53 protein-coding genes, 2 tRNA genes and 1 pseudogene (2 of these 56 running past the window's edge) are annotated in these 56,871 nt (G+C 53.2%); 30 read left to right on the top strand and 26 right to left on the bottom strand.

All coding sequences use genetic code 11. The features are described 5' to 3' along the window. Positions 1-132, bottom strand: the beginning of a protein-coding gene (gene lolB / locus ACQ3G7_RS11595) for a lipoprotein insertase outer membrane protein LolB (protein WP_430889910.1). Its footprint begins 492 nt before the window's first position; only the first 132 of its 624 coding nucleotides appear in the window; the start codon lies at positions 130-132; its stop codon lies beyond the left edge, outside the window. 201 nt (positions 133-333) lie between these two features. On the opposite strand from lolB, the gene hemA reads away from it, so the two are divergent. Genes hemA through kdsA form a run of 6 tightly spaced genes read left to right on the top strand, consistent with a single transcriptional unit; the run spans position 334 to position 5,649 of the window. Next, entirely contained in the window at positions 334-1,590 is a 1,257-nt protein-coding gene (gene hemA, locus ACQ3G7_RS11600; RefSeq protein WP_430889911.1) for a glutamyl-tRNA reductase, read from the top strand. Between the two features lie 36 nt (positions 1,591-1,626). After that, positions 1,627-2,709, top strand: coding sequence for a peptide chain release factor 1 (gene prfA / locus ACQ3G7_RS11605; RefSeq protein ID WP_430889912.1), 1,083 nt, complete (start codon positions 1,627-1,629; stop codon positions 2,707-2,709). Continuing rightward, complete coding sequence (gene prmC / locus ACQ3G7_RS11610) at positions 2,709-3,548, top strand: peptide chain release factor N(5)-glutamine methyltransferase (RefSeq protein WP_430889913.1); 840 nt, start codon at positions 2,709-2,711, stop codon at positions 3,546-3,548. The genes prfA and prmC overlap by 1 nt, the downstream gene beginning before the upstream one ends. A 7-nt stretch (positions 3,549-3,555) precedes the next feature. Next, positions 3,556-3,948, top strand: a complete 393-nt coding sequence (gene sirB2, locus ACQ3G7_RS11615) for an invasion regulator SirB2 (RefSeq protein WP_430889914.1) — start codon at positions 3,556-3,558, stop codon at positions 3,946-3,948. A 3-nt stretch (positions 3,949-3,951) separates the two neighbouring features. Then, positions 3,952-4,761 (top strand): invasion regulator SirB1, encoded by an 810-nt coding sequence (gene sirB1, locus ACQ3G7_RS11620; protein ID WP_263100634.1) that lies wholly within the window; start codon positions 3,952-3,954, stop codon positions 4,759-4,761. A gap of 36 nt (positions 4,762-4,797) precedes the next feature. Further along, on the top strand, positions 4,798-5,649 hold the full coding sequence (gene kdsA, locus ACQ3G7_RS11625; protein WP_430889915.1) for a 3-deoxy-8-phosphooctulonate synthase: 852 nt from the start codon (positions 4,798-4,800) through the stop codon (positions 5,647-5,649). A gap of 50 nt (positions 5,650-5,699) precedes the next feature. Here the strand turns inward: kdsA and chaA are convergent, their stop codons facing one another. Continuing rightward, positions 5,700-6,800, bottom strand: coding sequence for a sodium-potassium/proton antiporter ChaA (chaA, locus tag ACQ3G7_RS11630; RefSeq protein WP_430889916.1), 1,101 nt, complete (start codon positions 6,798-6,800; stop codon positions 5,700-5,702). 276 nt (positions 6,801-7,076) lie between these two features. Between chaA and chaB the strand changes: the two genes are divergently transcribed. Together chaB and ACQ3G7_RS11640 are read left to right on the top strand one after the other, a co-directional pair. Next, a complete protein-coding gene (gene chaB / locus ACQ3G7_RS11635; protein ID WP_263100637.1) occupies positions 7,077-7,307 on the top strand; it encodes a putative cation transport regulator ChaB in 231 nt (76 codons plus the stop codon). A 151-nt stretch (positions 7,308-7,458) separates the two neighbouring features. Beyond that, positions 7,459-8,157: a gamma-glutamylcyclotransferase gene (locus ACQ3G7_RS11640; RefSeq protein WP_430889917.1), complete on the top strand. Its 699-nt coding sequence runs from the start codon at positions 7,459-7,461 to the stop codon at positions 8,155-8,157. A 12-nt stretch (positions 8,158-8,169) separates the two neighbouring features. Here ACQ3G7_RS11640 and ACQ3G7_RS11645 read toward each other — a convergent pair whose 3' ends face one another. The 3 genes from ACQ3G7_RS11645 to ACQ3G7_RS11655 all read right to left on the bottom strand — a co-directional run bounded on the left by ACQ3G7_RS11645 (position 8,170) and on the right by ACQ3G7_RS11655 (position 10,875). Continuing rightward, positions 8,170-8,415 carry a DUF1883 domain-containing protein gene (locus ACQ3G7_RS11645; protein WP_263100639.1) on the bottom strand — a complete coding sequence of 82 codons (246 nt, stop codon included), beginning with the start codon at positions 8,413-8,415 and terminating at the stop codon, positions 8,170-8,172. Between the two features lie 214 nt (positions 8,416-8,629). Beyond that, positions 8,630-10,414, bottom strand: a complete 1,785-nt coding sequence (locus ACQ3G7_RS11650; RefSeq protein WP_430889918.1) for a methyl-accepting chemotaxis protein — start codon at positions 10,412-10,414, stop codon at positions 8,630-8,632. A 107-nt stretch (positions 10,415-10,521) separates the two neighbouring features. Then, positions 10,522-10,875, bottom strand: coding sequence for a DsrE/DsrF/TusD sulfur relay family protein (locus ACQ3G7_RS11655; protein WP_430889919.1), 354 nt, complete (start codon positions 10,873-10,875; stop codon positions 10,522-10,524). A 248-nt stretch (positions 10,876-11,123) separates the two neighbouring features. Here ACQ3G7_RS11655 and ACQ3G7_RS11660 point away from each other — a divergent pair, with 248 nt between their 5' ends. Then, positions 11,124-12,536: a YchO/YchP family invasin gene (locus ACQ3G7_RS11660; RefSeq protein WP_430889920.1), complete on the top strand. Its 1,413-nt coding sequence runs from the start codon at positions 11,124-11,126 to the stop codon at positions 12,534-12,536. Here the strand turns inward: ACQ3G7_RS11660 and narL are convergent, their stop codons facing one another. Together narL and narX are read right to left on the bottom strand one after the other, a co-directional pair. Further along, a complete protein-coding gene (gene narL, locus ACQ3G7_RS11665) occupies positions 12,537-13,187 on the bottom strand; it encodes a two-component system response regulator NarL (protein WP_061496301.1) in 651 nt (216 codons plus the stop codon). It abuts the gene before it with no gap. Next, on the bottom strand, positions 13,180-14,979 hold the full coding sequence (gene narX, locus ACQ3G7_RS11670) for a nitrate/nitrite two-component system sensor histidine kinase NarX (RefSeq protein WP_430889921.1): 1,800 nt from the start codon (positions 14,977-14,979) through the stop codon (positions 13,180-13,182). The genes narL and narX overlap by 8 nt, the downstream gene beginning before the upstream one ends. A 308-nt stretch (positions 14,980-15,287) precedes the next feature. Between narX and ACQ3G7_RS11675 the strand changes: the two genes are divergently transcribed. From ACQ3G7_RS11675 to narI, 5 genes are all read left to right on the top strand, one after another. Next, positions 15,288-16,679: a NarK family nitrate/nitrite MFS transporter gene (locus ACQ3G7_RS11675; protein ID WP_430889922.1), complete on the top strand. Its 1,392-nt coding sequence runs from the start codon at positions 15,288-15,290 to the stop codon at positions 16,677-16,679. A gap of 395 nt (positions 16,680-17,074) precedes the next feature. Next, positions 17,075-20,818 (top strand): nitrate reductase subunit alpha, encoded by a 3,744-nt coding sequence (locus ACQ3G7_RS11680; RefSeq protein WP_430889923.1) that lies wholly within the window; start codon positions 17,075-17,077, stop codon positions 20,816-20,818. Next, positions 20,815-22,350 carry a nitrate reductase subunit beta gene (gene narH / locus ACQ3G7_RS11685; protein ID WP_430889924.1) on the top strand — a complete coding sequence of 512 codons (1,536 nt, stop codon included), beginning with the start codon at positions 20,815-20,817 and terminating at the stop codon, positions 22,348-22,350. The genes ACQ3G7_RS11680 and narH overlap by 4 nt, the downstream gene beginning before the upstream one ends. Next, on the top strand, positions 22,347-23,057 hold the full coding sequence (gene narJ, locus ACQ3G7_RS11690; RefSeq protein ID WP_430889925.1) for a nitrate reductase molybdenum cofactor assembly chaperone: 711 nt from the start codon (positions 22,347-22,349) through the stop codon (positions 23,055-23,057). The genes narH and narJ overlap by 4 nt, the downstream gene beginning before the upstream one ends. Further along, complete coding sequence (gene narI, locus ACQ3G7_RS11695) at positions 23,057-23,734, top strand: respiratory nitrate reductase subunit gamma (RefSeq protein ID WP_088237649.1); 678 nt, start codon at positions 23,057-23,059, stop codon at positions 23,732-23,734. The genes narJ and narI overlap by 1 nt, the downstream gene beginning before the upstream one ends. Before the next feature lie 31 nt (positions 23,735-23,765). On the opposite strand, the pseudogene ACQ3G7_RS11700 reads toward narI, so the two are convergent. Further along, positions 23,766-24,656, bottom strand: a pseudogene (locus ACQ3G7_RS11700) (DMT family transporter). A gap of 109 nt (positions 24,657-24,765) precedes the next feature. Between ACQ3G7_RS11700 and ACQ3G7_RS11705 the strand changes: the two are divergent. Beyond that, complete coding sequence (locus ACQ3G7_RS11705) at positions 24,766-25,209, top strand: Lrp/AsnC family transcriptional regulator (protein ID WP_430889926.1); 444 nt, start codon at positions 24,766-24,768, stop codon at positions 25,207-25,209. Positions 25,210-25,301: 92 nt separating this feature from the next. Here ACQ3G7_RS11705 and ACQ3G7_RS11710 read toward each other — a convergent pair. The 4 genes from ACQ3G7_RS11710 to ACQ3G7_RS11725 all read right to left on the bottom strand — a co-directional run bounded on the left by ACQ3G7_RS11710 (position 25,302) and on the right by ACQ3G7_RS11725 (position 27,016). Continuing rightward, a tRNA-Tyr gene (locus tag ACQ3G7_RS11710) sits at positions 25,302-25,386 on the bottom strand. Positions 25,387-25,419: 33 nt separating this feature from the next. Continuing rightward, positions 25,420-25,504 (bottom strand) — tRNA-Tyr (locus ACQ3G7_RS11715). Positions 25,505-25,666: 162 nt separating this feature from the next. After that, positions 25,667-26,509, bottom strand: coding sequence for a formyltetrahydrofolate deformylase (purU, locus tag ACQ3G7_RS11720; protein WP_430889927.1), 843 nt, complete (start codon positions 26,507-26,509; stop codon positions 25,667-25,669). A gap of 48 nt (positions 26,510-26,557) precedes the next feature. Beyond that, positions 26,558-27,016, bottom strand: coding sequence for a YchJ family protein (locus ACQ3G7_RS11725; RefSeq protein WP_430889928.1), 459 nt, complete (start codon positions 27,014-27,016; stop codon positions 26,558-26,560). Between the two features lie 110 nt (positions 27,017-27,126). Between ACQ3G7_RS11725 and rssA the strand changes: the two genes are divergently transcribed. From rssA to galU, 3 genes are all read left to right on the top strand, one after another. Continuing rightward, complete coding sequence (rssA, locus tag ACQ3G7_RS11730; protein ID WP_263100651.1) at positions 27,127-28,035, top strand: patatin-like phospholipase RssA; 909 nt, start codon at positions 27,127-27,129, stop codon at positions 28,033-28,035. A gap of 89 nt (positions 28,036-28,124) precedes the next feature. After that, the gene (rssB, locus tag ACQ3G7_RS11735; protein ID WP_430889929.1) at positions 28,125-29,138 is read left to right on the top strand and encodes a two-component system response regulator RssB; all 1,014 of its coding nucleotides are present in this window, start codon (positions 28,125-28,127) and stop codon (positions 29,136-29,138) included. Between the two features lie 198 nt (positions 29,139-29,336). Further along, a complete protein-coding gene (gene galU / locus ACQ3G7_RS11740; RefSeq protein ID WP_430889930.1) occupies positions 29,337-30,248 on the top strand; it encodes a UTP--glucose-1-phosphate uridylyltransferase GalU in 912 nt (303 codons plus the stop codon). A gap of 277 nt (positions 30,249-30,525) precedes the next feature. On the opposite strand, the gene hns is transcribed toward galU, so the two are convergent. Then, positions 30,526-30,939 carry a histone-like nucleoid-structuring protein H-NS gene (hns, locus tag ACQ3G7_RS11745; RefSeq protein WP_061496261.1) on the bottom strand — a complete coding sequence of 138 codons (414 nt, stop codon included), beginning with the start codon at positions 30,937-30,939 and terminating at the stop codon, positions 30,526-30,528. A 547-nt stretch (positions 30,940-31,486) separates the two neighbouring features. Here hns and tdk point away from each other — a divergent pair. Further along, a complete protein-coding gene (gene tdk, locus ACQ3G7_RS11750; RefSeq protein WP_061496259.1) occupies positions 31,487-32,101 on the top strand; it encodes a thymidine kinase in 615 nt (204 codons plus the stop codon). Between the two features lie 289 nt (positions 32,102-32,390). Here the strand turns inward: tdk and adhE are convergent, their stop codons facing one another. Then, positions 32,391-35,066: a bifunctional acetaldehyde-CoA/alcohol dehydrogenase gene (gene adhE, locus ACQ3G7_RS11755; protein ID WP_430889931.1), complete on the bottom strand. Its 2,676-nt coding sequence runs from the start codon at positions 35,064-35,066 to the stop codon at positions 32,391-32,393. 468 nt (positions 35,067-35,534) lie between these two features. Between adhE and ACQ3G7_RS11760 the strand changes: the two genes are divergently transcribed. The 6 genes from ACQ3G7_RS11760 to oppF all read left to right on the top strand — a co-directional run bounded on the left by ACQ3G7_RS11760 (position 35,535) and on the right by oppF (position 42,656). Continuing rightward, positions 35,535-36,182, top strand: coding sequence for a YchE family NAAT transporter (locus ACQ3G7_RS11760; protein WP_263100655.1), 648 nt, complete (start codon positions 35,535-35,537; stop codon positions 36,180-36,182). Positions 36,183-37,019: 837 nt separating this feature from the next. Then, positions 37,020-38,651: an oligopeptide ABC transporter substrate-binding protein OppA gene (gene oppA / locus ACQ3G7_RS11765; protein ID WP_263100656.1), complete on the top strand. Its 1,632-nt coding sequence runs from the start codon at positions 37,020-37,022 to the stop codon at positions 38,649-38,651. 135 nt (positions 38,652-38,786) lie between these two features. Further along, positions 38,787-39,707 (top strand): oligopeptide ABC transporter permease OppB, encoded by a 921-nt coding sequence (gene oppB, locus ACQ3G7_RS11770; protein ID WP_263100657.1) that lies wholly within the window; start codon positions 38,787-38,789, stop codon positions 39,705-39,707. Positions 39,708-39,721: 14 nt separating this feature from the next. Beyond that, a complete protein-coding gene (oppC, locus tag ACQ3G7_RS11775; protein ID WP_263100658.1) occupies positions 39,722-40,630 on the top strand; it encodes an oligopeptide ABC transporter permease OppC in 909 nt (302 codons plus the stop codon). An 11-nt stretch (positions 40,631-40,641) separates the two neighbouring features. Next, positions 40,642-41,655, top strand: a complete 1,014-nt coding sequence (locus ACQ3G7_RS11780; RefSeq protein ID WP_263100659.1) for an ABC transporter ATP-binding protein — start codon at positions 40,642-40,644, stop codon at positions 41,653-41,655. Beyond that, positions 41,652-42,656, top strand: coding sequence for a murein tripeptide/oligopeptide ABC transporter ATP-binding protein OppF (gene oppF / locus ACQ3G7_RS11785; protein WP_061496246.1), 1,005 nt, complete (start codon positions 41,652-41,654; stop codon positions 42,654-42,656). Before ACQ3G7_RS11780 ends, oppF begins: the two co-directional genes overlap by 4 nt. Before the next feature lie 54 nt (positions 42,657-42,710). On the opposite strand, the gene ACQ3G7_RS11790 is transcribed toward oppF, so the two are convergent. Then, entirely contained in the window at positions 42,711-43,040 is a 330-nt protein-coding gene (locus ACQ3G7_RS11790) for an HI1450 family dsDNA-mimic protein (protein WP_263100661.1), read from the bottom strand. Positions 43,041-43,070: 30 nt separating this feature from the next. Then, positions 43,071-44,531, bottom strand: a complete 1,461-nt coding sequence (gene cls, locus ACQ3G7_RS11795; RefSeq protein WP_263100662.1) for a cardiolipin synthase — start codon at positions 44,529-44,531, stop codon at positions 43,071-43,073. A gap of 139 nt (positions 44,532-44,670) precedes the next feature. On the opposite strand from cls, the gene ACQ3G7_RS11800 reads away from it, so the two are divergent. The 3 genes from ACQ3G7_RS11800 (at position 44,671) to ACQ3G7_RS11810 (ending at position 46,213) form a co-directional block, all read left to right on the top strand. Beyond that, positions 44,671-44,844 (top strand): YciY family protein, encoded by a 174-nt coding sequence (locus tag ACQ3G7_RS11800; RefSeq protein ID WP_263100663.1) that lies wholly within the window; start codon positions 44,671-44,673, stop codon positions 44,842-44,844. A 180-nt stretch (positions 44,845-45,024) separates the two neighbouring features. Next, on the top strand, positions 45,025-45,363 hold the full coding sequence (locus ACQ3G7_RS11805; RefSeq protein ID WP_430889932.1) for an SMR family transporter: 339 nt from the start codon (positions 45,025-45,027) through the stop codon (positions 45,361-45,363). Between the two features lie 283 nt (positions 45,364-45,646). Then, complete coding sequence (locus ACQ3G7_RS11810; protein ID WP_263100665.1) at positions 45,647-46,213, top strand: YagU family protein; 567 nt, start codon at positions 45,647-45,649, stop codon at positions 46,211-46,213. An 80-nt stretch (positions 46,214-46,293) separates the two neighbouring features. On the opposite strand, the gene ACQ3G7_RS11815 is transcribed toward ACQ3G7_RS11810, so the two are convergent. After that, positions 46,294-46,590, bottom strand: coding sequence for a YciI family protein (locus ACQ3G7_RS11815; RefSeq protein WP_088237637.1), 297 nt, complete (start codon positions 46,588-46,590; stop codon positions 46,294-46,296). Positions 46,591-46,809: 219 nt separating this feature from the next. Here ACQ3G7_RS11815 and tonB point away from each other — a divergent pair, with 219 nt between their 5' ends. Then, positions 46,810-47,526: a TonB system transport protein TonB gene (gene tonB / locus ACQ3G7_RS11820; RefSeq protein ID WP_430890130.1), complete on the top strand. Its 717-nt coding sequence runs from the start codon at positions 46,810-46,812 to the stop codon at positions 47,524-47,526. A 64-nt stretch (positions 47,527-47,590) separates the two neighbouring features. Here tonB and yciA read toward each other — a convergent pair whose 3' ends face one another. From yciA to ACQ3G7_RS11840, 4 genes are all read right to left on the bottom strand, one after another. Continuing rightward, positions 47,591-47,992 (bottom strand): acyl-CoA thioester hydrolase YciA, encoded by a 402-nt coding sequence (gene yciA / locus ACQ3G7_RS11825; RefSeq protein WP_263100666.1) that lies wholly within the window; start codon positions 47,990-47,992, stop codon positions 47,591-47,593. Between the two features lie 100 nt (positions 47,993-48,092). After that, positions 48,093-48,635, bottom strand: coding sequence for a septation protein A (locus ACQ3G7_RS11830; protein ID WP_263100667.1), 543 nt, complete (start codon positions 48,633-48,635; stop codon positions 48,093-48,095). A gap of 45 nt (positions 48,636-48,680) precedes the next feature. Next, on the bottom strand, positions 48,681-49,424 hold the full coding sequence (locus ACQ3G7_RS11835) for a YciC family protein (RefSeq protein ID WP_430889933.1): 744 nt from the start codon (positions 49,422-49,424) through the stop codon (positions 48,681-48,683). A 24-nt stretch (positions 49,425-49,448) separates the two neighbouring features. Then, the gene (locus tag ACQ3G7_RS11840; protein WP_430889934.1) at positions 49,449-49,853 is read right to left on the bottom strand and encodes a YkgJ family cysteine cluster protein; all 405 of its coding nucleotides are present in this window, start codon (positions 49,851-49,853) and stop codon (positions 49,449-49,451) included. 280 nt (positions 49,854-50,133) lie between these two features. On the opposite strand from ACQ3G7_RS11840, the gene ompW reads away from it, so the two are divergent. Next, positions 50,134-50,769, top strand: coding sequence for an outer membrane protein OmpW (gene ompW, locus ACQ3G7_RS11845; RefSeq protein WP_430889935.1), 636 nt, complete (start codon positions 50,134-50,136; stop codon positions 50,767-50,769). Between the two features lie 39 nt (positions 50,770-50,808). On the opposite strand, the gene ACQ3G7_RS11850 is transcribed toward ompW, so the two are convergent. The 5 genes from ACQ3G7_RS11850 to trpD form a co-directional block, all read right to left on the bottom strand. After that, entirely contained in the window at positions 50,809-52,059 is a 1,251-nt protein-coding gene (locus tag ACQ3G7_RS11850; RefSeq protein WP_430889936.1) for a chloride channel protein, read from the bottom strand. Positions 52,060-52,193: 134 nt separating this feature from the next. Further along, positions 52,194-53,003: a tryptophan synthase subunit alpha gene (gene trpA, locus ACQ3G7_RS11855; protein WP_430889937.1), complete on the bottom strand. Its 810-nt coding sequence runs from the start codon at positions 53,001-53,003 to the stop codon at positions 52,194-52,196. Further along, positions 53,003-54,196, bottom strand: a complete 1,194-nt coding sequence (trpB, locus tag ACQ3G7_RS11860) for a tryptophan synthase subunit beta (RefSeq protein ID WP_263100673.1) — start codon at positions 54,194-54,196, stop codon at positions 53,003-53,005. Before trpB ends, trpA begins: the two co-directional genes overlap by 1 nt. Before the next feature lie 11 nt (positions 54,197-54,207). Further along, complete coding sequence (gene trpCF / locus ACQ3G7_RS11865; RefSeq protein ID WP_430889938.1) at positions 54,208-55,566, bottom strand: bifunctional indole-3-glycerol-phosphate synthase TrpC/phosphoribosylanthranilate isomerase TrpF; 1,359 nt, start codon at positions 55,564-55,566, stop codon at positions 54,208-54,210. A 3-nt stretch (positions 55,567-55,569) separates the two neighbouring features. After that, a protein-coding gene (trpD, locus tag ACQ3G7_RS11870) for a bifunctional anthranilate synthase glutamate amidotransferase component TrpG/anthranilate phosphoribosyltransferase TrpD (RefSeq protein ID WP_430889939.1) crosses the window boundary here: on the bottom strand, positions 55,570-56,871 show its 3' portion. Its footprint extends 294 nt past the window's final position; 1,302 of the gene's 1,596 nt are visible here — the last part of the coding sequence; its start codon lies beyond the right edge, outside the window — the gene reads right to left on this strand; the stop codon is at positions 55,570-55,572.

The raw sequence follows: 56,871 nt of genomic DNA on the forward strand, positions 1-56,871 counted from the left end.
CTGCTGGTGCTGACGCCATTGCGGCGCGTCAGGACTTTTGCCAGGGCCTTTTGGCGTTGTGATCGTACAGGCAGTGAGAACGAGGCTGGCCAGCGGCAGCAGTCGAATGAGGCGGGAAGCAGGCAAAGTCATAATGATGACAAATCCTTGAGATACGTTGCAGTTATTACCCCTAATGCTAGCGTCGCGATGAAACAGCGTCTACGTTCAAGTTGTCTTAAATCATTAAATTACCAATTACTCCGAAAGGGTAGTCTCTCTTTTATTGACCACGCGCATCCTGTATGATGCGCAGAGTCTAACCTTATCAACGTTGGTACTATTCCCGCGCCCATGACCCTTTTAGCACTAGGCATCAACCACAAAACGGCCCCCGTTTCGTTGCGAGAACGCATTGCATTTTCGCCGGAAACGCTTGACCAGGCTCTGGAAAGCCTGCTCTCGCAGCCGATGGTGCAGGGGGGGGTGGTGCTGTCGACCTGTAACCGCACTGAACTTTATTTGAGCGTTGAAGAGCGGGATAACCTGCACGAAGCGCTGGTGCGTTGGCTGTGCGATTATCACCATTTGCGGGAAGACGAAGTCCGCCAAAGCCTGTACTGGCACCAGGATAACGACGCGGTCAGCCATTTAATGCGCGTGGCCAGCGGCCTGGACTCGCTGGTGCTCGGCGAACCACAAATTCTCGGTCAGGTTAAAAAAGCCTTTGCCGATTCTCAGCGCGGGCATGATAACGCCAGCGATCTGGAGCGCATGTTCCAGAAATCCTTCTCTGTTGCGAAACGAGTGCGCACTGAAACTGATATCGGCGCCAGCGCTGTGTCCGTTGCGTTTGCCGCCTGTACGCTGGCGCGGCAAATTTTCGAATCACTGGCCTCGGTGACGGTGCTGCTGGTCGGCGCCGGGGAAACCATTGAGCTTGTGGCGCGGCATCTGCGTGAACATAAAGTGCAGAAAATGATCATTGCCAACCGTACCCGTGAACGCGCGCTGTCGCTGGCGGATGAAGTGGGCGCGGAAGTGATCTCGCTTAGTGATATCGATGAGCGCCTGAAAGACGCCGACATTGTGATCAGCTCTACCGCCAGCCCGTTGCCGATCATCGGCAAAGGGATGATGGAGCGCGCCATGAAGGCCCGGCGTAATCAACCTGTGCTGCTGGTGGATATCGCCGTTCCGCGCGATGTTGAACCGGAAGTCGGTAAAGTCGCTAACGCCTATCTCTACAGCGTGGACGACCTGCAAAGCATCATTCAGCACAATCTGGCGCAGCGCAAAGCCGCTGCGGTGCAGGCAGAAACCATTGTCGCCCAGGAAACCAGTGAATTTATGGCCTGGCTGCGTGCGCAAAGCGCCAGCGAGACTATCCGTGAATACCGCAGCCAGTCCGAAGTTGTTCGTGATGAGCTGACGGCAAAAGCGATCGCTGCGCTGGAGCAGGGCGGCGATCCGCAGGCTATTATGCAGGATCTGGCATGGAAACTGACCAACCGCCTGATCCACGCACCAACCAAATCTCTTCAGCAGGCTGCCCGTGACGGGGACGATGAACGCCTGCATATTCTGCGCAACAGCCTCGGGCTGGATTAGCACAACAATCTCTTATTATAAGGTGCACTTACGCCTATGAAGCCTTCTATCGTTGCCAAACTGGAAGCCCTGCATGAGCGCCATGAAGAAGTTCAGGCGCTGCTCGGTGACGCGCAAACCATCGCCGACCAGGACAAGTTCCGCGCGCTGTCGCGGGAATTCGCGCAGTTAAGCGATGTGTCACGCTGTTTTACTGACTGGCAACAGGTTCAGGAAGATATCGAAACCGCGCAGATGATGCTCGACGATCCGGAAATGCGCGACATGGCGCAGGACGAATTACGCGACGCGAAAGAAAAAAGCGAGCAGCTTGAACAGCAGTTGCAACTTTTACTGCTGCCAAAAGATCCGGACGATGAACGCAATGCGTTTGTTGAAGTGCGCGCCGGGACCGGCGGTGACGAAGCGGCGCTGTTTGCAGGCGACCTGTTCCGTATGTACAGCCGTTATGCGGAAGCCCGTCGCTGGCGTGTAGAGATCATGAGCGCCAACGATGGCGAGCACGGTGGATACAAAGAAGTGATTGCCAAAATCAGCGGCGATGGTGTCTATGGCCGACTGAAGTTTGAGTCCGGTGGTCATCGCGTACAGCGCGTTCCTGCCACCGAATCACAGGGGCGTATTCATACTTCTGCCTGTACCGTGGCGGTGATGCCGGAGCTGCCAGAAGCAGAGCTGCCGGATATTAACCCGGCTGATTTGCGCATCGACACCTTCCGCTCTTCCGGTGCGGGCGGGCAGCACGTTAACACCACCGACTCCGCTATTCGTATTACTCACTTGCCGACGGGCATTGTGGTGGAGTGTCAGGATGAGCGTTCGCAGCACAAAAACAAGGCCAAGGCATTGTCCGTGCTGGGTGCGCGTATCCACGCAGCGGAAATGGCCAAACGCCACCAGGCGGAAGCCTCAACCCGTCGCAACTTACTGGGCAGCGGCGATCGCAGTGACCGTAACCGTACCTATAACTTCCCGCAGGGGCGCGTGACCGATCACCGCATCAACGTGACGCTTTATCGACTGGATGAAGTCATGGAAGGCAAGCTGGATATGCTGATCGAACCGATCGTGCAGGAGTACCAGGCTGACCAGTTGGCTGCGCTCTCCGAGCAGGAATAATGGACTATCAACAGTGGTTGCGTGAGGCAATAAGCCAGTTACAGTCGAGCGACAGCCCGCGGCGCGATGCGGAGATCCTGCTCGGTTTTGTGACGGGGAAGTCTCGCACTTTTATTCTGGCTTTTGGCGAAACCCGGCTCACCGCCGGGCAACAACAACAGCTCGACGCACTGCTGGCACGGCGTGAACATGGTGAGCCGGTGGCACATCTGGTTGGCGTCCGTGAGTTCTGGTCGTTGCCGCTGTTTGTCTCGCCCGCCACATTGATTCCTCGCCCGGACACCGAATGCCTCGTTGAACAGGCGTTAAACCGCCTGCCTGAGACGCCGTGCCGTATCCTCGATTTAGGCACCGGTACCGGCGCTATCGCGCTGGCGCTGGCCAGCGAGCGTCCTGACTGCCAGGTGACGGCCGTCGATGTGGTTGCAGAGGCGGTAGCGCTGGCGCAGCGTAATGCCGAGCATCTTGGCATTGGCAATGTCGACATTCGCCAGAGCCACTGGTTCAGTGCGCTGGCCGGGCAGACGTTTTTGCTGATTGTCAGTAACCCCCCTTATATTGATGAGCAGGATCCGCATCTGGCGCAGGGAGATGTGCGTTTTGAGCCGTTGAGTGCGCTGGTCGCCGCTGACCACGGTCTGGCGGATTTAGAGATCATCATTAAGGACGCGCCAGGCTATTTGCTACCGGGTGGCTGGTTGCTGCTTGAACATGGCTGGCAGCAGGGAGAGTTGGTGCGCAACCTGTTCACCCGGCATGGCTGGCTGCAGGTTGCCACCTGCCGCGATTATGGCGATAACGAGCGTCTGACCCTCGGGCAGTGGCCCTGCGTGGAGTGAACAGGCAATGAGTGCCTTTAAGATCCTGATAACGCTACATTTGACGTCGGTGGTCTTGACCATTAGCCTGTTTGTTTTACGCTACTGGTGGCGCTGGTCGGCTAATCCGCGCGCGCAGTCGCGTTGGGTGCGTGTGTTGCCGCATACCATTGATACCGTCTTGTTGTTAAGCGGCGCGGGATTGATGTGGGTGACGGGCTATTTACCTTTTACTGTTAAAGGCGCATGGCTGACTGAAAAGCTGTTTGGCGTTATCATCTATATCGTTTTGGGTTTTATTGCGCTTGGGCGACATCGCCCGCGCAGCCAGCAGACAGGGTTTATCGCCTTTATGCTGGGGCTGGTGGTGCTGTACATCATCATCAAACTCGCCGCCACAAAAGTACCGATACTGGGGTAAGACATGAGGTCGTTAGCCGATTTCGAATTTAATAAAGCGCCGTTATGCGATGGGATGATCCTTGTTTCAGAGCTGATTCGCGATGATTTTCCTTCACAATATGTGCATGACGAACTGGAGCGGCTGCTCAGTCTGGCACGCGAAGAAATCAGCATGGCGAAGCCTCAGGACTGGCAACTGGAAAAACTCGTTGAGCTGTTTTACGGCGAATGGGGCTTTAAAGATACGCGCGGCGTCTACCGTTTGTCCGACGCGCTATGGCTGGATAAAGTGCTGGAAAATCGCCAGGGCAGCGCCGTATCGCTGGGCGCAATTTTACTGTGGGTGGCCGGGCGTCTGGATATTCCGCTGACGCCGGTGATTTTCCCGACGCAACTGATCCTCCGCGCCGAATGGCTGGATGGCGAAATGTGGCTGATTAACCCATTTAACGGCGATACGTTGGATGAGCATACGCTGGAAGTGTGGTTGAAAGGTAATATCAGCCCGGTTGCCGAGTTGTTCAATGAAGATCTGGATGAAGCTGATAACGCGGAAGTGATCCGCAAGTTGCTGGATACGCTGAAATCGGCGCTGATGGAAGAACAGCAGATGGAGCTGGCGTTGCGCGCCAGTGAAGCGTTGTTGCAGTTCAATCCGGAAGATCCCTATGAGATCCGCGACCGTGGGCTGATTTATGCGCAACTGGATTGCGACCACGTGGCGCTGCATGATTTAAGTTATTTTGTTGAGCAGTGCCCGGAGGATCCCATCAGTGAGATGATCCGCGCGCAAATCAACACCATTTCGCACAAACAGATTACTTTGCATTAAGCATGTGTTCCGATTCACACTCGATAAGGCGATTCTATGAAACAAAAAGTGGTTAGCATTGGCGACATTAAGGTCGCGAACGACCTGCCGTTTGTACTGTTTGGTGGTATGAACGTGCTGGAGTCCCGCGATTTGGCAATGCGCATTTGCGAACACTACGTCACCGTGACCCAAAAACTGGGTATCCCGTACGTGTTCAAAGCCTCTTTTGATAAAGCCAACCGCTCTTCTATCAAGTCCTACCGTGGACCGGGTCTGGAAGAGGGGATGAAGATTTTTCAGGAGCTGAAACAGACGTTCGGCGTAAAAGTGATCACTGATGTGCACGAAGCGTCACAGGCGCAGCCGGTTGCTGATGTGGTTGATGTCATCCAACTGCCAGCGTTCCTGGCGCGTCAGACGGACCTGGTGGAAGCGATGGCGAAAACCGGTGCGGTGATCAACGTCAAGAAACCGCAGTTCGTTAGCCCGGGCCAGATGGGCAATATCGTGGATAAATTCCACGAAGGCGGTAACGACAACGTTATTCTTTGCGACCGTGGTTCCAACTTCGGCTATGACAATCTGGTCGTGGACATGCTGGGCTTCAGCGTGATGAAGAAAGTCTCCAACAACGCGCCGGTGATTTTCGATGTCACCCACGCGCTGCAGTGCCGCGATCCGTTTGGCGCTGCGTCTGGCGGTCGTCGCGCGCAGGTTGCTGAGCTGGCGCGTGCGGGTATGGCTACCGGTCTGGCAGGTCTGTTTATTGAAGCGCATCCGGATCCGGACAATGCAAAATGCGATGGCCCATCCGCGCTGCCGCTGGCGAAGCTGGAGCCGTTCCTGAAACAGATCAAAGCCATTGACGATCTGGTGAAGAGCTTCGACGAGCTCGACACCGAGTAAGAATGAAAAAACCCCGCAACGCGGGGTTTTTTTATGGATGCAATCTGCCGTCAGGCAAAAATCGTCATCAGATAGGCCGCAAATAACGCCAAATGCGCCGCGCCGTTCAGCACATTAGTGCGCCCGGTCGAGAAGGAAATGTGGCACAGCACCAGCGATGCGACCATCACAATCATCTCCGGCGCGCCCAGCGCAAAGATCAGATCGTTGCCAGTGAACCATGCAATCAGCGTGACAACCGGCACCGTCAACGAAATGGTGGCCAGCACCGAGCCGAAAAAGAGGTTCATCGCGCGCTGAACCTGGTTATTCAGGACAGCTTTCAGCGCCCCCAGTCCTTCTGGTGAAAGGATCAGTAACGCCACCAGGAAACCGGTAAAGGCGACAGGCGCATTCAGTTCGCTCAGCAGCGACTCCAGCGGTTTGGCGTTCATCTTGGTCACAGCGATAACGGCAACCAGATGAATAATCAGCCACGCCGTATGCCACAGATTACCGTGCGCAGACGGTTTGCCATGGTGCGGGTCATTATCATCGCTCTCATCTTCATGTTCGTAAACAAACAGGCTCTGATGGGTTTTTGTCTGGATCAGCAGAAAGACACCGTACATAGCCGCCGAAATCAGCGCCACCAGTAACGACTGACCAATGGTGAAATTAGCGGACGGCAGCGCCATCGGGAAAACCAGCACAATAATCGCCAGCGGGAACAGGGCAATCAGGTACTGTTTAATGCCAAACAGGTTCATATACTGAGTGGCGAATTTGCGCCCGCCGAGCAGCAGCGAAAACCCCACCAGCCCACCGGTCACGATCATAATGATGGAATAGAGCGTATCGCGCATCAGCGTCGGGGCCGCATCGCCGGTGGCCATCAGCGCAGAAATCAGACTCACTTCAAGAATAACGACGGAAAGGCTCAGAATCAGCGACCCGTAAGGTTCGCCGAGGCGGTGCGCGAGAACATCTGCGTGACGCACCACGCTAAAGGCGCTGGATAAAATCCCCACCAGCGCCAGAATATTAATGCCGATCACCGCTGGCAGCGACTGTGTACTTCCCCATAACAGCAGTACGCCCAGCGCCAGCATCGGGAAAATAAGGGTAGTCTCCTTGTGGCGGGTTTTAACCGCCTCGTGCGTTGTTGTCATTGTGATTCTCCATCCAGCATGCAGGTATTTGACAATTATAGTTAAAAAATTTGAACGCCTTAACATAGCAAAGCGTGACGCCATGGTGGGGATATTTACCTGATTTTACGGGAACCTGTTTCTTTCTATTTGAATGCGGCAAAAAGTGGTGTTTTGTTTAAATAGTGTTGAATTTACATAGTGATGCTTATTTTTATTTTTAACTAATTTGCTGTTGCTGGCGCAAAGAGAGAATGTCGATCAGACTTAAAGATTTACCCCAGAAGGAGCCAGATGATGCCGTATAAATCGAAATCTGATCTGCCAGACAGCGTGCAGCATGTGTTACCCGCTCATGCACAAGATATTTATAAAGAGGCCTTCAATAGCGCCTGGGAGCAATACAAAGATAAAGACGACAGGCGCGATGATGCGAGCCGCGAAGAGACGGCGCATCGCGTCGCCTGGGCCGCAGTCAAACATGACTATGAGAAAGGTGATGACGAGAAGTGGCATAAAAAGAAATAAGCACCTTTAGCGCGTTATTCGATAGATTGTCGCTATTGCAAGCGGCCGGTGAATTGCATAAGGTCGTAGTAAGCTGCGTTGAAACGCAGCATATGTCGGGAAGGCAGCAGTAAAGCAGTCGCAAGGAAGCATGCAGTGGCGGAGGTAAAAGATGTTAACGCGTGATTTCTTGCTCAAGGCCGATTGTAAAACGGCGTTTGGCGATATCGAGGCATCGCTATTGTGGTCGGCGGAACAACGGGCGGCATCCCTGGCTGCCACGCTTGCCTGCCGTCCGGATGACGGCCCGGTATGGATTTTTGGTTATGGTTCGCTGATGTGGAACCCGGCGCTGGAGTTTGACGAATCCTGCACCGGAACGCTGGTGGGTTGGCATCGCGCATTCTGTTTGCGCCTGACCGCCGGACGCGGGACGGCTTGCCAACCGGGGCGTATGCTTGCACTGAAAGAGGGCGGGCGCACCACCGGCGTGGCGTATCGCTTGCCAGCACAGACGCTTGAAGAGGAGCTGGGCCTGCTGTGGAAGCGTGAGATGATCACCGGTTGCTACATGCCGAGCTGGTGCAAACTCACACTCGACGATGGTCGTCACGTTAATGCGCTGGTGTTTATCATGGATCCCCGCCATCCACTGTATGAGTCTGATACCCGCGCGCAGATTATCGCGCCGCTGATTGCCGCCGCCAGCGGGCCGCTGGGCACCAACGCACAATACCTCTTTTCGCTTGAGCAAGAACTGATCAAGCTTGGTATGCATGACGATTGCCTGAATGAGCTGGTAGGGAAAGTGCGGGGGCTGCTGGAAGAAGAAAAACCAGGCCCGGATCTGCAACCTGGTTTTGCCTGCTAACGGTTGCGGTGATTACGCCGCAACGTAGCTGATTGAGTGCTCAAGCGACTGGCTGTGGCTATCGATCAGCACACTCCAGATGCCGCTGTAAGGAACCGCCAGATAGGCGCTTGCACGGTTCTGTACGCTTAAGATATCCGTCTGTGTCTGAGAAGATTGTGTCTTCTCGCTCATCAGATGGATATGGCAACTCTCAGAACAACGAACAACGACCGTATCTCCGCCAAATAACTTCAAACTTGCCTTTACCAACGCCATTTTCAACCCCGTAGTTGTTAAACAACGCGCTCCTTGCTGGAACAATCCCGTGCGTGATTTTGTTCACAATTCACTCATTGCATAACACCAAAGGGAAGGGGGTTAAATGCTGATTTCGATCAACTAATGACGTAACGATTAAACAAAAATGACATTGTTCGGTGGGGAAAGAGGTCGGCGCGAAAAATTGTGGTTAAAACGCGCCGACAAAAGATTAAATGCGGAAATGACCCGCTGTTTCAGCTAGCTCACCCGCTTGCGATCGCAGTGCGCCGGCAGCGGCCGCAGACTCGATCACCAGCTCGGCGTTTTGCTGCACCATGCGATCCAGATCGATAACAGCATGATTTATCTCCTGAATGCCTTTCATTTGCTCGCTGGTCGCCACCGTAATTTCCCGCATGATCACCGACACGCTATCAATGCTGGCGACAATGTCGGTCATACTTTCACCCGCCAGCCGCACGAAGCGCGACCCCGTCGCCACGCTGTCGGTGGTGGAATCAATCAGCGTTTTGATCTCTTTCGCCGCCTGTGCGCTACGGCTTGCCAGATTGCGTACTTCACCGGCAACCACGGCGAACCCGCGCCCTTGCTCACCGGCGCGCGCCGCTTCAACAGAGGCGTTCAGTGCCAGGATATTGGTCTGGAAGGCAATTCCGTCGATGACGCTGGTGATATCGCCGATTTTCGCGGAGGCCACTTCAATAGACTGCATCGTGTTGATAGCCTGATTCACCACCTGTCCCCCGCGGGATGCGGCTTCGGATGCGACATGAGCCTGGTTATTTGCCTGCGCCGCCGCATCGGTTGATTGCGCGACGGATGCGGTGATCTGCTCCACAGCGCTGGCGGTTTCACGCAGGCTGGAGGCGGCCTGTTCCGTACGGCCAGAAAGATCCTGGTTACCGGCGGCAATCTCCTGCGCTGCCTGCTGCACGGAGTTACTGGAGTCGCGCAGTTTACCCATCACGACCGAAAGCTTGTCGCTGAAAGCGTTAAACGCCTGAGCGATTTGCGATACTTCGTCGTTGCCATCGGTCGGCAGTCGCTGGGAGAGATCGTTGGTTCCGCTGCTGATAGCATGCATGGCATCACGGACGGTCAGGAGGCGTTTCAGCAGCGTCGAGACAATCCAGTGCATAATCGCGCCGGTGATTAACAGCAACACGATCAGCGAAATTGCAGAGGCTTTTAACTGTGCACGTAAGCCGGCGGTGGAATCGCCGCTATCCAGCGCGACAGCCAGAACCCAGTCTGTCCCTTTGACCTGACTTGCCAGCAGTTCTTTCTGCTCACCGGCATAGACCCCGGATACCGGTTTGCCGCTGCGCAAATCGGCGAAGCTGACGCCACTAATGGCATCGGTGAAGGGCTTCATCGTCAGCTTGTCATTTCCGGCGGCAATGATGGTACCGTCGCTGGCAAGCAGCATACCGCTGCTGTTCGGTGTCGGGCTGATGCCTTTAACGTTGGCCACGACGCTGTCCATCGAGACGTCGCCTGCCACCACGCCTTTGAGCGTGCCGTTCTCTTTGACCGGGACGGCGAAAGTGACCACCAGAGCACCGGTGCTGGCATCCACATAGGGAGCGGTGACCACAGGCGCATCCGCTTTGACGACCTGCTGATACCATGGTCGAATCGTCGGATCGTAATCAGGGGGAACGCCGCCAGGGTCGGAGAATTTCGCGGTTTTCGTGGCATAGCCAACATAAACGTTAATGAAACCCCCGGCGTGTGCAATCTGCTTGAAGACCGGCACGGGATCGTCGCTCAGGGCAACGCTTTGCAGTGAGGCGATCATATTCGTTTTGGTGGCAATCCAGTCGGCAATCGCAATGCTGTGACTGGCGCTGGTGCTGGAGAGGATATTTTGCTGAGTTTGCTGGTTGTGCTGGCTGGTTACCTGATAGTTGATGATGGTGTTAAGAAGCAAAGCGATAACGAGGCATCCCGCTGTCGCCGCAATAATACGGGCTTTAATTGATCTGAACATTTTTATAGTACCTGCTGTGTTGTCTTTAGGGGCTATCGGCAATACAGCAGGTAAACTTGATGACGTAAGGTCATCCATAAGAAAAAAATATTAAACTCACCGCAATATTAGAACGTTAATACTTTATCCGCTGCCAGCGTCCATTGCGCCAGTTCGACCAGCGTGCCGATCTCCACACCGTCAATCAGCGGCAGTGTGGTGATACCGCGTCCGTCGGTACAGGTTTTACACAGTTTCACCGGCACATGCTGCGCCGTTAAAATCTCCAGCATCTGCTGGATGTTATAGCCTTCTGCCGGTTTTTGCCCGCGCAGCCCGGCGGTCACCGCGTCGGACATCAAGAACAATTTCAGATTAAGCTCCGCGTTCTGTTCACGCAGGGCAATGGCCAGACGCAGGCTGTTAAACAGAGATTCGCTACCGTAGGCGGCACCGTTAGCCACAATGACGATTTTTTGCATCTTCACTCCCTCGATAAAAGTGCGCAGCGTCGACGCCGCGCTGAAGACGTTTATGCTACTGCGACACCGTCGCAGGGGGAAGGGCGTCGGGACAAAGAGTGTGCATGACCGATCACACTGTCGTTGTGTCAGGATGGGAACGATAAGGATCTTCCTGGAATGCCCTCTACGGCTGCAAAGGTGGGCCAAAAACGTTAACCTTAAAAGGTGTTTAACCTGCAACGGGATGGATCATAATCAGTGTCGTGATGCGTAACGCCATACATTCCCAACTCTTTTTACTCCTCGCATTGTTGCTGGCAGGCGTTTCTGCCAGTGCCCAGCAAAATCGTTTTGTACAGCAGGCGGAAAATCCCTTTGATAATAATGGCGATGGCTTGCCGGACCTGGGGATGGCGCCCGAAACCCGCGCGCAGGAAAAACATTTCGCTGAAATGGCGAAAGCCTTTGGCGAAGCCAGTATGACCGATAACGGCCTGACGACTGGCGAACAGGCGCGCCAGTTTGCCTTTGGGCAGATACGGGATGTGGTCAACGATGAAGTGAGCCAGAAGATGGAATCCTGGCTATCACCGTGGGGGAGCGCCACGGTTGATCTGAACGTTGATAATGAAGGCAATTTTACCGGCAGCCACGGGGACTGGTTCCTGCCACTGCAGGATAATAACCGTTATCTCACCTGGAGCATGCTGGGGTTAACGCAACAGGATGCCGGGCTGGTGGGCAATGCGGGTATCGGGCAACGCTGGATATCCGGAGAGTGGTTACTGGGCTATAACACGTTTTACGACACCCTTCTTGATGATAACCAGGGCCGCGCAGGACTGGGTGCTGAAGCCTGGGGCGAGTATCTGCGTTTTTCTGCTAATTACTATCAGCCACTGAGCAACTGGGATGACCAAACCGCGACGCTGCAACAGCGCATGGCGCGCGGCTATGACGTTACGGCGCAGGCGAGGCTACCGTTTTACCAGCAACTGAACACCAGCGTTAGCCTTGAGCAATATTTTGGCGACAGTGTCGATCTGTTCGATACCGGAACCGGTTATCACAATCCGGTGGCGGTAAAACTGGGGCTGAATTATACCCCGGTGCCGCTGGTGACGCTGACCGCGGAGCACAAGCAAGGGGAGAGCGGTGCAAGTCAGAATGACCTCGGATTGAAAGTCAATTATCGCTTTGGCGTCCCGCTCTGGAAGCAACTTTCCGCCAGTGAAGTGGCAGAAAGTCGCTCGTTACGCGGCAGCCGCTATGACAGCCCGACGCGTAGCACGACTCCGGTGTTTGAGTATCGCCAGCGGAAGACATTGTCGGTGTTTCTGGCCACGCCGCCATGGGACTTACAGCCGGGCGAGACCGTAGAAGTGAAATTGCAGATTAACAGCGTGCACGGCATCCGTTCGATAACCTGGCAGGGCGATACTCAGATTCTGAGTCTGACGCCGCCTGCTGATGGGCACAGCGCAGAGGGCTGGACGCTGATTATGCCGCGCTGGGACAGTGCGGAAGGGGCAACCAATCGCTGGACGCTCTCAGCGCTGGTGGAGGATGGTAAAGGGCAGCGCGTCGTGTCCAATACCATCGAACTGAAACTGACTGAGCCGGTCATTGCGCCTCAGCCAGAGGCCAGTGCGGGCTGGGCGCTACCCGACCCGCAGTGATCAGAAAATACGTTCCTGGTGCACCCACACGGCGGCTTCCACACGGGACTTCAGTTTCATTTTCTTTAGCATATGTTTGACGTGAACTTTGACCGTACTTTCGGTGATATCCAGACGACGGGCGATCATCTTATTCGGCAGCCCTTGCGCAATCAGTTTGAGGATGTCGCGTTCACGCGGCGTCAGTTGGGTAATATCGCGGTCAGTCGTCGCCCGGTTGGCGCGCAGGCTGGCTGCCAGCACCGGCGTGAGCGCTTCGCTTAATACCATCTCTCCGGCGGCGGCCTGCTGCAGGGCTTTGAGCAGATCTTCCGGTTCCATATCTTTCAGTAAGTAACCATCGGCACCGCGTTTCAGTGCCGTGACCACATCTTCTTCATGGTTGGAGACGCTGAACACCACGATACGCCCGGAGAGCGTTTTTTCCCGTAGTTTATCCAGCGTTTCCAGCCCGTTCATGCCCGGCATATTGAGATCCAGTAAAATCAGGTCCGGATCCAGCGATTCCGCCAGCTCAATGCCTTGCTCCCCGTTGCTCGCTTCGCCAGCTACGGTGATATCCGGCGCCATGCTAATTAACTGTTTAACACCGGTTCGCAGCATTGGATGATCGTCGATCAGGAGGATAGTTGCCGGTTCCTGATTACTCATGGTTATCTCCTTGCATGGATGAGAGAAATTTCTCTGGAATAAAGGTTACGACCACTTCAGTGCCACCGGATTCGACCGGACGTACCTGGCAGTCGCCGCGCAGACTTTGTGCGCGGTCACGCATAATGATCAATCCATAATGGTTGGTCCGTTCAGCATTAACCGGAATGCCGCAACCGTTGTCGCTGATGCGTAATATTACCCGGTTTTCCTGCTGTTGCACTGCAACACTGACCGACGTCGCGCCAGCGTGTTTTAATGCGTTGCTGAGCGCCTCGCGGGCGATCTGCAACAGGTGAATCGCCTGATGCGATGGCACCAGTCTGGGCGGCAACTGATAATCAAGCCGCACCTGGAAACCGAGCCGCTCGCTGAACTCCTGACAGCTTGACTCCAGCGCCGGGCGCAGCCCGGGTTCGGTTAATTGTAAACGGAAGGTGGTCAACAGTTCACGTAATTGCGCCCATGACGTATTGAGTTCATTACGGATTTGCCCTAACAGATGCCGACTGCTCTCCGGCAAATCATCCCCCTGCATTTGCAGGCAACTGACCTGCATCTTCATACAGGAGAGCGACTGGGCGATCGAGTCATGCAGTTCGCGAGCAATCGTGGCGCGCTCTTCCATTACCATCAGTTGCTGCTGGCGGTCCTGATGTCTGTCCAGCGCCAGTGTGGCGGTCAGTTGTTCAACCAACGTATCCACCAGTTGCTGCTGATCGTGACTTAAATGGCGACCCGGCGGCAGAGTGGCTAACAGCAGGCCGTATTGCATATGGGCGTCCGCCAGCCGCCATTTCAGCGTGGTGCCCACACTGGAAAGTGTTGGAAGGGTGCCCCGCGGGCACAAATGGCAGCCTTTGTCATCGCAACTGGCATTGGACTGGCAGGTAAATTCCTGGTGATTTTCCTCGTCTTCCATATCGTACACGCGCAGTTCAAGATCGTGCAGCAGCGTTAAATTCTGTAAGCCATTGAGGACGGGAGAGAGACGTTCACAGAGCGGGATGCGTGAATGCAGTCTGTGGTTGGCTTGCCATAAAAAAGAGAGGATCTGATTTTTCTGCTCAAGACCGGCGGTTTTTTCTTGTACGCGCTGCTCCAGTACGGCGTAGCTCTCCGCCAGCTCGGCGGACATATTATTCAGCGCTTCGCCCAGTGTCGCCATCTCGTTGCGCCCGCTGATGCTTGCACGCTGAGTAAAGTCACGGTGGCTCACGGCGCGTGCCATTTGCAAAAGTTGCTGCCACGGACGGAGTAGACGAGCCCGCAGCCAGACCACTGCGAACAGCAGCAATAATCCCATCAGCAACGCCATCAGCCGGTGCAGGATCACGACCCGTTCAATGCGCTGCTCAGTGCTGTGATCGAATGCGGTGACCAACTGATCGATGCGACCCACGAAAATGGCGATCGTACTGGCGACTTCACTGGGTTGCTGCGCGCCTTTAATCGCCGGGATCACGTCACTGTGCCAGTAACGTTGTAATTCAGCGAGTTGCTGCTGTTGACCGTCACGCGCGGCGGCTTTCGCCAGTTCCGGGCTAAACGCCGTTTGCTCCATCTCGTCTAGCAGGTATTGCTCATCTTCATGCAGGGGAATGGCGGAAAGCAGGCGGTAGCTTTGCATGCGCAGCGAACCGGCTTTGTTAATCGCGTGCGCGCTGCCCTGAACCCCTTGCACCAGCCAGCCGGAAATAGCCATCCCTGCCACGCCGATGGCGGTGGACAACAGCATGATCAGCGCCAGTTGATTAACCAGCGTAAGCGGTGAGAAAAGGCGTTTTAGCATAAGCAATGAAAGCTCCTGAGCCGCTACCGGTGCGGATGACGCTATTGTCAGCTATCGCCTGGGGTATACCCATACCCCCAAGGTATTACTCCTTTATTGCCGGTTGGGTAGCATTGGGTGGAACGAACAGAGTAGTGAAGGGCAGCACCGTGAAAAACCACATCTTTTTTACCCCTTTACGCTACTCATAAATGAGCATGCTGTTTTTTTGCCCGTGGAAAGGGCTGCTTTTCCTTTGATTTATATCAACTTAACTCACGCTATAAAAACTAATGTTGCAGGTATCAAACCGATCAATAGAGGTGTTTATGCAGCACTCATCCATCCCGGAAAAGAGTACGTCCACACGAGTCATTACTGAGTGGCGTCCTGAAGAACCGGCATTCTGGCAGCAACAAGGGCAGCGTATTGCCAGCCGCAACCTGTGGATTTCCGTTCCCTGCCTGCTTCTGGCATTTTGTGTCTGGATGCTTTTTAGCGCAGTGGCCGTTAATCTCCCCAAAGTAGGATTTCAGTTTACTACCGACCAGTTATTTTTATTGACTGCGTTGCCGTCAGTCTCCGGCGCGCTGTTACGCGTTCCTTACTCTTTTATGGTGCCTGTCTTCGGTGGTCGTCGCTGGACGGCGTTCAGTACCGGCATCATGATTATCCCGTGCGTGTGGCTTGGCATTGCGGTACAGGATCCCACCACGCCGTACAGCACCTTCATCATTATCTCCCTGCTCTGCGGTCTGGCTGGCGCGAACTTTGCCTCCAGTATGGCGAACATCAGTTTTTTCTTTCCGAAACAGAAACAGGGTGGTGCGCTGGGTATCAACGGCGGTTTAGGGAACCTCGGTGTCAGCGTGATGCAGTTAATTGCACCGCTGGCCGTTTCGTTCTCCATTTTCGCGGCGTTTGGCGCAACCGGCACCACCCAACCTGATGGCTCGGTGCTGTATCTGGAAAATGCGGCCTGGGTATGGGTTCCTCTGCTGGTGGTCTGTACGCTGGCGGCCTGGTTTGGGATGAATGAGCTGGCGACGTCTAAAGCTTCCTTACGCGCGCAATTGCCGGTGCTGAAGCGTTCACATTTGTGGATCATGAGCTTCCTGTATCTGGCAACGTTCGGCTCGTTTATCGGCTTTTCTGCCGGGTTTGCCATGTTGTCGAAAACCCAGTTCCCGGAAGTGCAGGTTCTGCATTTTGCGTTCTTTGGACCGTTAGTGGGGGCGCTGGCGCGTTCCGCAGGCGGGGCAATTTCCGATCGTCTGGGAGGGACTCGCGTCACGCTGGTGAACTTCGTGGTGATGGCGATATTCAGTGCGTTGTTGTTCCTGACATTGCCTTCGGGTGGGACGGGAGGCAATTTCACGGCATTCTTCTGCGTTTTCCTCGTGCTGTTCATGACGGCGGGTTTGGGGAGCGGTTCGACTTTCCAGATGATTTCGATCACCTTCCGTAAAATGACCATGGAACGTGTACAAAAAGCCGGTGGCACCGAGAGCGAAGCCATGCGCGAAGCCGCAACGGAAACCGCGGCAGCGCTGGGTTTTATCTCGGCAATCGGCGCGATTGGCGGGTTCTTTATTCCTAAAGCATTTGGCACGTCACTGGCGTTAACCGGTTCTCCGGCAGGCGCAATGAAAGTGTTCCTCGTGTTCTATGTAGCCTGTGTGGTGATCACCTGGGCGATATATGGACGTAAAAAACAATAAACGAAGTAACTGTTGATTATCCTTGCGCGGTGACGAGCCGCGCTTTTTTTGCTTCTTAATTAGTTACAACATACTCTTCTGTTTTTGTTGTCGTCTGCTGCGGAAGATCCAGTGAATTGTTCGGTCAACCAGGGCATCTACCCCTTAATACCTCGCGCGCTATAAAGCAACGTATAATTTCGCTGCGCAATGAATAAAGTCCTTATTTATCATCAAGATAAAAAATAGAAAATGATAACTCTTTGGGAGTACTCCGTCATTTTGACGCCGAAATGAAGATCTGACGGCTTGATCGCCATCAATTCTCTTTGTCTTTGTGGGGGTTACCTTCGCGACAAATCCAGCAATGTCGATTTAGCAAGAGAGCCGAACAGGCTCCAACAGGAGAACACCCGATGAGTAAATTCCTGGACCGGTTTCGCTACTTCAAACAGAAGGGCGAAACCTTTGCCGACGGGCACGGCCAGCTGTTAAACACCAACCGGGACTGGGAGGATGGATACCGAAGCCGCTGGCAACACGATAAAGTCGTGCGCTCAACCCACGGTGTAAACTGCACCGGTTCATGCAGTTGGCAGATTTTCGTCAAAAACGGTCTGGTCACCTGGGAAACCCAGCAGACTGACTACCCTCGCACCCGCCCGGATATGCCGAACCATGAGCCTCGCGGCTGCCCTCGCGGCGCCAGCTACTCCTGGTACCTCTACAGTGCTAACCGCCTGAAATACCCTCTGATGCGTAAACGCCTGATCGCATTGTGGCGCGAAGCAAAAGCGAAGCACAGCGATCCGGTTAATGCCTGGGCGTCCATTATCGAAGACGCCGACAAAGCAAAAAGTTTTAAACAGGCGCGTGGTCGCGGCGGTTTCGTTCGCTCCTCCTGGCAGGAAGTGAATGAGCTCATCGCGGCATCCAACGTTTATACCGTGAAAACCTACGGTCCGGACCGCGTAGCGGGCTTCTCGCCAATCCCGGCGATGTCGATGGTTTCTTATGCTTCCGGCGCGCGTTATCTGTCGCTGCTCGGCGGTACCTGCCTCAGTTTTTATGACTGGTACTGTGACCTGCCACCTGCATCGCCGCAGACCTGGGGCGAACAGACCGATGTGCCGGAATCTGCTGACTGGTACAACTCCAGTTATATTCTTGCATGGGGCTCCAACGTTCCGCAGACCCGTACTCCGGATGCGCATTTCTTTACCGAAGTGCGTTACAAAGGCACCAAAACCGTTGCCATTACGCCGGATTACGCCGAAATCGCCAAACTGTGCGACTTGTGGCTGGCACCGAAGCAGGGTACCGATGCCGCGATGGCGCTGGCCATGGGCCACGTCATGTTGCGCGAGTTCCACCTGGATAAACCGAGCCAGTACTTCACCGATTACGTCCGTCGCTACACCGATATGCCGATGCTGGTGATGCTTGAAGAGCGTGAAGGCTACTACGCTGCGGGTCGCATGCTGCGCGCTGCGGATCTGGTGGATGCGCTGGGTCAGGAAAACAACCCGGAATGGAAAACCGTGGCACTGGATAACCAGGGCAATGTGGTGGCGCCAAACGGCTCTATCGGTTTCCGCTGGGGTGAAAAGGGCAAATGGAACCTTGAACAGCGCGACGGCGGCAATGGCGCTGACGTCGAGCTGAGCCTGAGTCTGCTCGGCAAGCATGATGAGGTGGCAGAGGTTGGCTTCCCGTATTTCGGCGGAGACAGCACCGCGCACTTTGCCAGCGTTGAGCTGGACAATGTACTGATGCACAAACTGCCGGTGAAACGCCTGCAACTGGCGGATGGTTCGACGGCGCTGGTGACCAGCGTTTACGATCTGACCATGGCGAACTACGGTCTGGATCGTGGCCTTGGTGACGACAACTGCGCGACCCGCTACGACGAAATCAAGGCGTATACGCCGGCCTGGGCGGAGAAAATCACCGGTGTTCCGCAGTCGCAGATTATTCGTATTGCGCGCGAGTTTGCCGATAACGCAGACAAAACGCACGGCCGTTCGATGATCATCGTCGGCGCCGGGATGAACCACTGGTATCACCTCGATATGAACTATCGCGGTCTGATCAATATGTTGATCTTCTGTGGTTGCGTAGGGCAAAGCGGCGGTGGCTGGGCGCACTATGTCGGCCAGGAAAAACTGCGTCCGCAGACCGGCTGGCAGCCGTTGGCGTTTGCCCTCGACTGGCAACGCCCGGCGCGCCATATGAACAGTACCTCTTATTTCTACAACCACTCCAGCCAGTGGCGTTACGAGACGGTTACTGCGCAGGAATTCCTGTCGCCAATGGCGGACAAATCCCGCTATACCGGTCATCTGATTGACTTCAACGTTCGCGCTGAACGTATGGGCTGGTTGCCGTCTGCCCCGCAGTTAGGCACTAACCCGCTGCGGATTGCTGCCGAAGCCGAAAAAGCCGGGATGAGTGCGGTGGATTACACCGTCAAATCCCTGAAAGAGGGCTCTTTGCGTTTTGCCGCAGAACAGCCGGAAAATGGCAAAAACCATCCGCGCAATCTGTTTATCTGGCGTTCGAACCTGTTGGGTTCCTCCGGTAAAGGCCATGAATTTATGCTCAAGTACCTGCTGGGGACGGAGCACGGTATTCAGGGCAAAGATCTGGGTAAACAGGGCGGCGTGAAACCGGAAGAGGTGGAATGGCATGACAATGGTCTCGATGGCAAGCTGGATCTGGTGGTGACGCTGGACTTCCGTCTCTCCAGTACCTGTCTCTACTCCGATATCGTGCTGCCAACAGCAACCTGGTATGAAAAAGACGACATGAATACCTCGGATATGCATCCGTTTATTCATCCGTTGTCTGCCGCGGTTGACCCGGCATGGGAATCCAAAAGCGACTGGGAAATTTACAAAGGGATCGCAAAATCCTTCTCTGAGCTCTGTGTCGGTCACCTTGGTAAAGAAACCGATGTGGTCACGCTGCCTATCCAGCACGACTCGGCTGCCGAACTGGCGCAACCGCTGGGTGTGAAAGACTGGAAAAAAGGTGAATGTGACCTGATCCCGGGGAAAACGGCGCCGCACATTATCCCGGTGGAGCGTGATTACCCGGCAACGTACGAACGTTTTACCTCTATCGGCCCGCTGATGGAGAAAATCGGCAACGGCGGTAAAGGCATTGCCTGGAATACCCAGAGCGAAATGGATCTGCTGCGCAAGCTGAATTACACCAAAGCAGAGGGCCCGGCGAAAGGCCAGCCGATGCTGAACAGCGCAATTGATGCGGCAGAAATGATCCTGACGCTGGCACCGGAAACCAACGGTAATGTGGCAGTAAAAGCCTGGGCGGCGCTCAGTGAATTCACCGGTCGTGACCACACGCATCTGGCAACGAATAAACAGGAAGAGAAAATTCGCTTCCGCGATATTCAGGCCCAGCCGCGTAAAATTATCTCCAGCCCGACCTGGTCAGGTCTGGAAGATGAGCACGTCTCCTATAACGCCGGTTATACCAACGTTCATGAGCTGATCCCATGGCGTACGCTCTCCGGTCGTCAGCAGTTGTATCAGGACCATCAGTGGATGCGCGACTTTGGTGAGAGCCTGCTGGTGTATCGCCCGCCCATTGATACCCGTTCAGTGAAAGAAGTGCTGGGGGTGAAAGCGAACGGTAACCCGGAAAAAGCCCTTAACTTCCTGACGCCGCACCAGAAATGGGGTATCCACTCGACGTACAGCGATAACTTGCTGATGCTGACGCTGGGCCGTGGCGGACCGGTAGTCTGGTTGAGCGAAACCGATGCCAAAGAGATGGGCGTTGCGGATAACGACTGGATCGAAGTCTTCAACAGCAATGGCGCGCTGACCGCACGTGCAGTGGTGAGCCAGCGTGTGCCTGCCGGTATGACGATGATGTACCACGCGCAGGAACGCATTGTGAACCTGCCGGGATCTGAAATTACCGGACAGCGCGGTGGTATCCATAACTCTGTCACCCGTATTACCCCGAAACCGACGCATATGATTGGCGGCTACGCCCAACTGGCTTATGGCTTCAACTATTACGGTACAGTCGGTTCCAACCGCGATGAGTTCGTGGTGGTGCGTAAGATGAAGAACATTAACTGGTTGGATGGCGAAGGCAATGACCAGGTACAGGAGAGCGCAAAATGAAAATTCGTTCACAAGTCGGCATGGTGCTGAATCTCGATAAATGCATCGGCTGTCATACCTGTTCAGTCACCTGTAAAAACGTCTGGACCAGCCGTGAAGGGATGGAATACGCGTGGTTTAACAACGTAGAAACCAAACCGGGCACTGGCTTTCCGACCAACTGGGAAGACCAGGAAAAATGGAAAGGCGGCTGGATCCGTAAAATCAACGGCAAACTGCAACCGCGCATGGGTAACCGTGCGCTGCTGCTCGGTAAAATCTTCTCTAACCCGCATATGCCGGAAATTGATGATTATTACGAGCCATTCGACTTTGATTACCAGAACCTGCATAACGCGCCAGAAAGCAAACATCAGCCGATCGCGCGCCCGCGTTCACTGATTACCGGCGAGCGGATGAACAAAATCACCGCTGGTCCGAACTGGGAAGATGACCTGGGCGGTGAATTCGAAAAACTGAGCAAAGATCAGAACTTCGAAAACATGCAGAAGGCGATGTACGGTCAGTTTGAGAACACCTTCATGATGTATTTGCCGCGTCTGTGTGAACACTGTCTGAACCCGGCGTGTGTGGCGACCTGCCCGAGCGGTGCTATCTACAAGCGTGAAGAAGATGGCATTGTGCTGATCGATCAGGATAAATGCCGTGGCTGGCGTATGTGTGTTACCGGTTGCCCGTACAAAAAAATCTACTTCAACTGGAAGAGCGGTAAATCCGAGAAGTGCATTTTCTGTTACCCGCGAATTGAAGCCGGGATGCCGACCGTCTGTTCCGAAACCTGCGTAGGGCGTATTCGCTACCTCGGCGTACTGCTGTATGACGCGGATGCGATTGAAAACGCGGCCAGCACGGAAAACGAGAAAGACCTGTATCAGCGTCAGCTTGATGTGTTCCTCGATCCTAACGACCCGAACGTGATCGCCCAGGCGCTGAAGGATGGCGTACCGCAAAGCGTTATCGATGCGGCGCAGAAATCGCCGGTTTACAAAATGGCGATGGACTGGAAACTGGCGCTGCCGCTGCATCCGGAATACCGCACATTGCCGATGGTCTGGTATGTGCCGCCTCTGTCACCGATCCAGTCTGCTGCGGATGCCGGTGAACTGGGCAGCAACGGCATTCTGCCGGACGTAGAAAGCCTGCGTATCCCGGTACAGTATCTTGCCAACTTGCTGACGGCGGGTGATACCGAACCGGTGTTGCTGGCCCTGAAACGGATGCTGGCGATGCGTCACTTCAAACGTGCCGAAACGGTAGACGGCGTGGAAGATACCCGTGCTCTGGAAGAGGTCGGGCTGACGAAGGCGCAGGCGCAGGAGATGTACCGTTATCTCGCCATTGCCAACTACGAAGATCGCTTTGTGGTGCCGTCCAGCCATCGCGAGCTGGCGCGTGAGGCCTTCCCGGAGAAAAACGGTTGTGGCTTTAGCTTCGGCGACGGTTGCCACGGTTCAGACAGCAAATCAAACCTGTTCAACAGCCGCCGTATCGACGCTGTGGATGTCACGATTAAAACGGAGCCGCACCCATGATTGAACTGGTGGTCATTTCCCGTTTGCTGGAGTATCCGGATGCTGCCCTGTGGCAGCATCAACAGGAGGTAGTAGAGGCCCTGGCGTCGGGTGAAAACCTGGCGTCCGACGACACACAGCAGGTGGTGAGTTTCTTTTGTGAGTTAACGTCACAAACCTTACTGGATGCGCAAGCCAGCTATAGCGAGCTGTTTGATCGTGGGCGCGCCACGTCGCTGCTGCTCTTTGAACATGTGCATGGCGAGTCCCGAGATCGTGGCCAGGCGATGGTGGATCTGCTGGCGCAGTATGAGCGTCACGGTCTGCAACTCGACAGCCGTGAATTACCGGATCATCTGCCGCTCTATCTGGAATACCTGGCGCAGTTGCCGTTTACCGAAGCGATTGGTGGCTTGCAGGATATTGCGCCGATCCTCGCGCTGCTGCAGGCGCGTTTGCAGCAGCGGGAAAGCGCTTATGCCACGTTGTTCACCGCGTTGCTGACGTTGAGCAAAACCGTGGTGGATAACGGGCAGGTCGCTGAAAAAATTGCCGGTGAAGCGCGCGATGATACGCCGCAGGCGCTGGATGCCGTATGGGAAGAAGAGCAGGTGAAATTCTTCGCGGAGCAGGGCTGTGGCGACTCCGACATTACTGCACATCAGCGCCGTTTTGCGGGGGCTGTCGCACCGCAATATCTGAATATCACAACAGGAGGAGAGCGCTAATGCACTTCCTAAATATGTTCTTCTTTGACATCTATCCGTACATTGCCGGTGCGGTATTTCTGGTGGGTAGCTGGCTGCGTTATGACTACGGTCAGTACACATGGCGCGCGGGCTCCAGTCAGATGCTGGATCGCAAAGGGATGAACCTGGCCTCGAACCTGTTCCATATCGGCATTCTGGGGATTTTTGCCGGGCATTTCCTTGGCATGCTGACGCCGCACTGGATGTACGAGTCGTTTCTGCCGATTGAAGTGAAACAGAAAATGGCCATGATCGGCGGCGGCGCAAGCGGCGTGCTGTGTCTGGTTGGCGGTTTACTGCTGTTGAAACGCCGTCTGTTTAATCCGCGTATTCGTGCGACCTCAACGGCGGCGGATATCCTGATCATGACGCTGTTGATGGTGCAGTGTGCATTAGGTCTGTTGACCATTCCCTTCTCTGCGCAACATATGGATGGCAGCGAGATGATGAAACTGGTGGGCTGGGCGCAATCGGTGGTGACATTCCACGGTGGCGCGTCTGCGCATCTTGATGGTGTGGCATTTATTTATCGTGTGCACCTGGTGTTGGGAATGACCCTGTTTGTGTTGTTCCCGTTCTCGCGCCTGGTGCATATCTGGAGCGCGCCGGTCGAGTACTTAACGCGTAAGTACCAGATAGTCCGCGCGCGTCGCTAATCGTTGACTAACCCCGCTGCGGCGGGGTTTTTTACGACTGACGCGTGGTGTGGGCAACCGCCGCGTTGCTGCGATCGCCCCAGCCGAGATTATTGCCTGCGGCAGCCAACAGAATGAATACACCGCCGAACATCTGCACGATGCTGAGTGTATGACCAAACAACACCGCATCCACTGCAATCGCAACCAGCGGATAGATAAACGACAGTGAGCCAATGAGCGGCGTCGGCAATTGCTGTAACGCGCTGTAGAGCAACTGGTACATCAGGCCGGTGTGCACAATCCCAAGTGTCAGCAAAATCCCCCAGGGAAATGTCCCGCTAAATGTTGGCAGATGCGCCATCGGCAGTAGCATCACGGTGCCGGTCAGGACCTGAATCAGGGCGATATGTTGTGGTGGCAGCGGTTTCAGATGGCGGGTAATCAGTGCCGTTACGGCATAGAAAAAGGCGGCGCCAAGTGCCATGGCGATGCCGGTCAGCCACTGTGCATCAGGATGGTGTAATTCACTCAGTAAGAGCAGTACCACGCCGGAGAAGGCCACCAGTAGTCATCCCCATTTAACCAGGCTGACGCGCTCGCCCAGCAGCATACTCATCAATACCAGCATAAATGGTTGCGTGTTATAGACCACGGTGGCCAGTCCCATGGAGATGCGGCTGTAGGCGGCAAACAGTAACAACCAGTTGATCACCAATGCGACGCCGCCCAGGATGGCGAGCAATAACACCGGGTATGAAAGGCTTTTGAAGGGATGGTTACCGTAGCGAACCACCAGAAATAATGCGCCAGTACCAAACAGGCAACGCCAGAACACCACATCAATCACAGGTAATCCGCTTAGCAGTACAAATACGCCAATTGACCCGGATATCAGCATGGCAAGGCTCATTTGCCAGACGCCACGGGGGATCGTTTTCATTTTTCATCTCCAGAACAGGGTGTGCATATTGTCGAAAATCAGCGGTCAGGTTTACAGAGATGATGTAAGGTGGGTGATGAATTCTTCCTTTAATAATTAGGGAAAAGAGATGGATTACCTTATTGATGATATCGACCGCGCCATCCTGACCTGCCTGACTGAGGATGCCCGGCAGTCTCTAAAAGTATTGAGTGCGCGCGTAGGATTAACATCGCCCAGTACCGCAGAGCGCGTGAAGCGCCTGGAAGAGCGTGGTGTGATCGAGGGGTATGGTGCGCGAATCAACCTTGCTGCGCTGGATTATCAACTGCAGGCGCTGGTGCGCGTCAGACCGATGCCGGGAATGCTGCAAAAGGTAGATAAAATGATTCAGGCGCTGCCAGAGTGCATTGAATGCGACAAAGTGACGGGGGAGGACTGCTTTGTTATGCGACTGGTGGTGCGCTCTATCGAGCAACTGGATGCCTTGCTTGACAACATTGCCGAATACGCGCAGTGCAATACGTCAATTGTAAAAAGTACACCGGTTAAAAGAAGGCTGCCGCCGATTTGAAAGGGAGTTGTTGTTCGACGGTTCTCGTCCTTCCCGGTGAAGCAGAACATTAAGGAAAAGCAGAGATAAAAGCAGCGGGAATATATAGAAGATGGTGGTGGGGGAAGGATTCGAACCTTCGAAGTCGATGACGGCAGATTTACAGTCTGCTCCCTTTGGCCGCTCGGGAACCCCACCAGGGGTAATACATATTGTGATACAGGATAGAAATGGTGGTGGGGGAAGGATTCGAACCTTCGAAGTCGATGACGGCAGATTTACAGTCTGCTCCCTTTGGCCGCTCGGGAACCCCACCACGGGGTAAAGCTAATTACTACTGACCTGCTTCCATCTCGGGAAGCGCGGCGCATCATACCAAATGACGCGCCGCTGTAAAGCGTTCAATCGCGAAAAACAAACTGGTTGTCTGCTTTTTGCACGTAATGGTGTAAAGGCAAACAATTCAATCCGTTAATGATTACAGAATAATCGTCCGATTGCCGTAAACGAACACACGCTGCGCCAATACCTGATACAACGCACGGCTCAACACGTTTTTCTCAACGTCACGGCCTGCGCGCATCATGTCTTCAGCGGTGTAAGTGTGATCCACGTGGATAACGTCCTGCATAATGATGGGACCTTCATCCAGATTATCATTCACATAGTGAGCCGTTGCGCCAATGATCTTCACACCACGCTCATAGGCCTGATGATAAGGACGCGCGCCAATAAATGCCGGCAGGAACGAATGGTGAATATTGATGATCTTATTCGGGAAGCGGGAGACAAACTCCGGTGTCAGTACGCGCATGTATTTCGCCAGCACCACGTAATCCGGCTGATGCGCTTCAATCGCCTGCGCCATCAGGTTGTCATGCGCTTCGCGTGTTAAACCTTCGTGGCTCACCAGTTCGAAAGGAATATCAAAGCGCTCAACCAGTGAACGCAATGTCTCGTGATTGCCAATAACGGCCGCGATATCAACATCCAGTCCGCCGTAATTGGCCTTCATTAACAGATCGCCAAGACAATGCGCCTCTTTCGTCACCAGAATCACGACCCGGCGGCGACCAGCCGGATTCAATTCACGTATGGATCCCTCCGGGAGTGCGCTATCAAGATCCGCCAGCAGCGTCGCATCATTGAAAATGCCTTCCAGTTCGGTACGCATAAAGAAACGGCCGGTACGGTGATCCACAAATTCGTTGTTTTGCACGATATTGAGTTCGTGCTTGTAACAGATGTTGGTGATGCGCGCGATGAGCCCTTTCTGGTCAGGACAGATAGTACGCAGAATTTTTCGTTGTAATGAGTGCATTGCCGGGTAAATCCTGTTGATGATGTTTGCTATGAGGTGCTGCTCGCCTTATTGGCCACAGCACTTTTTGAATTTTTTGCCTGACCCGCAAGGGCAGGGATCGTTACGGCCAAATTGTGGACGCGCACCGTCGATATAATACCACTGGCCGTTCTCCTTTAAGAACCGGGAACGCTCTATAATCGCGCCTGGCTTGCCTTGCTCGCTAAAACGCGCCACAAAACTGACATAACCTTCATTATCATTTTCGCCGCAAGCGTGTTCAAATACGGTTAAACCCAGCCAGGTGGTATGAGCAAAACCGGATTCGATGTGCTGACGAAAATCCCCGGCTCCACAGGAGGGATGCCAGGTTTTAATCAGATATTCTGCCTGGTGTAACACGAAAGCGGTATAGCGCGAACGCATCAGGTGCGAAGGCGTGGGAGCATGCTGTGCGCCAGACAGATAAGGCTGGCAACATAGGCTATACTCCAGAGCGCTACCGCAAGGACAAGATTGAGACAAAATAGCATTCCTGGAACAAAAATAACGGCGCGATTGCGTCAGGGTAGCGATATGTTAACTGAGCCGTAGCGCTGTGGCTACAGTAAGCCGGGGGAAGTGAAACACGCGTAATGAGAAGGGTAAAAGTTGGTTTGGCGCTTGGATCTGGCGCCGCCAGGGGCTGGGCCCATATTGGTGTGATTAACGCATTGCAGCGCGCGGGTGTTGAGATTGACATTGTCGCCGGGTGTTCCATAGGGTCATTGGTTGGCGCGGCGTATGCGTGCGGCCGGTTACCGGCACTCGAGAAATGGGTACGTTCCTTCCGCTATTGGGATGTGCTGCGACTGATGGATCTCTCATGGCAACGTGGCGGATTGCTACGCGGTGAACGCGTGTTCAGCCAGTACCGCGCATTACTGCCATTCGCGGATTTTGGGCACTGCCGTATGAAATTTGGCGCCGTGGCCACTAACCTCAGCACCGGACGCGAACTCTGGTTTACCGAAGGCGATTTGCATCATGCTGTGCGTGCGTCTTGCAGTATGCCCGGGTTGATGTCTCCGGTTGCACATAATGGTTACTGGCTGGTGGATGGTGCCGTTGTCAACCCGGTGCCGGTTTCGCTCACGCGTGCCTTAGGCGCAGATATTGTTATTGCTGTGGATCTGCAACATGATGCGCACTTAATGCAGCAGGATCTACTGTCAGTAAACCTGACCACAAGTGACAGCGACAGTGAAAGCGGCGCGGCACTGCGCTGGCATCAGCGCCTGCGCGAACGACTGGGGCGTATCACGCCTAAACGCCCGGTAGCACCGACGGCGATGGAAATCATGAGCACATCCATTCAGGTGCTGGAAAACCGCTTAAAACGCAACCGTATGGCAGGCGACCCGCCTGACATTCTGCTGCAACCTCTATGTCCGCAAATCTCGACCCTCGATTTTCATCGTGCCGATGCGGCCATCGCCGCGGGACAGATGGCGGTCGAAAAGAAAATAGATGAGCTACTACCGCTGGTTCGGCCAGTGGCGTGAACATAATTTAAAAGACTTCAGCAAATTCTGACAGGCGATAATCGGCGAAGCATGCCACTATTGATCTATCGTCAGGCAGGGGAGATGAAATGACGCAGCCGTTGGCCGGAAAACAGATACTGATAGTTGAAGACGAGCCCGTTTTCCGCTCGCTGCTGGACTCATGGTTGTGTTCGCTCGGCGCGACTACGTTGCTGGCGGAAGATGGCGTCGGCGCGCTGGAGCATACGGCGACGGCAAAAGCTGACCTGATTATCTGCGACCTTGCTATGCCGCGCATGAATGGTCTGGCGTTGATTGAACATTTACGCAACCATGGCGATCAGACGCCGATTCTGGTTATCTCCGCCACTGAAAACATGGCAGATATCGCTAAAGCACTGCGGCTTGGCGTACAGGATGTGGTTCTTAAGCCGGTAAAAGATCTTAATCGCTTAAAAGAAACCCTGTTTGCCTGCATTTATCCCAACATGTTTAATTCTCGCGTCGAGGAAGAAGAGCGCCTTTTCCAGGACTGGGATGCATTGGTGGGGAATCCACAGGCTGCGGCAAAATTGCTGCAGGAGTTACAACCGCCGGTGCAACAAGTCATTTCCCAGTGCCGGGTAAATTATCGCCAACTGGTTTCCGCCGATCGCCCAGGCCTGGTGCTCGATATTGCCCCGATTTCTGGCCAGGACTTAGCTTTTTATTGCCTGGATGTGACAAGAGCAGGGAATAATGGCGTGCTGGCTGCCTTATTGCTTCGTGCACTATTTAACGGATTACTACAGGAGCAGTTGTCGCATCAGCGTCAGCGTCTTCCGGAAATGGGCTCTTTGCTCAAACAGGTAAACCAATTACTGCATCAGGCAAATTTACCCGGGCAATTCCCATTATTAGTGGGTTATTACCATAGTGAACTTAAGAACTTAATATTAGTTTCAGCCGGTCTTAATGCCACGTTAAATACCAGCGAACATCAAATTCAAATCAGCAACGGTGTGCCGCTCGGTACATTGGGCAATGCTTATCTCAACCAATTGAGCCAACGCTGCGACGCATGGCAATGCCAGGTATGGGGCGCTGGCGGGCGTCTTCGCTTAATGTTGAGTGCGGAATGAGCAATCGCATCACACTTTGCAGATAGCTTTACCTGTCGGTTAAAACGAGTGGTACTATCGCCGCAGATTATGCGTATTAATCCTAATTAGCTGCAACCGCGTCCTTTTCAGACCTGGTCGTTGGGGTGGTACTGATATACTCAGACGCGAGTTAATTCATGAACATGTTCAAAGCATGAACAGTCCAGGAGATTTTCAATGGCTGCAATAAATTCGAAAGTGACTAAAGCAGTAATCCCGGTAGCGGGGTTGGGAACCAGGATGTTACCAGCGACCAAGGCAATTCCTAAAGAGATGTTGCCGCTGGTTGATAAGCCATTAATTCAGTACGTGGTCAATGAATGTATTGCTGCGGGTATTACTGAAATCGTTCTGGTCACCCATTCATCCAAAAACTCTATCGAAAACCATTTCGATACCAGCTTCGAGCTTGAGGCGATGCTGGAAAAACGTGTCAAACGTCAGTTGCTGGAAGAGGTGCAGTCTATTTGCCCACCGCACGTTACTATTATGCAGGTACGTCAGGGGCTGGCAAAAGGCCTCGGTCATGCCGTGCTGTGCGCGCACCCTGTCGTCGGAAATGAGCCTGTCGCGGTTATTCTGCCGGACGTTATTCTTGATGAGTTCGAATCCGATCTTTCCCAGGATAATCTGGCTGAAATGATTAAACGCTTTGACGAGACCGGTGCCAGCCAGATCATGGTTGAGCCTGTTGATGACGTAACGGCGTACGGTGTTGTTGACTGTAAAGGCGCGACGCTGAATCCTGGTGACAGCGTGCCGATGGTCGGTGTTGTAGAGAAACCAAAAGCGAATGTTGCCCCGTCTAATCTTGCTGTGGTTGGTCGTTATGTCCTGAGCGCTGAGATTTGGCCGCTGCTGGCGAAAACCCCTCCGGGAGCAGGCGATGAAATTCAGCTGACGGATGCTATTGATATGCTGATCGAAAAAGAAACGGTTGAAGCCTATCATATGAAAGGCAAAAGCCACGACTGCGGTAATAAACTCGGTTACATGCGCGCATTTGTAGAATACGGTATTCGTCACAATACACTGGGCGCAGAATTTAAAGCCTGGCTGGAAGATACCGTAGGGGCAGGGAAAGCATAATCCACTTCCCCGTGTCGGAATTAAGCCGGAGAGAATAGCGTGCTGCGCTGATTGTCTCCGGCTTTTTTATTTCTGGCTGTTTCCGAACGAAGAAGAACGCGGCACTGCTGAGAAACAAACGGCACAAAACAATAAAAAGTGGCGCAGAGTTTAAACAATAAGCGTCTGGTGACGGATTGATATGAAGCTCAGCATTATATTATGAAGAAATTGTGGAGATATGTGGCGGGCGTCAAAAAAAACCCGCCAGCGGCGGGTTTTCTGAAACTTGATGAAATTACTCAGCAAGCAGGAAGTCTTCCAGTTTCTTGCCTTGTTCATCCATTGCTTTTTTGATAACAGCCGGAGTACGGCCCTGACCAGTCCAGGTTTTGGACTCGCCGTTTTCATCAATGTAAGCATATTTAGCCGGACGTGCAGCGCGTTTTGCTTTTGTCCCGGTTTTCGCTGCAGCCATGCTGTTCAGCAGTTCTGTCGGGTCAATACCATCAGCAATCAGCATATCGCGATATTGCTGCAGTTTACGGGTACGCTCTTCAACTTCAGCGGCAGCAGCGCTTTCTTCCTCACGGCGCTCATTTACCACAACTTCTAATTTTTCCAGCATTTCTTCGAGCGTTTCCAGAGTGCATTCTCTTGCCTGCGCACGAAGAGTACGGATGTTGTTCAGAATTTTAAGTGCTTCGCTCATTGTAGTAATCTCAAACTTATATTGGGGTGGTTTGTTGGGCTAATAATAGAGCGTTAATTTGACCAGTGCAATAGCTGTGAATGTAAGGAATTCAAAAATTGCTCTTTATTTTGTCGTTTTATAAATATCGCTAACTTAAATTTTACTTGAAGAAACGCACAAAAAAGCACTTATACCATCCGTAAACACTGATGTTGTCGTTGCGCCTCTGGTGGTTTTTTGTGATTAATCTGAGTGGGGTTATAGTCATAATGGATAAATAACGACCTCGTTAATTCCGTATAGCTAATGTGCTCACATGCTTAAAATATTAATAATTTCTGGATCATAAGGTCGGAAACACTGGATTTAAATCATTTGTAAGATCATGAATTTGTAGACCTGTTTCTTTGGCAGTAACAATCGCATTGATTAACAATTGCTATATCTGTAAGCAAAGAAAAGAGCGGGGGGTTACCTTAGACGCGCAGTGGCTCCCGGTTTGTCAGATAAAATATGGTACAATCGCTAACAGTAATATCACACTTTGATTGGGGTTTTGCGCGCAATGGCACAACTTTATTTCTACTATTCAGCGATGAATGCGGGGAAATCTACGGCTTTACTACAGTCCTCTTACAATTACCAGGAAAGAGGTATGCGTACAGTGGTCTACACGGCAGAAATTGACGATCGTTTTGGTTCGGGAAAGGTGAGTTCGCGTATTGGATTATCCTCACCTGCCCGTTTGTTTAATCCACAATCATCGTTGTTTGAGGAAATTAAAGCCGAGCACGAACGCGAAGCGGTACATTGTGTACTGATTGATGAATGTCAGTTCCTTTCACGGGAACAGGTATATGCGCTTTCAGAAGTTGTCGATCAACTGGATATTCCGGTGCTCTGTTATGGTTTACGCACCGATTTTCGCGGCGAGTTGTTTGTCGGCAGCCAGTATTTACTCGCATGGTCAGATAAGCTGGTAGAGCTGAAAACAATCTGCTTCTGTGGACGTAAGGCCAGTATGGTGCTGCGTCTGGATCAAACAGGGCGGCCTTACAATGAAGGCGAGCAGGTGGTTATTGGTGGCAATGAGCGCTATGTTTCCGTGTGCCGCAAACACTATAAAGAAGCGCTGGTAGAGGGCTCTCTGACCGCAATTCAGGCGCGAGGACGGAAGTAAGGGCGACACCGCTATATGCTGCGCCAGGTGCTCTCTGTGCGGGGTTTGAGGCATGAATGACGTATAGATGCAGGCCCGACGTAATAACATCATCGCAGCAGATCTCTTTATGCTCAGTTGGCTTTGTATGCTGTAAACACGACAGCGCCAAAACCTGTCGCAGATCTGTGCATTATCAGGCTGGTGTAAGACAGCAATAAAAAAACCCGCCATCAGGCGGGTTTTTTGTCAGACTAAGCCATTAAGCCATTAAGCCATTAAGCCATTAAGCCATTAAGCCATTAAGCCATTAAGCCATTTTTTTGGCTTTCTTGTCCGCTTTTGCCGGGGCCTCTGCTTTAGCTGCAGCAGGTTCACCTTCATTGAACTCACGGCCGTAGAACGTATCCAGCAGGATTTGTTTCAGCTCGGAGATCAGCGGGTAACGCGGGTTGGCACCGGTGCACTGGTCATCAAATGCATCTTCAGACAGTTTGTCCACGTTGGCCAGGAAGTCTGCTTCCTGAACGCCCGCTTCGCGAATGGATTTCGGAATGCCCAGTTCAGCTTTGATGCTTTCCAGCCAGGTCAGCAGTTTCTCAATCTTCGCAGCGGTACGGTCACCGGCAGCAGTCAGACCCAGATGGTCAGCGATTTCTGCGTAGCGACGGCGAGCCTGCGGACGGTCGTACTGGCTGAATGCAGTCTGTTTAGTCGGGTTGTCGTTCGCGTTATAACGAATAACGTTACAAATCAGCAGGGCGTTAGCCAGGCCGTGCGGAATGTGGAACTGAGAACCCAGTTTGTGCGCCATAGAGTGACACACCCCGAGGAAGGCGTTAGCAAACGCGATACCTGCGATGGTTGCAGCACTATGAACACGTTCACGAGCAACCGGGTTTTTAGACCCTTCGTTGTAAGAAGCCGGCAGGTTTTCTTTCAACAGTTTCAGCGCTTGCAGCGCCTGGCCATCAGAGAACTCAGAAGCCAGTACGGACACGTAAGCTTCCAGGGCGTGGGTTACTGCATCCAGACCACCGAACGCACACAGCGATTTCGGCATATCCATCACCAGGTTGGCATCAACGATGGCCATATCCGGGGTCAGGGCATAGTCCGCCAGCGGGTATTTCTGGCCAGTTGCATCGTCAGTTACCACGGCAAACGGTGTAACTTCAGAACCGGTACCGGAAGTGGTAGTGATAGCGATCATTTTCGCTTTCACGCCCATTTTCGGGAACTTGTAGATACGTTTACGGATGTCCATAAAGCGCAGAGCCAGTTCTTCGAAATGGGTTTCCGGGTGTTCGTACATTACCCACATGATTTTGGCTGCGTCCATCGGGGAACCGCCGCCCAGCGCGATGATCACGTCCGGTTTGAAGGAGTTCGCCAGCTCAGCGCCTTTGCGTACGATAGTCAGCGTCGGGTCAGCTTCAACTTCGAAGAACACTTCAGTTTCCACGCCAGCCGCTTTCAGAACAGAGGTGATCTGGTCTGCATAACCGTTGTTAAACAGGAAACGGTCGGTCACGATAAGTGCGCGTTTGTGACCATCAGTAATCACTTCATCCAGCGCGATTGGCAGTGAGCCACGGCGGAAGTAGATAGATTTCGGAAGTTTGTGCCACAACATGTTTTCAGCTCGCTTAGCAACGGTTTTCTTGTTGATCAGGTGTTTCGGACCAACGTTTTCAGAGATGGAGTTACCACCCCAGGAACCACAACCCAGAGTCAGGGAAGGCGCGAGTTTGAAGTTATACAGGTCACCGATACCACCCTGAGAAGCCGGGGTGTTAATCAGGATACGTGCGGTTTTCATTTTCTGACCGAAATGTGCAACGCGTTCCGGCTGGTTATCCTGGTCGGTGTAGAGACAGGATGTATGACCGATACCGCCCATTGCGACCAGTTTCTCTGCTTTTTCTACCGCGTCTTCGAAATCTTTCGCGCGATACATTGCCAGCGTCGGAGAGAGTTTTTCGTGAGCGAAAGGCTCGCTTTCGTCAACAACTTTCACTTCACCAATCAGGATCTTGGTCGTTGTCGGAACGGTGAAGCCGGCAAGTTCAGCAATTTTATAAGCCGGTTGACCGACGATGGCCGCGTTGAGCGCGCCATTTTTCAGAATGATGTCCTGAACCGCTTTCAGCTCTTTACCTTGCAGCAGGTAGCCGCCATGGCTGGCGAAACGTTCGCGAACAGCATCATAAACGGAGTCAACAACAACGACAGACTGTTCAGAAGCACAGATAACGCCGTTATCGAAGGTTTTGGACATCAGAACAGAAGCCACGGCGCGTTTGATATCAGCCGTTTCATCAATCACAACCGGAGTGTTGCCTGCGCCCACGCCGATAGCCGGTTTACCGGAGCTGTATGCTGCTTTCACCATGCCCGGGCCGCCAGTGGCCAGAATCAGGTTGATGTCAGGGTGATGCATCAGCGCGTTAGACAGTTCAACAGAAGGCTGATCAATCCAGCCGATCAGATCTTTCGGCGCGCCCGCAGCGATAGCCGCTTGCAGTACGATATCCGCCGCTTTATTGGTCGCATCTTTAGCACGCGGATGCGGGGAGAAAATGATGGCGTTGCGGGTCTTCAGGCTAATCAGTGATTTGAAGATAGCAGTAGACGTTGGGTTAGTGGTCGGGACGATACCGCAAATAATGCCGATAGGTTCAGCAATGGTGATGGTGCCGAAAGTGTCATCTTCAGACAGCACGCCACAGGTTTTCTCGTCTTTATAGGCGTTGTAGATATACTCAGAAGCAAAGTGGTTTTTAATCACTTTATCTTCGACGATACCCATACCGGATTCGGCAACGGCCATTTTAGCGAGGGGGATTCGAGCATCTGCGGCAGCCAGGGCGGCGGCACGGAAGATTTTATCTACTTGCTCTTGAGTAAAGTTGGCATATTCACGCTGGGCTTTCTTCACGCGTTCAACGAGTGCGTTAAGTTCAGCGACATTAGTAACAGCCATAATGCTCTCCTGATAATGTTAAACTCTTTTAGTAAACCAGCTGTCCAATACGAGAGTATAGACAGACCGGCTGCAGGTTGCGTAAATTACAGAAAAACAGGCACTTAACGCCTAACCACATGCCACTGATTTACTGAAAGAGCCTCAACGCAATAGCGCTTTTTTTACTTTCTTTAGGTGACACCAGACTACCTGGTTTTAGGTAGTATTAGCGTGATCTACGTCAAATTTCGGTGATGCTGACACCTTTCAGCAAGGTCGTTTTTGGGCGTTTGTATCAAATGTTAATGGCATCTGACTGAGCGCCCTCTAAGATTATCACAATTCCCACAACTGAATAACATGTTGTATTGCCGTTGATTTCGACAGAAATCCTGATGAATGTAATAAAGAAAACGCGTATCTTCGGCATGGATTATTCTGTCACCCCTTTCTCTCACTGAGTCTGGCGACGTTGCGGAGCGTACTGTGATTCATACATTGTTTGATTTTACGACCTGTTTTAAGTTTTTTATCGGTTTGTTCGCGCTGGTTAACCCGGTGGGCATCATCCCTGTCTTCATTAGTATGACCAGTTATCAAACGGCAGGGGCGCGAAATAAAACCAACCTCACGGCCAACCTGTCTGTTGCCATTATCCTGTGGACATCGTTATTTCTCGGCGATGCCATTCTTCAGATCTTCGGTATCTCTATCGATTCCTTCCGTATCGCCGGGGGCATTCTGGTCGTGACGATTGCGATGTCGATGATCAGCGGCAAATTGGGTGAGGATAAACAGAACAAACAGGAACAATCAGAAACCGCTATCCGCGAAAGCATCGGCGTGGTGCCGTTAGCACTGCCGCTAATGGCGGGTCCTGGCGCCATCAGTTCGACGATCGTGTGGGGCACACGCTATCACAGCGTGGAATATCTGCTGGGTTTCTCTGTGGCCATTGCATTATTCGCTCTGTGCTCATGGGGCCTTTTCCGTATGGCCCCGTGGCTGGTGCGTTTACTCGGGCAGACAGGCATTAACGTGATTACGCGTATTATGGGTTTACTGCTTATGGCGCTGGGAATTGAGTTTATCGTTGGCGGTATTAAATCGATTTTCCCCGGACTGCTGAACTGATTCACCTCCTTTATTTACTCAATGATTAAGCGATATGTATTATTTTATATATCGCGCTAATTAAGTCGGGCTTAACCGGCTGTGAAGGAAAACGCAAAATCAGTAAAACATATGATAAATACGCAAAACGGCGGTAAGTATAATAAATTGCGCTAATCAGAAAAATGATTGATTATCAACGGGGTATAAGTTTTATGAATCCGCTTTGCGCAGATTCTGTGCAAACGCATCTGTTATTTTCCTCACATAATACTATTGGGCTTGCCGTGACATAATTGAAATGATATTAGTACTTTCAATCTTATCGCAGATGAATGTGCTAAAAAGTGGTCGGTTGTTGATTTTTTGTGCAAAAAACCACGTCATCTGCCAAAATGCATTACATGGTCGTGATGCGCATTTATCTGATTGATAATCATAGATAAAAAATTCTCAGGGAGACTGTTCAGACACGTCTTCGCGGCTAACGCTTTGCCGCAAAAGAGAAATGGTTAACAAATTTGCAAATTGTATTGGCGGCAGCGGAAGGCATTTGATATTTTCCGCCCATTCTCTTTATGAGCCTTATAATTCGCAGAATAAACAGATTAGATGAGAATCGTTTTCATATATGACGTTTCTCTCCGGCATTAAGACGCGCCTCGACAGGGGAGGCGGGTGAAAGAATCGACGTAAGGTTGCCGTTTGAGCGATCCGTAATAAAAAAGTCGGTGATAGCAGCAGTAAAAAAGCAGATGTCTGATAGCGCCAAAAAGCTCCTGCGCTCATCAGGCCCCCGACAGGGGACAACAGGCTGGCGTCAACGTCAGTAATTATAATGAGTGGAGTATCAACACAATGTCCATCATCACAAAAAAAAGTCTGGTAGCAGCGGGAATTCTGACTGCGCTAATTACCGGTAACGCAGCAATGGCTGCTGACGTTCCGGCAGGTGTTCAGCTGGCGGAGAAGCAAACGCTGGTCCGTAACAACGGCTCTGAAGTGCAATCTCTGGATCCGCATAAAATTGAAGGGGTGCCGGAATCCAACATCAACCGCGACCTGTTTGAAGGTCTGCTGATTTCCGATGTTGAAGGCCACCCGACCGCAGGTGTTGCGGAGAAGTGGGACAACAAAGATTTTAAAGTCTGGACCTTCCATCTGCGTAAAGACGCGAAATGGTCCGATGGTTCGCCGGTAACGGCGCAAGACTTCGTTTATAGCTGGCAGCGCCTGGCGGATCCGAAAACCGCTTCTCCGTATGCAAGCTATCTGCAATACGGTCATATCGCGAATATCGATGACATCATCGCCGGTAAAAAACCGATTACCGATCTGGGTGTCAAAGCTATCGATGACAACACCTTCGAAGTGACCCTGAGTGAACCGGTTCCGTATTTCTACAAACTGCTGGTTCACCCCTCCGTTTCTGCTGTGCCCAAAGCCACCATTGAGAAATTCGGTGAAAAATGGACACAGCCAGCAAACATCGTGACCAACGGTGCGTATAAACTGAAAGACTGGGTGGTCAACGAGCGCATTGTTCTTGAGCGCAACACCAACTATTGGGATAACAAAAAAACCGTTATCGATCAGGTTACTTACCTGCCAATCTCTTCTGAAGTGACAGACGTGAACCGCTACCGCAGCGGTGAAATCGACATGACCTATAACAACATGCCGATTGAACTGTTCCAGAAGCTGAAAAAAGAGATTCCTAAAGAAGTACACGTCGATCCGTACCTGTGTACTTACTACTATGAAATCAACAACCAGAAAGCCCCGTTCACTGACGTTCGCGTACGTACCGCGCTGAAACTGGCGCTGGATCGCGACATCATTGTCAATAAAGTGAAAAACCAGGGCGACCTGCCGGCATACAGCTACACCCCGCCGTACACCGATGGTGCAAAACTGACTGAACCGGCATGGTTCAAAATGACGCAGGAACAGCGTAACGCCGAAGCGAAAAAACTGCTGGCGGAAGCCGGTTACACGGCTGACAAACCGTTGTCATTTAGCCTGCTGTACAACACATCTGACCTGCATAAAAAACTGGCCATTGCTGTTGCTTCCATCTGGAAGAAAAACCTCGGTGCAGACGTTAAGCTGGAAAACCAGGAGTGGAAAACCTTCCTCGACACCCGTCATCAGGGCACCTTTGATGTTGCGCGTGCCGGCTGGTGTGCGGACTACAACGAACCGACTTCCTTCCTGAACACCATGCTGTCCGACAGCTCCAACAACACCGCGCACTATAAGAGCCCGGCGTTCGATAAGCTGATTGGCGATACGCTGAAAGTGACCGAAGAATCACAGCGCGCAGATCTCTACTCCAAAGCTGAACAGCAACTGGATAAAGACTCGGCGATTGTCCCGGTTTACTACTATGTCAACGCCCGTCTGGTGAAACCGTGGGTTGGTGGTTACACCGGCAAAGACCCGATGGATAATATCTACGTTAAAAACTTGTATATTATCAAGCATTAATGGCAATGAGTGGGGCAGGGAAACCTGTCCCACAGTGTCTTATTTTCATCGCAACAGAATACACATCATTCCCGGGCGGCTTTATGGTCGTCTGCAAGAGAATGTGTAAAAGGCACAGGCCAGAAGGTACGGGCAATGTTGAAATTTATCCTACGTCGCTGTCTTGAAGCGATTCCAACACTTTTTATTCTTATCACTATTTCGTTTTTCATGATGCGCCTTGCGCCGGGGAGTCCTTTTACCGGTGAGCGTGCGCTGTCGCCAGAAGTGATGGCGAATATCGAAGCGAAATACCATTTAAACGATCCGATTCTGACGCAATATTTCAGTTACCTGAAACAGCTCGCGCATTTCGATTTCGGACCGTCCTTTAAATACAAAGATTACACGGTCAACGATCTGGTGGCGGCGAGTTTCCCGGTTTCCGCAAAACTGGGCGCGGCTGCCTTCTTGCTGGCCGTGGTGTTCGGTGTGACGGCGGGGGTTATCGCCGCGCTGAACCAGAACACCCGATGGGACTATTCGGTCATGGGGCTGGCGATGACCGGCGTGGTTATTCCGAGTTTCGTGGTTGCCCCATTACTGGTGATGATCTTCGCCATTATGTTGAAGTGGCTGCCTGCGGGGGGCTGGAACGGCGGGGCGCTGAAATTTATGATCCTGCCAATGGTGGCATTATCGCTGGCCTACATCGCCAGTATCGCCCGTATCACACGTGGTTCGATGATTGAGGTACTACACTCAAACTTTATCCGTACTGCCCGCGCGAAAGGTCTGCCGATGCGGCGGATTATTTTCCGCCATGCGCTCAAACCTGCGCTGTTACCGGTGCTGTCCTATATGGGGCCTGCGTTTGTCGGCATTATCACCGGTTCCATGGTGATTGAAACCATCTATGGTTTGCCGGGTATCGGTCAGCTGTTTGTTAACGGTGCGTTGAACCGTGACTACTCTCTGGTGCTGAGCCTGACCATCCTGGTTGGTACGCTGACGATTATGTTTAACGCGATTGTTGACGTGCTGTATGCCGTTATCGATCCGAAGATCCGTTATTAACACTGGAGTACGCCATGATGTTAAGTAAGAAAAACAGCGAGGCGCTGGAAAACTTCAGTGAAAAACTCGAAGTCGAAGGTCGAAGCCTGTGGCAGGATGCACGCCGTCGTTTTATGCATAACCGCGCCGCGGTTGCCAGCCTGGCGGTTCTGCTGCTGATTGCGTTGTTCGTTACGCTGGCGCCGATGGTGTCGCAGTTCACCTACTTTGATACCGACTGGGGCATGATGTCCAGCAAGCCGGATATGGAGTCAGGCCATTATTTTGGTACGGACTCGTCCGGTCGCGACCTGTTGGTGCGCGTGGCCATTGGCGGGCGCATTTCGCTAATGGTGGGCATTGCAGCGGCGCTGGTGGCGGTGATCGTCGGAACGCTGTATGGCTCGCTGTCAGGCTATCTGGGTGGCAAAACCGACTCCGTAATGATGCGTCTGCTGGAAATCCTCAACTCCTTCCCCTTTATGTTCTTCGTGATCCTGCTGGTGACCTTCTTTGGGCAAAATATTCTGCTCATTTTTGTCGCAATCGGCATGGTTTCCTGGCTGGACATGGCGCGTATCGTTCGCGGGCAAACGCTCAGTCTGAAGCGTAAAGAGTTTATTGAAGCGGCGCAGGTTGGCGGCGTTTCAACGGTGAATATCGTCGTTCGGCATATTGTGCCGAACGTGCTGGGGGTTGTGGTGGTCTATGCATCGCTGCTGGTTCCCAGCATGATCCTGTTCGAATCGTTCCTCAGCTTCCTCGGTTTGGGGACCCAGGAGCCGCTAAGCAGTTGGGGGGCGTTGTTGAGCGATGGCGCAAATTCGATGGAAGTCTCTCCGTGGTTATTGTTGTTCCCGGCGGGGTTCCTGGTTGTGACCCTGTTTTGTTTCAACTTTATCGGCGATGGCTTGCGTGATGCCCTCGACCCGAAAGATCGTTAAGGAGTGCTGTCATGAGCATTACAGAAACCTCATTAGCGTCGGCGACGCGGCAGCAATCGGATCTTCTGCTGGATGTCAAAGACTTAAGGGTCACTTTCCAGACTCCGGATGGCGATGTTACGGCTGTAAACGACCTGAACTTCTCGCTGCGCGCCGGTGAAACGTTGGGGATTGTGGGCGAATCCGGCTCCGGTAAATCTCAGACGGCGTTTGCGCTGATGGGATTGCTGGCGGCCAACGGTCGTATTGGCGGCTCGGCCACCTTCAATGGCAAAGAGATCCTCAATTTGCCAGAGCATGTGCTGAACAAGCTGCGCGCCGAACAGATCTCGATGATTTTCCAGGATCCCATGACGTCGCTGAACCCGTATATGCGTGTTGGCGAGCAGTTAATGGAAGTGCTGATGCTGCACAAAGGCATGAGCAAAGGTGAAGCATTTGAAGAGTCTGTCAAAATGCTGGATGCGGTGAAAATGCCAGAAGCGCGCAAGCGCATGCGCATGTACCCGCACGAGTTTTCCGGCGGTATGCGCCAGCGCGTGATGATTGCGATGGCGTTGTTGTGCCGGCCGAAGTTGCTGATCGCAGATGAACCCACCACCGCGCTGGACGTTACCGTGCAGGCGCAGATCATGACGCTGCTGAACGAGTTAAAACGCGAATTTAACACCGCCATCATTATGATCACCCACGACCTCGGCGTTGTGGCGGGGATCTGTGACAAAGTGTTGGTGATGTATGCCGGGCGTACGATGGAATACGGGCAGGCACGGGATGTCTTCTACCATCCCTCTCACCCGTACTCTATTGGTCTGTTGAATGCGGTACCGCGTCTGGATGCGGAAGGTGAGTCGTTGTTGACCATTCCGGGTAACCCGCCAAATCTGCTGCGTCTGCCGAAAGGTTGTCCTTTCCAGCCGCGCTGCCCGCACGCGATGGAAATCTGTAACAGTGCTCCGCCACTGGAGGAATTTGCCCCGGGTCGCTTGCGCGCCTGCTATAAGTCGGTGGAGGAACTGGTATGAATGCCGTAACTGAAGAGAGAAAAGTGCTGCTCGAAATTGCCGACCTGAAGGTGCATTTCGACATTAAAGACGGCAAACAGTGGTTCTGGCAACCGGCGAAGACGCTGAAAGCCGTTGATGGCGTTACCCTGCGGTTGTACGAAGGGGAAACGCTTGGCGTGGTTGGCGAGTCTGGCTGCGGGAAATCCACCTTTGCGCGCGCAATCATCGGCCTGGTGAAAGCCACCGACGGTAAAGTGGCCTGGCTGGGCAAAGATCTGCTTGGGATGAAACCCGATGAGTGGCGCGATGTCCGCAGCGACATCCAGATGATTTTCCAGGATCCGCTGGCTTCGCTGAACCCGCGTATGACCATCGGTGAGATTATTGCGGAGCCTCTGCGCACCTATCACCCTAAAATGCCGCGTCAGGAAGTTCGGGATCGCGTAAAAACGATGATGATGAAGGTGGGCCTGCTGCCGAACCTGATCAACCGTTACCCGCATGAGTTCTCCGGTGGTCAGTGCCAGCGTATCGGTATTGCACGCGCGCTGATCCTTGAACCGAAGCTGATCATCTGTGACGAACCGGTGTCGGCGCTCGATGTGTCAATTCAGGCTCAGGTGGTGAACCTGCTGCAAAAATTGCAGCGAGAAATGGGGCTGTCGCTGATTTTTATCGCCCACGATCTGGCGGTGGTGAAACACATCTCCGATCGCGTACTGGTGATGTACCTTGGCCATGCGGTGGAGCTGGGAACCTATGATGAGGTGTACCAGAATCCGTTGCACCCCTACACCAAAGCGCTGATGTCGGCGGTGCCGGTTCCCGATCCAGATCTTGAGAAGAACAAGACGATTCAGTTGCTGGAAGGGGATTTACCTTCACCGATCAATCCACCATCCGGTTGTGTGTTCCGTACCCGTTGCCCAATCGCCGGACCGGAATGCGCGCAAACCCGGCCGGTGCTGGAGGGCAGTTTCCGCCATGCAGTCTCATGCCTGAAAGTCGACCCGTTGTAATCTGACGGTATGAAAAAAGGGCTGACGATTGTCAGCCCTTTCTGTTTCTGCCGCTTACTCGCGCCAGAGAATATGGCAAAGCTTATGGTCTTTCTCGCGGCATAATAAAACACGCGCGAAAATATCGTTAATTTCGCCGCCGTCCGTTTCCGCCAGCCCAATGACCACTTCAGCGAAGAAGTCCGGGTTGAGGTCGTAATCCACATGCTCCTGCCAGTCTTCGCTCGGATCGAACAGCTCCGCACCGCCACGCTCTTCAAACTGTAAATTGAAAAGAATGATGTCCGCCGGGTCGAGATTATCCGCCGCCAGTTCGAGGAAGATGTCGTAAGCCTGTTCGAGAGTTTCGTCTTCGGTCAGGCGGTTATTCAGATCCATTTCCATGATTACCTCTTCACTTCAGTTGGGCACGTTTTACAGCAACGGACTAAAGAAGTAAAACAGTCGTTCAGCGATTCGGTGCCAGAAAGGGCGTTTGACCCATAATCGCGCATCAAGAAGCCGTGAACGGGAGATATAGTCGTCCTGTACGGCTGCCAGATCGCCACCGAATCCGGCATCGTCGATCACCAGCGTAATCTCGAAATTAAGCCATAAACTGCGCATATCCAGATTGACGGTGCCGACCAGACTCAACTCGCCGTCCACCAGTACGCTCTTGGTGTGCAGCAGGCCGCCTTCAAACTGATAAATTTTTACCCCAGCCGCCAGCAATTCGGTAAAGAATGCGCGGCTGGCCCAGCCTACCAAAACAGAATCGTTTTTGCGTGGCAGAATAATGCTGACGTCCACACCGCGTTGCGCGGCGGTGCAAATCGCATGCAGTAAATCATCACTCGGCACAAAATAAGGCGTGGTCATGATCAGATACTCACGCGAGGAGTAAACCGCCGTGAGCAGCGCCTGATGGATCAAATCTTCCGGGAATCCAGGGCCCGATGCGATCGTGTGGATGGTATGCCCGCTAGCTTCCTCGAATGGCATGATATTGGCATCGGGCGGCGGCGGGAGAATGCGCTTGCCGGTTTCAATTTCCCAGTCACAGGAGTAAATAATCCCCATAGCTGTGGCAATTGGGCCTTCCATTCGCGCCATCAAATCGATCCACTGACCGACGCCCGCATCTTGTTTAAAGAAGCGAGGATCGACCATATTCATGCTGCCGGTGTAGGCGATGTAGTTGTCGATAAGCACGATTTTACGGTGCTGGCGTAAATCCATGCGGCGAAGAAAAACACGCATCAGGTTTACCTTGAGCGCCTCCACTACCTCGATACCGGCATTGCGCATCATCCCTACCCACGGGCTGCGGAAAAACGCTACGCTGCCTGCGGAGTCGAGCAACAGGCGGCAATGCACGCCGCGTCGCGCTGCCGCCATGAGAGACTCGGCCACCTGATCCGCCATACCGCCTGGATGCCAGATATAGAAAACCATCTCAATATTGTGCCGGGCGAGCTGAATATCGCGGATCAGCGCCTGCATCACATCATCAGAGCTGGTAAGCAGCTGTAACTGGTTGCCTTTTACGCCCGCAATGCCCTGGCGGCGTTCACAGAGTTTAAACAGTGATGCGGCGACGCTGCTGTTCTCTTCGGCAAAAATACGTTTGAAATTCTTCAGGTCCTTTAACCATTTGGCGGTGGAAGGCCACATGGCACGGGCACGTTCAGCGCGACGTTTCCCGAGGTGCAGTTCGCCGAGTGAGAGATAGGCGATGATCCCGACCAGCGGCAGAATGTAGATAACCAACAGCCATGCCATGGCGGAGGTAACCGCCCGACGCTTCATCAAAATACGCAGGGTCACACCAGCAATCAGTAGCCAGTAACCTAAGACGATCAGCCAGCTCATTACGGTGTAAAAGGTGGACATAAATAAAAATCCTTTTCAAAACGTCATTCAGTGAGTTTACGCATCCGGCTTCATCTGGCAAATAAAAACGCCCAAAAGCGCTGGTCTGACGCGGGCGACAGACTATAATGGCGTTTCCGTTAAGCACTGAGTCGTAAAAATGAAGCGTAGTCGTCCGGAAGTGGGGCGCTGGCGTATGCTGCGGCAGATAGGCCGCCGGAAAGCACGCTGGCTTGAAGCGCAGTCGCGCCGTAATATGCGCATCCACGCTATCAGAAAATGCGGTGTGAACCGCCATCGTAATGTGTTGTTGTTTGCTATTTACGATATCTGATTACGTTGGGCACCGATAACGGTGCCCATTGTTATTTTGTGGCCACGTGAATGTCGGCAAAGTGATGTTGACTCCATCATGAGCACGCGCTGTATGTCGGTTACGATAGCCACATTGTTTATCCTTTTACCGCCACCCGTCTGGTGATGAGTAAGTGTTAACCTGCGGATGTTAAAATCAATGAATAAAGAAGCACTTATATTTCTTGGCATTGCCATCATCGTTGAGGTTATCGCAACGACCGCGCTGAAATCCTCCGACAGTTTTACTCGTCTGATCCCAAGTGTTATCAGTATTGCCGGATATTGCATCGCCTTCTGGTGTCTGACCATTCCGATGCGCAGTATCCCGACCGGTGTTATTTATGCAATTTGGTCCGGTGCCGGTATTGTGTTGATTGGCATCGTGGGCTGGTTTGTGCACGGGCAAAAACTTGATCTCCCGGCGATGCTGGGAATGGGGTTGATTATTGCCGGTGTCGTCATCATTAATCTGTTTTCAAAAAGCATAGCTCATTAACCTTATAAAAAAAGCGTTCTTTCTGATTGTGTTATTGAATGCTTTTTCATATTTCTTCATTATTTCCTCATATTTTAAAAGAAAAGTTAACTGTCACGCCTGGTAATTAATGAAGCGCTTATTGTCGCAGGTGAAATAAAATGAAATGCAGTTAAAATAAGTGCTGAAAATAGCCATTTACCATGTAAAGATACGTAAGTGTGATCTTGATCAACATACGCAGTCATTTGCTCATAGAACATTGTTCAGCGAAATTAATACGTTATGAGTAAACGGGACTACTATGGCACTTAAGGATTATTTTGTTAGAACGGAACCAGCAAGACGCCGCTTTGGCGTAGCCTTCTTTGTCGGCATTATTGCGGGTGTGTTATCAGCATTTGTAAAATGGGGCGCTGAAGTACCGTTGCCGCCAAGGACTTTTTCTGGCGGTCGTGATGAGTTTAATCCGCCATATCTTTTCTTGCGCGATTATCTGGGTATTGACCCGACCCATACTGTTTATACTTTCTCTGAACACATCATCAATCCGGTTATGGTCACGCACATCATTTTCTCGTTGGTGTTTGCCATTGGGTATTGCGTGGTAGCGGAAGTGTTCCCGAAAGTGAAATTATGGCAAGGGGTATGGGCAGGGATTGTGGCGACCATTTGCGTCCACTGGATCTCGTTCCCACTGCTCGGCTTAACACCGGGTCTGGCCGATCTGCCAGTTGACGAATACATTTCTGAGCTGGTTGGGCATATTTTCTGGTTCTGGGCGATTGAACTTATCCGCCGCGATTTGCGTAACCGAATCACCCGCGAGCCGGATGCCGAAGTACCGCTGGGTTCGCCATCTCGCTTTTAAGTGTCTCTGCATAAAAAAAGACCCGTCTGGTGCGGGTCTTTTTATGCCATCTGTCAACCTTTGCCCGGCCGGGATGAAGGTTAAAATACCTTTTTGAACGGTTTAACCGTCACGTTCTGGTAAACACCCGCTGCCACATAAGGATCGTCCTGCGCCCAGGCCTGAGCAGCTTCCAGGGATTCAAACTCAGCAATCACCGTTGAACCGGTAAAACCTGCGGCTCCCGGATCGTTACTGTCGACAGCAGGCATCGGCCCGGCGGTCAGCAGACGCCCTTCATCATGCAGCAATTGCAGCCGCGCCAGGTGAGCAGGGCGCACGGACAAACGTTTCTCAAGAGAATCAGCGATATCTTCAGCAAAAATAACGTAAAGCACGGATACAGCTCCTTACCTATCGGAAAGCCATAACGTTATGTGAAAGACCGCATGACTGCAATGTAAAGATTCGCCCGATGGATAACCATGGGGAGTTTGCGGTTTTTTTACGCACCAGAAGGACAAAATTGCCGCCGGACGTGATGGCTTGTTGAATATGATTGCTATTTGCATTTAGAATCGAGGTCTGGTTTTTTAACTGACACGATTATGACTTCAATGACCCTTGATTTACCTCGCCGCTTTCCCTGGCCGACGCTGTTGTCCGTTGGTATCCACGGCGCCGTCGTGGCGGGTCTGCTCTATACCTCGGTACATCAGGTTGTTGAATTGCCCGCACCTGCGCAGCCTATTTCGGTGACGATGGTTGCGCCTGCCGATCTGGAACCCCCGCAAGCTGTACAGCCACCCGAACCGGTTGCTGCCCCCGAGCCTGAACCGGAACCGATTCCTGAGCCGCCGAAAGAAGCGCCCGTGGTGATCGAGAAGCCGAAACCGAAACCCAAGCTGAAGCCGAAACCCGAGAAAAAAGTTGAGCAGCCGAAGCGCGATGTAAAACCGGCCGAGCCGACGCAGGCATCACCATCTGAGAGTAATGCGCCTGCGCGCCCGGTGTCTAACCCGACACCGTCTGCAGCGACCAGCAAACCGGCACCGTCTGTACCGGCAGGGCCGCGGGCGTTGAGTCGTAACCAGCCGCAATATCCGGCACGCGCCCAGGCATTGCGTATTGAGGGGCGTGTACGGGTCAAATTCGATGTCACACCCGATGGCCGCGTTGAGAACGTTGAAGTTCTGTCGGCGCAGCCTGCCAATATGTTTGAGCGTGAAGTGAAAGCCGCCATGCGTAAATGGCGCTATGAGGCAGGTAAACCGGGTTCAGGCCTGATCGTGAACGTCGTCTTCCGGCTGAATGGCGGCGCGAGCATGGAGTAACGCCGCCAGCAGTATCGACTGCACCCCAAACGTCAGACTTCTGACGGATTAAGGTGCAGTTTTTTTATTCCTGCGCCGGGATTGGGCGGGGTTTCCCTTCGTTATCGACGGCCACGTAAATAAACAGTGCTTCGGTTGCTTTGTAGCGTTGACCAATCGGGTCAGACGACACTTTTTTCACCCACACTTCGATATTGATGGTTATTGACGTAGTACCGCGTTTCACGCAGCGCGCGTAGCAGCAGACGACGTCGCCCACAGCCACAGGACGATGAAACGTCATGCCATCAACCCGTACCGTCACGACACGCCCATGGGCGATCTCTTTGGCCTGAATGGCACCGCCGATATCCATTTGTGACATCAGCCAACCGCCGAAAATGTCGCCGTTGGCATTGGTGTCTGCTGGCATTGCTAATGTGCGTAAGACAAGTTCGCCGTGAGGAGCGTCCTGAGTGGTTGTCATTGTTATCTCTTCTGTAATGAGGGATTTATGGCGGGATGCTACTACGAATTTGTGGCGGAGAACACAGAAAAAGCCAGGCGCTGGGCCTGGCGTGTCATGGTCAGGATTTATCGTCCTGCGGCGGCATATGCCGGTAGATATAGACGCCGCTCAGCACGGTGAAAATCAGCGTCAGAATAGTCAGGCCAAAGACTTTAAAATCAACCCAGGTATCAAAGGATAACCAGAACGCGACATAAATATTGGCCAGGCCGCAAGCAATGAAGAACAGCGCCCAGGCAATATTCAGTTTTGACCACACGGCATCGGGCAGGGTCAGCTCTTTACCCAACATGCGCTGGATCAGCGTCTTTTTCATTACCCACTGGCTGAACAACAAGGCAACGGCAAACAGACCGTAAATCACCGTGACCTTCCATTTAATAAACTCCACCGCATGGAATTTGATGGTCAACCCACCAAAGATGGCCACCAACACGAACGTAATCAGCGCCACTTTTTCCACTTTACGATAGCGGATCCAGCAGTAAATCAGCACGATGGCGGAGGCCACGATCAGCACTTTGGTCGCGGCGAAAATGTCGTACATCTTATAAACCACGAAAAAGAGCGCGAGGGGCAGAAAATCAAGAAACTGCTTCATTCAACGATTCCATCAAGAGGACTGCCCACCGGGCAGCCAGGCTATTCACGCACGCATCAACATATAGAGGCGGAACAGATAAATAAGCAACGCGGCTGAGATCAGATTACTCAGGGTATTGGCGATCACCGCACCCACTTCCGGGGTAAACACCGCCAGATTATGTGCAAACAGCAACAACAGCGTTTTCGCCAGCAACCAGCCCATCACCGCGGGTGCCACCAGGCGCATGTTGGTCCAGCTAAGGCGCATACTGCTGCGCATAGAGGCGAAGATGCCGATTTTATCCTGAACAAGGATAACAGGGGCAAACGACAGCAAAATGGCCAGTATCACACCAGGTACAATGATAAACATAATACCGATCTGCACCATAAACGTGGTCAGCAGGATCAGCAGAAACAGCTTAGGCAACACCGGGGCGCTGGCACCGATGGCGCGCAGCGCGCTAACGCGATGACCGGCTGAGATCATCTGAATCATTAACAACACGCCGCCTGCCAGAATGGCGTTGCCGATCAGACCGGAAAACGTTGACGCGGCCGACGCGCGCAGCAGTACGCTTTGCTGTTCCGGCGTCATATTTTGCACCAGTTCAAACAAACCCACGCTGCCTGCCAGATTATCACCTTCACTTAAAATAGAGAGTTGCTCTTCACTGGGCGAAAAAGCATGCCCCAGCACTGCGGTAATAAATGCGCACAACAATGCAATCAGTAAAAGGGTAACAAACTGATTACGAAAAAAATTCCCCGTGTCACGGTAAACGGATTTCGCCGTGATAGACATGCACTCTCCTTGAGTATTGCGATGTTAAATATCAGGCAATTGTACCCTGAATACATCCTCAGTGGCAGCATCACTGCTTGTATGGAAAAGCATATCTTTGTAAAGAGGCGCTAATCCGTACTGTGCACGGGCGCGATCGCAGGCTTCATTCACCTGGCCCTCTTCGCCGGACATGGCAAATTCGCGACAGGGCGACGGACGTCCTTCGTAAATGCTGCACCGCGCGGATTGACCGGGTATCCCTTCCAGTGCCACGCAACGGCACTGTTTCTGATTGGTTCCGCCCATACAGCGCAAAAAAGGAGTAAGTGGCTCAGTGAGTTGAGCCGGGACAGGGCCGCCAGCATCATCCGCTTCAGCCCAGTAGAAAGAGACCCGAAAATACGCACAACAGGCTCCGCACGACATGCACGGATTGAGTGAACTCATAACGTACCTGCACTTAACGACGCATCAACACATATTGTCAGGCCACTAACTTAGCGCCGCATAAACAGGCGCACAAGATGGAAACAGGGGAATTTTTTAACGTATCTGTTTGGCAAAAATTGATGTGAATACAAAAGTTAATGATTGTGTCTGGCGGTAAAAATTATCTCAGATCAATGAATGTTAAATTACAGCATCAAGTGTGATCTGTGTTAGATCACTTTGTACTCAGTTGTAGGTATATTCACGGCGCGTTAAAAACCCTAATCATGGAGTGGATATGAAAAAATTAGCCGTGGCAGCATTGATTCTGGGCAGTCTTTCCGGGGGCGCGTACGCGCACGAAGCAGGCGAATTTTTCTTTCGTGCCGGTTCCGCCACCGTCCGTCCGACAGCAGGTTCTGATAATGTGTTGGGCAGTCTGGGCAGCTTTAATGTCAGCAACAATACCCAACTGGGTCTCACGATGACGTGGATGGCAACCGATAATGTCGGTGTTGAACTGCTGGCGGCAACGCCATTTCGCCACCACGTAGGCACGAAACCCACCGGCGATATCGCCACCGTCAGTCATCTTCCGCCGACCTTGATGGCGCAATGGTATTTTGGCGATGCCAAAAGCGCTGTGCGGCCTTATATCGGCGCGGGCATCAACTACACCACCTTCTTTAACGAAAAATTCAACGATACCGGTAAAGAGGCGGGGCTTTCCGACTTAAGCCTGAAAGACTCCTGGGGTGCGGCCGGGCAGGTGGGGCTGGACTACTTAATCAACCGCGACTGGCTGATTAACATGTCGGTGTGGTACATGGATATTGATACGGATGTGCGCTTTAAACACAACGGTCAGCAGCAGAGTGTCAGCACGCGTCTGGATCCGTGGGTGTTTATGTTCTCCGCAGGTTACCGTTTCTGATCAGGACGCACAAGGCTGGTCAATGAACGACCAGCCTTTTTACTCCGCTTTCTCGCAATAACGGCAGCTCATATAGGCACCCGCCACACATAACGTCAGCGGCACAAAAAAGCTGAAGTCCATCCCGGTGAACTCCATCAGCAGCACGATGGCGGTCAGCGGCATCTGCATTGAGGACGCCAGAAAGGCCGCGCCCCCTGTCAGCGCGAATTCCGCCATATCCGCGTTGGGGAAAAAGGATCCAACAATCAGGAACATCAGTGCGCCAAGCAACGCGCCAATCGCCAGGCCGGGTGTCAGCAAGCCACCTTCCGCACCGCTACGTAACACCAGCCAGATGCTCAATACTTTCAGGCTAATCAGGATCGCTGCCAATGGCAACGTTACGCCGCCGCCGAAGCTCAACTGCACCGGGCCGCGTCCGTTTCCCGGCAACTGGGGAAACCAGATTGAGAGCAGACCAAGGCAGGTAAAAGCGATAAAACAGAATACGGGCATCTGCCAGTTACTTTTGACCTGTCTCCGCGCGGTTTTCGTCATGCGCCGGAAAAGGCTTGCCGCATAACCGAAAAGCGGGCCTGAGAGCATTGCCCAAACGATAAGCGAAAAGGGCGCTTCCGGGGCGCTAAAGAGATACTGGCGCTCATTGCCCAATACCAGTGACGCGACGAATGCGGCAACGGCTGACGTGACGACAGCCGCGATTACTGCATCCCAACTGATCGTAACTAGCAACACTTCCAGCGTGAAAATTGCGCCAGCAAGTGGAACATTATAGACAGCAGCCAGCCCTGCGCCCGCACCACAGGCAATCACCCGTTTTGTCTCCTGTTCACTCAACCCGCAATAGCGGGCGATGCTGCCACCAAACAGTGCGCCAACTTCGCGGGGCGCACTTTCTCTGCCTAGCGGAGAGCCCATCGCGACGGTAATGACCTGAAGAAAGGCATGGCACAACGTGGTGACGGTGGGCATCGGCTGCGTGACATCGTTCACTGCGGTACCGACACTGACGCGTTTTTTTGCATAACGCGCCAGTAGCCACCACCCACAACCCGCAACAATCCCTGCTGCGCTGAGCACTGCCAGACGGCGCAGCGCGCTGGCATCGCTTACCCCCTGCAGGAAAGGCGGCCCGCCAATCAGCGACCGCTGGCTGTAGCCAAAAGCCAGATGCTGGATTTCATGTAGCAGAAGGGCTATCAACATCCCTGCCACCCCGGCAAGAACGCCGGTCAACAGTAGCGCTATCCATTGGCTTTGCCAGATCGGGGAATCGGTTTTACGCATCACGGTCATATCTGTTGTGGGGAGTCGTCGTTGCTATTATCCCACAGAAAATATGAACCTTTTAACAATGTGTTATGCAAATCAGGACACAAAGACAGGCGATCACCGCCCGACGGATCGGGCGGTGTGAGGGATTAACGGGGTAACGTCGCGGCTTTCATCTGCTGAGCAAAGGTTTTCAACTCTGCCAGCATGGCAGCAGGATTATTGAGGTTGTTTTCAATGATCTTCACGGTGGCGGAACCGGAGATCGCCCCGGCAGCCCCTGCGTTAATTGCCGATGACACCTGGTCCGGCGCAGAAATACCGAACCCCTGTAATGCTGGCGCAGCATGGTATTCGGCCAGCTTCTCCACCAGATGATGCAGCGGCAGCGCGGCGCGGTTTTCCGCACCGGTCACACCCGCACGAGACAACAGGTAGGTGTAACCACGTCCGTAGGAGGCAATCTGACGCAGCAGATCATCATCGGCGTTCGGTGGGCAGATAAAAATAGGCGCAACATTATGGCGCATTGCCGCCTGGCGGAAGGGGGCGGACTCTTCGATGGGGACATCCGCAACCAGCACCGAATCGACGCCCACTTTTGCGCACTGAGCGTAAAACTCATCAATACCGCGATTAAACACCAGGTTGGCGTACATCAGCAGGCCGATCGGAATGGCCGGGTGTTTCTGACGAATGGCCGCCAGCATTTCAAAACACTGGGTCGGCGTGACGCCGGACGCAAACGCGCGCAGCGTCGCATTCTGGATGGTCGGGCCATCGGCCAGCGGGTCGGAAAAGGGGATCCCCAGTTCCAGTGCATCTGCCCCGGCTTCAATCAGCGTGTCGATGATCTTCAGCGACTGTTCCGGTGACGGATCGCCAAGCGTGACGAAGGGGACAAAAGCGCCTTCTTTGCGCGCGTTCAACTGTTTAAACAAGTTGTCATAACGTTCCATCAGATTTCCCCTCGCGCTTTCAGAATATCGTGTACGGTGAAGATGTCTTTGTCGCCGCGTCCGGAGAGGTTGACCACCAGCAACTGCTCTTTTTCCGGGTTTTCGCGCATCATTTTCAGCGCATGGGCAAGGGCATGGGAGGACTCCAGCGCCGGGATAATGCCTTCATGCAGACACAGGGTTTTGAAGGCGTCCAGGGCTTCATCATCGGTAATGGAGACATAGTCTGCGCGCCCGATGCTATTGAGATACGCATGCTGCGGCCCGACTGACGGGAAATCCAGCCCGGCGGAAATCGAGTAAGACTCTTCGATCTGGCCTTCGTCGGTTTGCATCATTGGCGACTTCATACCGAAGTAGATCCCCACGCGGCCATGTTTCAGCGGAGCGCCGTGCTCGCCGGTGTCGATACCGTGCCCGGCCGGTTCAACACCGATCAACCCGACAGCCGTTTCATTGATAAAGTCGGCAAACATACCAATGGCATTCGAGCCGCCGCCGACACAGGCGATGACGGCGTCTGGCAGGCGACCCTCTTTTTCGAGGATCTGTGCTTTGGTTTCCTCACCGATCATGCGCTGGAATTCACGCACAATGGTCGGGAAGGGATGCGGGCCGGCCGCCGTGCCCAGCATATAGTGCGCTGTCTCATAGCTGCCGGACCAGTCGCGCAGGGCTTCATTACAGGCATCCTTCAGGGTGGCGGAACCGCTGTGCACCGGGATCACTTCTGCGCCCATCAGACGCATACGGAAAACGTTCGGTGACTGGCGTTCAACGTCTTTTGCACCCATATAAATACGGCATTTCAGACCGAGCAGGGCGCTGGCGAGGGCCGACGCCACGCCGTGTTGACCGGCGCCGGTTTCGGCGATGATTTCCGTTTTACCCATGCGTTTTGCCAGCAGGGCCTGACCCAGAACCTGATTCGTTTTATGCGCGCCGCCGTGCAGCAGATCTTCACGCTTCAGATAGAGGGTGGTGCGGGTTCCGGCAGTAATGTTCTGACATTTGGTCAGCGCAGTCGGACGCCCGGCATAGTTTTTCAGCAGATCGGTAAATTGTTGCTGGAAGTCGGCATCGCTCTGGGCGCTGACAAACGCTTCTTCCAGTTGACGCAGTGCCGGCATCAGGATTTGCGGAACATACATTCCGCCAAACTCGCCAAAATACGGGTTCAGTAGTGTCGTCATTATCTCTTTCCTTAATAAGCGCGCAGCGTGCGGAACACCGAGGCCAGTTTGCTGGCATCTTTAATACCAGGTTCCGATTCCACGCCTGAATTAAAATCAAGTCCGGCACAGCCGGTTTTCGCCGCCTGTACGCAATTGTCCGCACCTAAACCGCCTGCCAGCAGGACATTATCGAGTTGCTCGCCCGCCAGCAGCGACCAGTCAAACTGTTTACCGCTGCCGCCCTGGCCATTGTCGAACAGGTATTTGTCCACCTGTTGCAGATGGCGTGACGGCAGGCTATCGCCAACACTGAGCGCTTTCCAGATTTGCGTCTGCGGCGGCAGTACTGCACGCAATGCATCGATATAACGCTGATCTTCGCTGCCGTGCAGTTGTACGGCGCACAGGCCCAGGTTGCTGGCTTTTGCCGCCACGTCTTCCACCGGAGCATCGCGGAAGACGCCAACGTATTGCAGCGGTGCGCCTTGCATAACAGCCTGCGCCTGCGCTTCATCGATTGCGCGGGGTGAACTGGCGACAAAAATCAGTCCGCCATAGATAGCGCCAGCCTGGTGGGCGGCATGCGCGTCTTCCGCGCGGGTTAAACCACAGACTTTATTCTCGCCCAGCAGTACGCGTTTAACCGCGGCATCCAGATCCTCGTGCGCCATTAACGCAGAACCAATCAAGAAGCCGTTAGCAAAATGGCTCAGTTCCCGTACCTGGGCATAGGTATTAATGCCCGATTCACTGATAACAGTCACCCCGGTGCCAAGGCGTGGCGCAAGCTGGCGAGTGCGATTCAGATCAATGGAGAGGTCGCGCAGATCGCGGTTGTTAATGCCCACGACTTTCGCTTCCAGCGCAATCGCGCGCTGCAGCTCCTCTTCGTTACTGACTTCCGTCAACACGCCCATATTCAGACTATGGGCCACGGCAGCCAACTGACGGTACTGCGTGTCATCCAGCACGGAGAGCATCAGCAGGCAGGCATCGGCCTGGTAATATCGCGCCAGATAAATTTGGTAGGCATCGATAATAAAGTCTTTGCACAGGATTGGCTGCGGCGCGATCCCGCTGACAATCGGCAGAAAATCAAAGCTACCCTGAAAATATTTCTCATCAGTCAGCACAGAAATGGCGGACGCATGATGTTTGTAGATCCCGGCGATACGGGCCGGGTCGAAATCATTACGGATCACCCTTTTTGAGGGCGAGGCTTTCTTGCACTCCAGGATAAATGCCGTGCGCGTCCCCTGCAGGGCGTCATAAAAACGGCGTGTGCTCGGTACCACTTCATTCTGGAAGCTGGCCAGTGGCTGCTGCTCCTTGCGTGCTGCAATCCATATGGCTTTATCCGCGACGATCTTCGCTAAAACGGTCTGCATTATTTATCCTCGTGCCGCCAGTGCGGTGACTTTGTCGTAGGCTGCTCCACTGTGCAGCACATCCAGTACTTTTTGCGTGTTGGCCTGTAAATCCTCTTCGCCGTGCAAACGCATCAGCATCGCGACGTTGGCGGCCACGGCGGCTTCGTGGGCTGCCTCGCCTTTACCTTGTAATAAGCGTGTCAGAATGTCACGGTTTTCTTCCGGTGTGCCGCCCGCCAGCGCCTCCTGGTGATAAGGCGTCAGGCCGAAGTCTGCGGCGGTCAACTGGTAACTTTTGATCTCGCCATCGTGTAACTCTGCTACCAGCGTTGGCGCATGCAGGGACACTTCATCCATACCGCCGCTGTGGACCACGGCGGCACGTTGATAACCCAGCACACGCAGCGTTTCGGCGATAGGCAGCACCAGTTCAGGGCTGTAGACGCCAATCAACGCCAGCGGCGGATGCGCCGGGTTAATCAATGGACCCAGTACGTTAAACAACGTGCGGGTTTTCAACTGCTGGCGGACGGGCATCGCATGGCGGAAACCGGTGTGATACTTCGGCGCGAACAGGAAGCACACGCCTAACTCATCCAGCGCATTGCGTGACTTGTCTGCATTCATATCGAGATTGATACCGAACGCAGCGAGTAAATCCGAAGAGCCGGAGCGGCTGGAGACGCTGCGGTTACCGTGTTTGGCCACTTTCAGTCCACAAGCAGCGGCGACAAAGGCGCTGGCGGTAGAAATATTAATGCTGTTGCTGCCGTCGCCACCGGTACCCACGATATCGGCGAAAGGATAGTCCGGGCGTGGGAATGGCGCGGCGTTTTCCAGCAAGGCGGTCGCTGCACCAGCGATCTCATTCGGGTGCTCACCACGGATCTTCATGCTGACCAGCGCGGCGGCCAGTTGTTCCGGTTTCAGTTCACCGCGCACCACCGCAGAAAAGAGCTGGTGGCTCTCCTGCTGGCTCAGCGTTTGCGCCTGATACAATTTTTCCAGAATCGGTTGCAGCGTATTGGTTTGCTCCAGTTTCTGTAGCGCCCATGCCAGCGTTTGCTCAAGCAGACGCGCGCCCTGGGTGGTCAGAATGGATTCCGGGTGAAACTGAAAACCGCATACGCGATCGGCGTCGTGACGGACCGCCATCACCATGCCATTAAAGTGTGCATTAATCGTCAGACCGGCCGGAATATTGCTCCCCACCAGCGAATGATAACGCGCTACCGGCAGCGGGTTGCTCAGGCCTGCAAACATCGCCTGACCATCATGCTCAATACTGGAGGCCTTACCGTGCAGGATTTCGCCCGCCTGGCC

Source organism: Kosakonia sp. N21, assembly GCF_050587465.1.
In the GTDB taxonomy this organism is placed as follows: Bacteria; Pseudomonadota; Gammaproteobacteria; order Enterobacterales; family Enterobacteriaceae.

Bases quoted from the DNA above. Each gene is read 5' to 3' on its own strand.
- hemA (WP_430889911.1), top strand. From the start codon at position 334: ATGACCCTTTTAGCACTAGGCATCAACCACAAAACGGCCCCCGTTTCG.
- prfA (WP_430889912.1), top strand. From the start codon at position 1,627: ATGAAGCCTTCTATCGTTGCCAAACTGGAAGCCCTGCATGAGCGCCAT.
- prmC (WP_430889913.1), top strand. From the start codon at position 2,709: ATGGACTATCAACAGTGGTTGCGTGAGGCAATAAGCCAGTTACAGTCG.
- sirB2 (WP_430889914.1), top strand. From the start codon at position 3,556: ATGAGTGCCTTTAAGATCCTGATAACGCTACATTTGACGTCGGTGGTC.
- sirB1 (WP_263100634.1), top strand. From the start codon at position 3,952: ATGAGGTCGTTAGCCGATTTCGAATTTAATAAAGCGCCGTTATGCGAT.
- kdsA (WP_430889915.1), top strand. From the start codon at position 4,798: ATGAAACAAAAAGTGGTTAGCATTGGCGACATTAAGGTCGCGAACGAC.
- chaA (WP_430889916.1), bottom strand. From the start codon at position 6,800: ATGACAACAACGCACGAGGCGGTTAAAACCCGCCACAAGGAGACTACC.
- chaB (WP_263100637.1), top strand. From the start codon at position 7,077: ATGCCGTATAAATCGAAATCTGATCTGCCAGACAGCGTGCAGCATGTG.
- ACQ3G7_RS11640 (WP_430889917.1), top strand. From the start codon at position 7,459: ATGTTAACGCGTGATTTCTTGCTCAAGGCCGATTGTAAAACGGCGTTT.
- ACQ3G7_RS11645 (WP_263100639.1), bottom strand. From the start codon at position 8,415: ATGGCGTTGGTAAAGGCAAGTTTGAAGTTATTTGGCGGAGATACGGTC.
- ACQ3G7_RS11650 (WP_430889918.1), bottom strand. From the start codon at position 10,414: ATGTTCAGATCAATTAAAGCCCGTATTATTGCGGCGACAGCGGGATGC.
- ACQ3G7_RS11655 (WP_430889919.1), bottom strand. From the start codon at position 10,875: ATGCAAAAAATCGTCATTGTGGCTAACGGTGCCGCCTACGGTAGCGAA.
- ACQ3G7_RS11660 (WP_430889920.1), top strand. From the start codon at position 11,124: ATGCGTAACGCCATACATTCCCAACTCTTTTTACTCCTCGCATTGTTG.
- narL (WP_061496301.1), bottom strand. From the start codon at position 13,187: ATGAGTAATCAGGAACCGGCAACTATCCTCCTGATCGACGATCATCCA.
- narX (WP_430889921.1), bottom strand. From the start codon at position 14,979: ATGCTAAAACGCCTTTTCTCACCGCTTACGCTGGTTAATCAACTGGCG.
- ACQ3G7_RS11675 (WP_430889922.1), top strand. From the start codon at position 15,288: ATGCAGCACTCATCCATCCCGGAAAAGAGTACGTCCACACGAGTCATT.
- ACQ3G7_RS11680 (WP_430889923.1), top strand. From the start codon at position 17,075: ATGAGTAAATTCCTGGACCGGTTTCGCTACTTCAAACAGAAGGGCGAA.
- narH (WP_430889924.1), top strand. From the start codon at position 20,815: ATGAAAATTCGTTCACAAGTCGGCATGGTGCTGAATCTCGATAAATGC.
- narJ (WP_430889925.1), top strand. From the start codon at position 22,347: ATGATTGAACTGGTGGTCATTTCCCGTTTGCTGGAGTATCCGGATGCT.
- narI (WP_088237649.1), top strand. From the start codon at position 23,057: ATGCACTTCCTAAATATGTTCTTCTTTGACATCTATCCGTACATTGCC.
- ACQ3G7_RS11705 (WP_430889926.1), top strand. From the start codon at position 24,766: ATGGATTACCTTATTGATGATATCGACCGCGCCATCCTGACCTGCCTG.
- purU (WP_430889927.1), bottom strand. From the start codon at position 26,509: ATGCACTCATTACAACGAAAAATTCTGCGTACTATCTGTCCTGACCAG.
- rssA (WP_263100651.1), top strand. From the start codon at position 27,127: ATGAGAAGGGTAAAAGTTGGTTTGGCGCTTGGATCTGGCGCCGCCAGG.
- rssB (WP_430889929.1), top strand. From the start codon at position 28,125: ATGACGCAGCCGTTGGCCGGAAAACAGATACTGATAGTTGAAGACGAG.
- galU (WP_430889930.1), top strand. From the start codon at position 29,337: ATGGCTGCAATAAATTCGAAAGTGACTAAAGCAGTAATCCCGGTAGCG.
- hns (WP_061496261.1), bottom strand. From the start codon at position 30,939: ATGAGCGAAGCACTTAAAATTCTGAACAACATCCGTACTCTTCGTGCG.
- tdk (WP_061496259.1), top strand. From the start codon at position 31,487: ATGGCACAACTTTATTTCTACTATTCAGCGATGAATGCGGGGAAATCT.
- adhE (WP_430889931.1), bottom strand. From the start codon at position 35,066: ATGGCTGTTACTAATGTCGCTGAACTTAACGCACTCGTTGAACGCGTG.
- oppA (WP_263100656.1), top strand. From the start codon at position 37,020: ATGTCCATCATCACAAAAAAAAGTCTGGTAGCAGCGGGAATTCTGACT.
- oppB (WP_263100657.1), top strand. From the start codon at position 38,787: ATGTTGAAATTTATCCTACGTCGCTGTCTTGAAGCGATTCCAACACTT.
- oppC (WP_263100658.1), top strand. From the start codon at position 39,722: ATGATGTTAAGTAAGAAAAACAGCGAGGCGCTGGAAAACTTCAGTGAA.
- ACQ3G7_RS11780 (WP_263100659.1), top strand. From the start codon at position 40,642: ATGAGCATTACAGAAACCTCATTAGCGTCGGCGACGCGGCAGCAATCG.
- oppF (WP_061496246.1), top strand. From the start codon at position 41,652: ATGAATGCCGTAACTGAAGAGAGAAAAGTGCTGCTCGAAATTGCCGAC.
- ACQ3G7_RS11790 (WP_263100661.1), bottom strand. From the start codon at position 43,040: ATGGAAATGGATCTGAATAACCGCCTGACCGAAGACGAAACTCTCGAA.
- cls (WP_263100662.1), bottom strand. From the start codon at position 44,531: ATGTCCACCTTTTACACCGTAATGAGCTGGCTGATCGTCTTAGGTTAC.
- ACQ3G7_RS11800 (WP_263100663.1), top strand. From the start codon at position 44,671: ATGAAGCGTAGTCGTCCGGAAGTGGGGCGCTGGCGTATGCTGCGGCAG.
- ACQ3G7_RS11805 (WP_430889932.1), top strand. From the start codon at position 45,025: ATGAATAAAGAAGCACTTATATTTCTTGGCATTGCCATCATCGTTGAG.
- ACQ3G7_RS11810 (WP_263100665.1), top strand. From the start codon at position 45,647: ATGGCACTTAAGGATTATTTTGTTAGAACGGAACCAGCAAGACGCCGC.
- tonB (WP_430890130.1), top strand. From the start codon at position 46,810: ATGACCCTTGATTTACCTCGCCGCTTTCCCTGGCCGACGCTGTTGTCC.
- yciA (WP_263100666.1), bottom strand. From the start codon at position 47,992: ATGACAACCACTCAGGACGCTCCTCACGGCGAACTTGTCTTACGCACA.
- ACQ3G7_RS11830 (WP_263100667.1), bottom strand. From the start codon at position 48,635: ATGAAGCAGTTTCTTGATTTTCTGCCCCTCGCGCTCTTTTTCGTGGTT.
- ACQ3G7_RS11835 (WP_430889933.1), bottom strand. From the start codon at position 49,424: ATGTCTATCACGGCGAAATCCGTTTACCGTGACACGGGGAATTTTTTT.
- ACQ3G7_RS11840 (WP_430889934.1), bottom strand. From the start codon at position 49,853: ATGAGTTCACTCAATCCGTGCATGTCGTGCGGAGCCTGTTGTGCGTAT.
- ompW (WP_430889935.1), top strand. From the start codon at position 50,134: ATGAAAAAATTAGCCGTGGCAGCATTGATTCTGGGCAGTCTTTCCGGG.
- ACQ3G7_RS11850 (WP_430889936.1), bottom strand. From the start codon at position 52,059: ATGCGTAAAACCGATTCCCCGATCTGGCAAAGCCAATGGATAGCGCTA.
- trpA (WP_430889937.1), bottom strand. From the start codon at position 53,003: ATGGAACGTTATGACAACTTGTTTAAACAGTTGAACGCGCGCAAAGAA.
- trpB (WP_263100673.1), bottom strand. From the start codon at position 54,196: ATGACGACACTACTGAACCCGTATTTTGGCGAGTTTGGCGGAATGTAT.
- trpCF (WP_430889938.1), bottom strand. From the start codon at position 55,566: ATGCAGACCGTTTTAGCGAAGATCGTCGCGGATAAAGCCATATGGATT.